Origin of the sequence: Leifsonia poae, assembly GCF_027921845.1 — a bacterium.
Taxonomy (GTDB): Bacteria; Actinomycetota; Actinomycetes; order Actinomycetales; family Microbacteriaceae; genus Leifsonia; species Leifsonia poae.
Map to the genome: position 1 here is coordinate 1 of NZ_BSEN01000003.1, position 56,355 is coordinate 56,355.

Here is a 56,355-nt window from a genome sequence, read left to right on the forward strand (position 1 = left end):
CGCGCGGCGCGGCGCGCGTCAGCGGCGGCGGATGTCGGCTCGGCGGCTGGCGAGGTAGACGAGCACGCCGGCGACGACGGCGCCGCCCATCGTGGTGAGCCAGTACGGCAGCGTGACCGCGGCGTGCCCGGTGGCGGCCTGCACGACGCCGGCGACGAAGCTCAGCACGGCGACGACGAGCAGCACGGCGGCGACACCGACCATCGCGCGGCCGGCGGTGTCGGTGTATTCGAGAAGCTGTCGCCACATGCTCCCATTGTCGCATCGCACGGCTGAGCATCCGGCCAGCGCGCACCCGGCCAGCGCGGACCCGGCCAGCAACACCCCGCCGCACAACGAGAACGGCCCCCGATGCCGAAGCACCGGGGGCCGTTCGTCGTACGAAAGCTACGAACGCTTAGTTGTAGGTTCCGGGGGTGTAGTCATCCGAGCTGAAGCTGTCGAAGTCGACGAAGCTCAGGTCGTTCTCGCTGAAGGCCGAGTCGTCGGCGAAGATGCGGTTCGGGTAACGCTCCGCCTTCGCCTCCTCGGTGGCCTCGACCGTGACGTTGCGGTAGCGAGCCAGACCGGTACCGGCCGGGATCAGCTTTCCGATGATCACGTTCTCCTTCAGACCGATCAGCGGGTCGGACTTGCCCTCCATGGCCGCCTGCGTCAGAACGCGGGTGGTCTCCTGGAAGGACGCGGCCGACAGCCACGACTCGGTTGCGAGCGACGCCTTGGTGATACCCATGACCTCCTGGCGAGCAGACGCAGTCTTCTTGCCGGCGGTCAGAGCAGCACGGTTGAGCTCGTTGTACTTCGACCGGTCGACCAGCTCACCGGGCAACAGGTCGGTGTCGCCGTGCTCGACGACGGTGACCTTGCGCAGCATCTGCCGCACGATGACCTCGATGTGCTTGTCGTGGATCGGAACACCCTGCGAGCGGTAGACGCCCTGCACACCACCGACGAGGTGCTTCTGCACCTCACGGACACCCTTGACACGAAGAACTTCCTTCGGGTCGACGGCGCCGACGATGATCTGCTGGCCGAGCTCGACGTGCTGACCGTCCTCGACGAGGAGGGTCGAGCGCTTGAGCACCGGGTAGGCGTGCGGCTCGTCGCCGCTGTCCGGGGTCAGGATGACCTTGCGGCTGCGCTCCGTGTCCTCGATGGTGATGCGTCCGGCAGCCTCGGCGATCGGGGACGCACCCTTGGGGGTACGGGCCTCGAACAGCTCCTGCACGCGGGGAAGACCCTGCGTGATGTCGTCTGCGGATGCGGAACCACCGGTGTGGAACGTACGCATGGTCAGCTGGGTTCCGGGCTCACCGATCGACTGGGCCGCGATGATGCCGACGGCCTCGCCGATGTCGACGAGCTTGCCGGTGGCGAGCGAGCGGCCGTAGCAGGCAGCACACACACCGACGGCCGACTCGCAGGTCAGCACCGAGCGCACCTTGATGTCGGTGACGCCGGCAGCGACCAGGCGGTCGATGAGCACGTCTCCGACGTCGTCTCCGGCCTTGGCCACGACGGTGCCCTCGGGGGACACGGCGTCGGCGGCCAGGGTACGGGCGAACACCGAGTTCTCGACGTTGGCGTCGCGCACGAGCACGCCGTCAGCACCGGGAGCGGCGATCGGGAGGTCGAGACCCTTCGTGGTGCCGCAGTCGTCCTCACGGATGATGACGTCCTGCGAGACATCCACCAGACGACGGGTCAGGTAACCCGAGTCGGCGGTACGGAGGGCCGTGTCGGCCAGACCCTTACGGGCACCGTGCGTCGCGATGAAGTACTCCGCCACCGACAGACCCTCGCGGTACGAGGAGATGATCGGGCGCGGGATGATCTCACCCTTCGGGTTGTTCACCAGACCACGCATACCGGCGATGTTGCGCACCTGCAGCCAGTTACCACGGGCGCCCGACGTGACCATGCGGTTGATGGTGTTGTCGGCCGGGAAGTTGGCACGCATGGCCTCGGCGACCTCGTTGGTCGCTTCGGTCCAGATCTTCACCAGTTCCTGACGACGCTCGAGGTCGGTCGTGAGACCCTTCTCGAACTCGGCGGTGACCTTGGCGGCCTTCTTCTCGTAGCCGGCCACGATCTGCGGCTTGTTCGGCGGGGTGAGGATGTCGCTCAGCGACACCGTCACACCGGAACGGGTGGCCCAGTAGAAACCGGCGTCCTTGATGCGGTCCAGCGCAGCCGCGACCTCGACCTTCGGGTAACGCTCGGCGAGAGCGTTCACGATGCCCGAGATCACGCCCTTGTCGGCGACCTCCTCGACGTACGGGTAGTCCGCCGGAAGCGTCTCGTTGAAGAGCGCGCGACCGAGGGTCGTCTCGACGATGGCGGTGATGCCTTCGACGCCGGTGTCAGCGGCGTCCGACGGAACGTAGTCGTTCAGACGGATCTTGACCTTGGCGTTGAGGTGCAGCGAACCCTGGTCCTTGGCGAGGATCGCCTCGGAGACCGACGAGAACGCACGTCCCTCGCCCTCGGCGCCTTCACGCACGGTGGTGAGGTGGTGCAGACCGATGATCATGTCCTGCGAGGGCAGGGTGACCGGACGGCCGTCCGACGGCTTCAGGATGTTGTTCGATGCGAGCATCAGGATGCGGGCCTCGGCCTGGGCCTCGACCGACAGCGGCAGGTGCACAGCCATCTGGTCACCGTCGAAGTCCGCGTTGAACGCGGCGCAGACGAGCGGGTGCAGCTGGATGGCCTTGCCCTCGACGAGCTGAGGCTCGAAGGCCTGGATGCCCAGGCGGTGCAGGGTCGGTGCGCGGTTCAGCAGAACGGGGCGCTCGCGGATGATCTCCTCGAGCACGTCCCAGACCTGCGGACGCGAACGCTCCACCATGCGCTTGGCGGCCTTGATGTTCTGCGCGTGGCTCAGGTCGATCAGGCGCTTGATCACGAACGGCTTGAACAGCTCCAGCGCCATCTGCTTGGGCAGACCGCACTGGTGCAGCTTCAGCTGCGGACCGACGATGATGACCGAACGGCCCGAGTAGTCCACGCGCTTTCCGAGCAGGTTCTGGCGGAAACGACCCTGCTTACCCTTCAGCATGTCGCTGAGGGACTTGAGGGCGCGGTTGCCGGTACCCGTCACGGGGCGTCCGCGGCGGCCGTTGTCGAACAGTGCGTCGACGGCCTCCTGCAGCATGCGCTTCTCGTTGTTCACGATGATCTCGGGAGCCCCGAGGTCGAGCAGGCGGCGCAGACGGTTGTTGCGGTTGATCACGCGGCGGTACAGGTCGTTCAGGTCGCTGGTCGCGAACCGGCCACCGTCGAGCTGCACCATCGGGCGAAGCTCCGGCGGGATGACCGGGACGACATCCAGCACCATTGCGGCCGGCGAGTTGCCGGTGGCGAGGAAGGAGGAGACCACGCGCAGACGCTTGATCGCGCGGATCTTCTTCTGACCCTTGCCGTTCGCGATCTGGTCGCGGAGCAGCTCGGCCTCGGCGGCCAGGTCGAACGAGAGCAGGCGACGCTTGATCGCCTCGGCGCCCATGTAGGCCTCGAAGTACAGGCCGAACCGGTCGACGAGCTCGTTGAAGTCCGCGTCCTCGGGCTTGAGGTCGCCGACCTTGAGGGTGCGGAACGACTCCCACACACGCTCGAGACGAGCGATGTCCTCGTCGTACGACTTGCGGATCTGGCCCATTTCCTTCTCGGCCGTGTCCTTGACGCGACGCTTCTGGTCGGCCTTGGCGCCTTCTTCCTCGAGCGCGGCGAGATCGGTCTCGAGACGCTGGAGGCGGTCGGCGATGCGGCTGTCGCGCTGGTCGGACAGGGTCTTGATCTCGAGGCGGAGCTCGTTCTCAAGTCCGGGCAGGTCGGCGTGACGGCCTTCCTCGTCGACCTCGATCACCATGTAGGCGGCGAAGTAGATGACCTTCTCGAGGTCCTTCGGCGCCATGTCGAGCAGGTAGCCGAGACGGCTGGGGACACCCTTGAAGTACCAGATGTGCGTCACCGGAGCGGCGAGCTCGATGTGGCCCATGCGCTCGCGGCGCACGGAGGACTTGGTGACCTCCACGCCACAGCGCTCACAGACGATGCCCTTGAAGCGGACACGCTTGTACTTGCCGCACGAGCACTCCCAGTCACGGCTCGGCCCGAAGATCTGCTCACCGAACAGACCATCCTTCTCGGGCTTCAGCGTGCGGTAGTTGATCGTCTCGGGCTTCTTGACCTCACCGTAGGACCAGCGACGGATGTCGTCAGCGGTGGCCAGGCCAATACGCAGCTCATCAAAAGTTGTTGCGTCGAGCAATTTTCCTTCTTTCCTGGAAAAAGTTTCGTCAGTAATGGTCTGGCTCAGATCTCGTCGATCGACGAGGACTCGAAGCGCGAGGAAATGTTGATGCCGAGCTCTTCGGCGGCACGGAACGCTTCATCGTCCGCGTCGCGCAGGCTGACCGCCTGGCCGTCGGCCGAGAGGACCTCGACGTTCAGGCAGAGCGACTGCATTTCCTTGATGAGCACCTTGAAGGACTCCGGGATGCCCGGCTCCTGGATGTTCTCACCCTTGACGATGGCCTCGTACACCTTGACGCGGCCGAGGATGTCATCCGACTTGATGGTCAGGAGCTCCTGCAGCGCGTACGCGGCACCGTAGGCCTCGAGGGCCCACACCTCCATCTCACCGAACCGCTGTCCACCGAACTGCGCCTTACCACCGAGCGGCTGCTGGGTGATCATCGAGTACGGACCGGTCGAACGGGCGTGGATCTTGTCGTCGACCAGGTGGTGCAGCTTCAGGATGTACATGTAACCGACCGATACGGGATCGGGGTACGGCTCACCGGAACGGCCGTCGAACAGCTGGGTCTTACCGGAGGATCCGATGAGACGGTCGCCGTCGCGCGTCACGTTCGTGGAGTCGAGCAGGCCCTCGATCTCGGCCTCGGCAGCACCGTCGAACACCGGGGTCGCAACCTTGGTGTTCGGGGCGGCGCTGTGCGCGGCCTCGGGAAGACGGGCGGCCCACTTGGGCTTGCCCTTGACCTCCCAGCCCTGCTTGGCGATCCATCCGAGGTGGATCTCGAGCACCTGGCCGAAGTTCATTCGTCCGGGGACACCCAGCGGGTTGAGGATGACGTCGACCGGCGTGCCGTCGGCGAGGAAGGGCATGTCTTCGACCGGGAGGATCTTGGAGATGACACCCTTGTTGCCGTGGCGGCCGGCGAGCTTGTCGCCCGCGGTGATCTTGCGCTTCTGGGCGATGTAGACCACGACGCGCTGGTTGACGCCCGAGCCGAGCTCGTCGTCGCCGTCCTGCGAGTCGAAGACCTTGACACCGATGATCGTGCCCTCTTCACCGTGAGGAACCTTGAGCGAGGTGTCGCGCACCTCACGGCTCTTCTCGTTGAAGATCGCGCGGAGCAGGCGCTCCTCGGCCGAGAGCTCGGTCTCGCCCTTCGGCGTGACCTTTCCGACCAGGATGTCGCCGGGACGGACCTCGGCACCGATCCGGATGATGCCGCGCTCGTCGAGGTCGGCCAGGAGGTCCGGGCTGACGTTCGGCAGATCGCGGGTGATCTCTTCCTTACCGAGCTTGGTGTCGCGGGCGTCGACCTCGTACTCCTCGATGTGGATCGAGGAGAGGGTGTCGTCCTTCACCAGGTTCTGGCTCAGGATGATCGCGTCCTCGTAGTTGTGACCCTCCCACGGCATGAATGCCACGAGCAGGTTCTTTCCGAGTGCGAGCTCGCCGTTCTCGGTCGCGGGGCCATCGGCGATGACCTCTCCGGTCTCGATCCGGTCACCCTCGCTGACGATCACGCGGTGGTTGTACGACGTGCCCTGGTTGGAGCGGTCGAACTTGCGCAGGTAGTAGGTCTTCGTGCCGCCCTCGTCGAGCTGGATGGTGACGGCGTCAGCCGACACCTCCGAGACCACACCGGCCTTGTCGTTGATGAGCACGTCGCCGGCGTCGATGGCTGCGTAGCCCTCCATACCGGTTCCGACCAGCGGGCTCTCGCTGCGGACGAGCGGCACCGCCTGGCGCTGCATGTTCGCACCCATGAGGGCGCGGTTCGCGTCGTCGTGCTCGAGGAACGGGATCAGCGACGTCGCGACCGACACCATCTGGCGCGGGGAGACATCCATGTAGCCGATCTCGTCGGCGGGGATCAGGTCGACCTCGCCACCCTTCTGACGAGCCAGGACGCGGTCTTCTGCGAAGTGGTTGTCAGCGGTCAGCGGAGCGTTGGCCTGGGCGACGATGAAGTCGTCCTCTTCGCTGGCGGTCAGGTAGTCGATCGTCTCAGTGACCTTGCCCTTGACGACACGACGGTACGGGGTCTCGATGAAACCGAACGAGTTGATCCGCGCGAACGATGCGAGCGAACCGATCAGGCCGATGTTCGGGCCTTCCGGGGTCTCGATCGGGCACATGCGGCCGTAGTGCGACGGGTGGACGTCACGGACCTCGACACCGGCGCGCTCACGGCTCAGACCACCGGGGCCGAGGGCCGAGAGGCGGCGCTTGTGGGTCAGACCCGCGAGCGGGTTGTTCTGGTCCATGAACTGCGAGAGCTGGCTCGTTCCGAAGAACTCCTTGATCGCGGCGACGACGGGGCGCACGTTGATCAGGGTCTGCGGCGTGATGGCCTCGATGTCCTGCGTGGTCATGCGCTCGCGGACGACGCGCTCCATGCGGGACAGACCGGTGCGGACCTGGTTCTGGATGAGCTCGCCGACCGCGCGGATGCGACGGTTGCCGAAGTGGTCGATGTCGTCGACGTCGAGACGGATCTCGACAGCCTTGCCATCGCGCACACCCGAGAAGGTGGTCTGGTTGTCGTGCAGCGAGACGAGGTACTTGATCGTGGCGATGATGTCGCTCACGGTCAGCACCGAGTCGCTCAGCGGAGCGTCGATCCCGAGCTTGCGGTTGATCTTGTAACGACCGACCTTCGCCAGGTCGTAGCGCTTCGGGTTGAAGTAGAAGTTGTCGAGGAGCGCACGCGCGGCCTCGGCAGCGACCTGCTCGCCCGGACGCAGCTTGCGGTAGATGTCCTTGAGCGCCTCTTCCTTCGTGAGGATGGCGTCCTTCTCGAGGGTGAGCTCGATCGACTGGAAGCCCTTGAACTCGGAGAGGATCTCCTCGCTCGTCAGACCGAGTGCCTTGAGGAACACGGTGACGGACTGCTTGCGCTTGCGGTCGATGCGAACGCCGACCTGGTCGCGCTTGTCGATCTCGAACTCGAGCCAGGCACCGCGGCTCGGGATGATGCGAGCCGAGTAGATGTCCTTGTCCGACGTCTTCTCGGGCGTGCGCTCGAAGTAGACGCCTGGGCTGCGGACGAGCTGCGACACCACGACACGCTCGGTGCCGTTGATGACGAAGGTGCCCTTCTCGGTCATGAGGGGGAAGTCGCCCATGAAGACGGTCTGCGTCTTGATCTCACCGGTGAGGTGATTCATGAACTCGGCCTCGACGTAGAGAGGAGCGGAGTAGGTCTTGCCCTTCTCCTTGCACTCGTCGATCGAGTACTTCTTCTCTTCGAGGAACGGGTTGGTGAACGAGAGCTGCATCGTCTCGCCGAGGTCTTCGATCGGGGAGATCTCTTCGAAGATCTCCTCGAGACCGGTGTTGCTGGGCAGATCCTGTCGGCCCTGCTCTTCGGCCTCGGCGACGCGAGCCTTCCACGCGTCGTTACCGACGAGCCAGTCGAAGCTCTCGGTCTGCAGTGCGAGCAGATCGGGAACGGTGAGGGTGTCTGTGATCTTTGCGAACGAGAGACGGGATGCGTTCCGTCCGTTCTTGGGTGTCTTGTCGTTATTGGTTGCGTTGCGCGCAGCAGCCAAGGAAATAACCTCCGTGGGCCCCGTCGGGCCTCAGTTACTGTCGGTCAGAGTGAGTAGTTTGTGAACGAGAACTCCCAGGGATGTCTTCGGCGCCTATCTGACTCCTTCTGGAGCCCAGGCGCGCACATCCGAATAGCAGAGCCGACCGCAATATGAAGGCAGATGTTCGTCAGGGAGCGCAAAGAACAACTATATGTCAAATAGACGCGCCGTGTCCAGTCTTTTCTTGACCATGCGCGCCGACTCCTGTATAACCCCACCCATTCCCCCGCTATTCCCAGCCTGCTGAGCCGGCTTCAGCGCCGCCGGGAAGGTGCGACTCCGCCCTCGAGACGCAGGCGCTGCAGGGAGTCGACGGTGGCGATGATGGCGTCCTCGCGCGTGCGCGGCGTCCAGCCGAGCATCCGGTGCGCCTTCTCTGCGCTCGCCCGGCGCACCGCGCCGATGTCGGGGAGCGCATCCCGCACCGAACGGCTGAACGGCGCGAGGGTCTTCAGCACCCAGTCGGGCATCTCCTTCGTCGTGATCCGCGCGCCCGCGGTGCCCAGATGACCCCGGATGAGCAGGGCGGCCTCCTGCGCACCGATCACGTCGCCCGCGATCGCCAGGAACCGTTCGCCCAACGCCTCGGGACGGATCATCGCCAGCAGGTGCAGGGCGGCGACGTCGCGCACGTCGACGACGCCGAAGCTGACCCTCGGGAGCCGCGGCAGACGCCCCTCCATGATCGCCTTGACGAGCTGCACCGAGGTCGAGTAGTCGCTGCCGAGCGCCGGGCCGAGGATGCCCACCGGGTTCACCGTCGCGAGTTCGAGGGCCGCGCCGTCCCGCACCCCGCCTTCGGCGGCGATGAAGTCCCACGCCGCGCGCTCAGCGATCGTCTTCGACTTCGGGTACGCACTGACGTGGACTCCGCTGTCGAGCTCGGTCCAGTCCTCCTCGGTGAACGGGCGGTCGGTCGGCTGGTGCCCGTAGCCGATCGCGGCGAACGACGACGTCTGCACGACGCGCTTCACCCCGGCATCCCTCGCCGCCCGGAGCACGCGCATCGCCCCGTCGCGAGCCGGGGCGATGAGGTCGTTCTCGTCCTTCGGCTGGGTGGCCGGGAACGGTGACGCCACGTGCAGCACGTACTCGCAGCCGTCGACGGCCGCCGCCCAGCCGTCGTCGGAGATCAGATCCGCCACGGCGAATGTGAGGGCGTCGCCCGCGTCGTCGATCCCGCCTCTGGCCAGCTGGGCGCGCACATCGGCGGCCCGGCCGGGGGTCCGGATGGTCGTGCGGACCTCGTATCCGGCGTTCAGCAGGGCGAGCACGCAGTGCGCACCCACGAAACCGGACCCGCCTGTCACCAGTACCTGTGCAGTCATGTCCTGATCCTCCCCCGGTGTCGCGGCATCCGGTACCTCTTCGGGCCTTTCGCGGGCAGCTCTCGGCGGTTGGACACGGGCGGTGCGGCGTCGCAATTCCGGAAGTCTCGGGCAACACGCCGGGGCGCGCTCAGGAGCGCACGAGGGCGATCGCCTGCGCGCGGTCGCGCACGGCCAGCTTGGCGAAGAGGGAGTTGATGTGCGTCTTGACCGTCGCGACGCTGACGAAGAGGGCCGCCGCGATCTCCCCGTTGCTCAGGCCGTCGGCGACCAGCGCGAGCACGTCCGCCTCGCGCCGGGTGAGCTGCGGGAAGCGTGCGACCAGCGCATCGGCCGGCGACGCGTCGCGGGCCGATGCGGAGCCGGCTGCAGCGGTGAGTGAGTTGACGAGCAGGGCGCCGACCTCCGGCGCGAAGGTCGACTGGCCGCGGGCGACCGCGCGCACGGCCGCTGCCAGCTCCGCGCGTCCGGCGTCTTTCGTGAGGTATCCCTTCGCGCCGGCGCGCAGCGCCCCCAGGATCGACTCGTCGTCGGCGAAGGTCGTGAGCACCAGGATGGCCGTGCCCGGCACCTCGCGCACGATGCGCTCCGTCGCGGCGACGCCGTCGAGCACGGGCATCCGGAGATCCATCAGCACGACATCCGGATGCTCGCGCACGGCGGCCGCCACCGCCTGCGCACCATCGGCCGCCTCGCCGACGACCTCCACATAGGGGAGCAGGGAGAGCACGGTCACGAGACCGTCGCGGATGATCGCCTGGTCGTCGGCGACCACGACCCGGATGGCGGGCTCGGCGTCCACGCCACCCGCGCCCGCTCCCGGCATGCTTCCGCCCGCGCTCATCGCAGCACCGCTTCGGCCGTGACGACGAATCGGTCGCCCTCGACCCCGGCAGCGGCGGAACCGCCGAGCGGAAGAGCGGCGAAGCGTTCGCGCATCCCGTCGATGCCGTGGTGGCCACCGGACGCGGCGAGCGCCGTGCGCCCGTGCTCGGTCAGCGGATTGGAGACGGTGAGACGCACGCGCCCATTCTGCCCGGCCGCCGGCCACTCGATCGAGATCCGCACCGGCTCGCCCGGGGCGTGCTTGCGCGCATTGCTCAGCGCCTCCTGTACTGCGCGCTGCAGCGCCGCCGCCTGGGCGGCCGTCAACCGCACCGGCTCCCCCGCCGTCGTCAGGTCCACCGAAACGCCCAGCGAACGATGCGCCGCGAGCAGGTCGGCCACCGAGGTCTGGAACGCGTCCGGCTCCACCGGGCCCTCCTCACCGGCCGGGTCCCGGAGCGCCGCGACCGCACGACGCGCCTCGCTCAGCCCGGTGGCCGCGAGCGCGCGCGCATCCGAGACCCGCGTCGTCGCCGCCTCCACATCGCGCGCCTCGAGCAGCGCCTCCACGGCATCCAGCTGGATCACCAGGCCGCCGAGACTGTGCGCGAGCACATCGTGCAGGTCGCGCGCGATGGCGATGCGCGATGCCTCCTCACGCATCGCGAGGTCACGCTCGCGCAGGAGTGCCATTTGCTGCTCGCTCTGCCGGAACTGCCGCCGGCTCAGGCCGGCGAAGGTGGCGAGCAGAACGCCGCCCATCATGGCGAGCACCGCGACGACCGGCGTGCCGAACGGGACGGCGCCGACGGCGATCAGCGCGATCGTCACCAGTGAGAGCCCGAACCCGATCGACGCCGGCACCGCGACCGTCGCCATCACCGCGAGCACGCCGACGGCTGCCGGCACCACCGCGACGCCGTTGGTGGGCGCGGAGACGAGCCCGCCCAGCACCGCGGAGAGGATGCTGAGGGCGACGCTGACCGTGCCGTAGCCGAACAGCACGGCGATGCCGCGCGCGATCCATGCACCGGTCGAGACGAGCGCGACCGCGAGCACCCAGGTCGGTCGGCCGGTCGTGTCGTTCACGATGAGCGACCAGCTGACGACGACGCCGCCGACCAGGTTCAGCGCGAAGGCCAACCAGCTCGGCGACGTCGAAGTGTTCACACGTCCATCATGCTGTGACAGCGGCGTGCCGATCGAGTCGTGCGGCGAAGACCACGGTGCGGGCGGCGCGGTTGGCGGCCAGCATCAGCAGGATGACGCCGGTCGAGGCGGCGAGGTGCGACCCGGCCATCCCGGCCAGCACGTCGATCCCGACACGCACCGCGACGACGACGATCCACAGCACGAGACCCCACGCGCCGGTGCGCGATTCGTACAGAGCGAGGTCGCGCCGGTCGCGTCCGTCGCGCCCGAGCTGCACGGGCTCCGGCAGCCGGCGGAAGTGCGCGATCGAGCCCATCCACGCGCCGATCCCCAGCGAGATGACCAGTTCGACCACCAGCACGCCCAGGTCGAGGGCGGTGAGCGCGGCCGGCTTGACCGTCTGCACGAGCATGACGACCCCGACCAGCCCCATGATGGCGGGCACCCGCCACATCCGGCTCACGGCCACCGGGCGCCAGGTCATCTGGCGGAAGCCGATCCAGCTGATCAGCACCAGGATCAGGAGCGCGTTGCCGATCGTCTGCAGTGTCATGGGAGTGAAGCCTTTCGAAGTCGAGTGCCGGATTCCCGGCCTCTTCGAGTCTCGCGACAGCGCGTCGGCGGCGGCACCACCCACGGGTGGAGCGGCGGGTGGAGACTAGGCTGACGTCGTGGCAGCAGAGAATCCGTCGGTCGTCCTGAAGGAGAGCGGATACCGCGCCGTGATCGAGCCGGATCGCTTCGTGCCCGGCTCCTTCCAGTTGGTGGTCGACGGCACCCCGCAGTCGCACGTGAATCTCGACGACCCGTCGCAGCTGTTCTTCGAGTACATCCAGCGCATGGGCAACGTGATCGACCTCATCGGGGAGCCCGGTCAGCCGATTACTGCCGTGCATCTCGGGGCCGGCGCACTCACCCTGCCGCGGTACATCGCGTACACCCGGCCCGGATCGCGCCAGCAGGTCGTCGAACTCGAGAGCAATCTCGTCGACCTCGTGCGCGAGCACCTCCCTCTTCCCCGCTACGCCCAGGTGCGCGTGCGGCACGGCGACGCCCGCGAGGTGGTCGGCAAACTGCCCGGCGGCTTGCGCGGCTCGGTCGACCTGCTGGTGATCGACATCTTCAGCGGAGCCCGCACCCCCGCGCACGTCACAAGCGTCGAGTTCTACCGCTCGGCGGTGTCGCTGCTGGCCCCCGACGGCATCGTGCTGGTCAACGTGGCCGACGGCCCTCCGTTGTCTTTCGCCCGGAGCCAGGTCGCCACGCTCGGCGCGGTCGTCGAGAACGTCGCCGCCCTCGCGGAGACCCAGGTGCTCAAGGGGCGTCGGTTCGGCAACGTGGTGCTGGTCGGCTCGAATGCGTCGTTGCCACTCGACTGGCTGCCGCGCCTGCTGGCGAGCGGTCCGCATCCGGCCAAGGCGGTCGCCGGCGCAGAGCTCACGGCGTTCGCGGCGGGTGCTCCGATCGTGACGGATGCGACGAGCGTGCCGTCTCCTCCGCCCGCGCGCAGCATCTTCCAGTCCGGAACACGCCGCGACTAGCCCGTCGCAATCGAGTCCGGGAGAAATCAGGTTCGGTTCGTGCCGGACGACGATTTCGCCCGGACTCGCGTTCAGGCGTGGCGGAACGCCAGGCGCTGACCCGGGCGGAGCTGGGCGAACGCGTCGAGTGAGGCGTCAGCCACGACGGCGATCACGGGATACCCGCCCGTCACCGGATGGTCGGCGAGCAGCACGGTCGGGCGCCCGTCGGGCGAGACCTGCACCGCGCCGGCGACCATCGGCTCGCTCGGCAGTTCGCTGAGCACCGCGCGCTCGAGCACCGGCGACGGATGCGGCTCCGATCCTGCACGGTGGGCGGCGGCCCGCACCGGATCGAGGCGCGCCCCGATCCGATTGCTCTCGGCGCTCACCTCCCACTCCCTGTCATAGAACGCGTCGATCGCCGATGGCAGGAACCAGTCGGCCCGCGGCCCGCGATGCGCGCGGACCTCCACGACCCCGTCGGCGGGGAGCGCCACCGGCACGAAGTCGAGCAGTGGCACCGCCTGCGCCGGATGCTCCCCCACCGCGAGCACGTCGCCGGCAGTCAGCGGGGCCGGCCCGAGAGCCGAGAGCACGTCGCGCGAGCGCGACCCGAGCACCGGATGCACGTCGACGCCGCCCCGCACGGTCAGGTAGCTGCGCACGCCGGCCGTCGGCCGCCCGATCCGCAGCGTCGCTCCGGCCTCCGCGTGCACCGCGTCGTGCGGATCGACCGGTCGCCCGTCCAGGTCGAGCGACACCACGGCACCCGTGACGGCGAACCACGCCGGCTCCTCGAAGCGCACGGTGGCGCCGCCCAGCAGGAACTCGATGCCCGCGCATCCCTCGTCGTTGCCGAGCAGGCGATTGCCGAGCCGCAGGGCGGCGCGATCGAGCGCTCCGGATGCGCTCACGCCGATGGCGGCGAGGCCGGGCCGCCCCAGATCCTCGATCAGGGCGAGCGGTCCCGGCTCCACGATGCGCAGGCTCACGACGACTCCCTGAAGCGCACGACCGTCCCGGGGTTGAGCAGGGCTGGACTCTGCGGCGGGCGCGCGTCCTCGTTCCACAGCACGGCGTCCGTCGTGCCGATCAGCTGCCAGCCGCCCGGACTCGATCGCGGGTAGACACCGCTGAACTCTCCGGCGAGCGCGACCGAACCCGCGGGAACGCTCGTGCGCGGTGTCGCCCGCCGAGGCACGACGAGTCCGCCGTGGTCGGCGCCGGCGCTCCCCTGGTCGACGACGAGATAGGCGAACCCCGGCGCGAACCCGCAGAAGGCGACCCGCCAGAGCGTGCGGGTGTGGCGGGCGACGACCTCGGCGACGGAGACGCCCAGGAGCTCGGCCACCGCGGGGAGATCGTCGCCGTCGTACCGCACCGGGAGCTCGACGGTCTCCACGGAATCACCGTGCGACGCCTCCCCCTGTTCCGCCGCCGAGAGCCAGCCGTGCGCGACGCTCACGGGGAGCACGGCCGGATCGACGCTGACGCCGATGGTGCGCGCGGCAGGAACCAGGTCGACCACGCCTGGCGGGCGCGTCCGCTCCAGCTCGCTGTAGAGGTCGAGCACGGCAGTCAGGCTGTCCAGTTCGACGAGCAGCGTGTGGTCCCCGTTCGGCAGGATGCGCCTCGCCGGCGCCATCAGAACGCCTCCACCCGCACGCCCGCCGTCTCGAGCGCGGCACGGACCGCGGCAGCCATCGCCACGGCGCCCGGGGTGTCCCCGTGGACGCAGAGCGAGTCCACCTCGACCGCGATCTCGGTACCGTCGGCTGCGGTCACACGGCCCTCCGTCGCCAGCCGCACGGCGCGTTGTGCGATGGCGTCGTCGCCGCTCAGCACCGCCCCGGGCGTGCCGCGCTGAACGAGCGTGCCGTCGGCGAGATACCCGCGGTCGACGAACGCTTCGCGCACGAATCGGATGCCCGCACTCGTGGCAGCGTCGTCGACGGCCGACCCCGCGAGCCCCAGCAGGGCGAGGCCCCCGTCGAACGCGGCGACCGCCCGCACGACCGCTTCGGCCTGCGCAGGATCGGTGACGATCCGGTTGTAGAGCGCGCCATGCGGTTTGACGTACGTGACGGGCGCACCGGCGACGCGGGCGACGCCGGCGAGCGCGGCCAGCTGATAGAGCACGTCGCCGTACAGCTCTTCCGCCGGCACGTCCATGGCGCGGCGGCCGAACCCGGCGAGATCCCGGTACGAGACGTGGGCGCCGACCGCCACCCCGTTCTCGGCGGCGATCCGGCAGGTGCCGAGCATCGTCACCGGGTCGCCGGCGTGGAATCCGCAGGCGACGTTGGCGCTGGTGACGAGACGGAGCATCGCCGCGTCGTCGCCCATCGTCCAGGCGCCGAACGACTCCCCGAGGTCGCTGTTGAGGTCGATGGTGCGGTCCACCCCTCCATTGTGCCGAAGTTGTACTGATCGAAGTTGCGCGGAACGGTTTGCGCGATCAGCCCTCGGAAATGTCGTTGTACCGCTGGAGCATCCGGGCGAACGCCTCGATCTCGTCGGCCGACCAGCCGGCGAACCGCTCGGTGAGAGCGGTCAGCAGGGTCTCCGACGAGGTGCGGATGGACGCCTCTCCCGCCGGTGTGAGCCGCAGCGCCTGCCCCCGTGCTCGGCCCGACTCCGCGTCCGCCGACGTGATGAGGCCGAATTCGGCGAGCGCTCCGAGCTGACGGGAGACGGTCGAACGATTGTGCTGGAAGTGCGACGCGATGTCGATGGCGCGGCATCCGGGGTTGGCGGCGATGTACGACAGCAGGGACTGGTCGACGAACGACAGCGCCTCGTTCTCACGGCGGACGCGCGCGGTGCCCCGCCGGGCGATCGTGGTGAGTTCCTCCTGCACCGTGGCGATCGAGGAGGCGCGGTCGTGGCCGGTCATGAGCACAGCCTATCGACCGACTGGTTGCATTGTGCAACAATGTATGTTGCATTGCGCAACTCGCGCGCCTTCCCCCACTCGCTCTCAGATAGGACCCGCATGTCCGCACATCGCGTCGCCCCCCTGCTCCCACCGGTGCAGCGTCCTCGATTCTGGCCGCCCGCGACCCTGTGGAAGCATCTCGGCTCCCACCTGCTGATCCCGCTCATCCTCGGAGCCGGGATGGCGCTCGCCTACCTCGGGGCGTTCCACCAGCCGGCGCCGCACGACCTCCCGGTCGCGATCGTGGGCGAGGGGCCGGCCGCGCAGGTGTTTGCGCAGACCATGAACGACAAGGCGTCGACCGAGCTCGACGTCACCACGGTCAGCACGGCCGCGAAGGCGCGCGACCTCGTTGAGCACCAGAAGCTCGCGGCGGCCTATGAGGTGGACGGCGGACACGCGACGATCATCGTGTCGACGGCCTCGTCGGAGACCGTCGCGTCCGCTGCCCAGAAGATCTTCCTTCCCATCGCCTACGAGCAGAAGCTGCCCGTGACGGTCGATGACGTGCGGCCGACCGGCGTGCACGACAGCACCGGTCAGGGACTGTTCTTCCTGATGGTGGCCCTCACGGTCGGCTCCTACGCCGCCGCGATCGCCATCGCCGCGGTCGCGGGCAAGCTCGGGATCGGCTGGCGCGTCGCGATCTCCGCAGCCACCGGACTCGTCATCGCAGGCATCGGCGCCGTCGTCGCGGGCCCCATCTTCCAGGTGCTGAACGGCAACGAGTGGAGCATCTGGCTGCTCGCCTCGCTCTACTCGTTCGGCATCATCACGATCGGCGTCGGGCTGCATCCGGTTCTCGGGCGGTGGACGACGCCGACGCTGACGATCCTCTTCGTCATGCTGAACATCACCAGCTGCGGCGGCATCTTCCCGCAGACCATGCAGCCGGCGTTCTTCGCCGGGCTCAACACGTTCTGGAACGGCGCGGCCTGGCTGGATGCAGCCCGTTCGCTCACGTACTTCCCGGGCCAGGTCTTCGGATTCGACGGGCTGCGCCTCGCGCTCTGGGCGACGGCGGGCGTCGGGCTCATCGCGGTCACGCACCTGCTCAGCGTCCGTCGGCGCCGAATCGCCGACGAGAGCATTGCGGTCACGCGCGAAGAAGAGGAGTCGGTGGTCGCTGCGTAGCCGAATGCAGGCGGCCGGTCGGACGGCGTGCGGGCCGGCCGCTTCTCAGTCAGCTGCAGTTCTAGTCGGCCGCCGCCCGGGCGCGGTGCGCCCGCACCTTGGCCCGATTGCCGCAGCGCTGCATCGAGCACCAGCGTCGGTTGCCGCTGCGAGAGGTGTCGAGGTATACCAGGCGGCAGTCGTCCGCCGAGCACTCCCGGATACGGCCGCCCGCCTCGGCCCCGAAGAGCCGCACGGCGTCGCGGGCGACGGTTCCGAGCGCCTGATGCGGCCGCGCGTTGCTGCGCCCGGCCTGACGCCCGCCCCCGGCGAGCACCGGCGGGATGTCGGGCATCGCAGCGAAGAGGTTGACGATGTCGATGTCGTCGGGTGCGAGACCGTCGCCGTCGCTCGCCTGGCGGGCCAGCCGCCCGATGGAGGAGCGCAGCGTGCCGGCATCCGTGAACTCGCGCTCGCCGGCGGTCGGAGCCACCTCGGGGAATCGATCGGTCAGCCAGTCGTTCAAACCGGCGGCGTCGCGTACGGTCTCCCGCTGCTCCCCTGGATGGTCGGGGCCGCCGGTGTACGCGAAGTCGAGGGCCAGCGATCCCGAGTCGAACCACCAACGCTGGCCGTCGCTCGAATCCATCCATTGACCGGTACCGCGGGGCAGGATCGATTCTGTAGCCATCTAACCAACATATTCGGTTACGCGATCGCGGCAGTAATCGGCCGGCCAGGCGTCGGACCAGGCGTCAGGCGGTGGCGTCAGGCGGTGGCGTACTCCAGGTGCACGACGCCGTTCTCGTAGACGTCGGACGCCGCGAGCGCGAGCTTCGTCGTCACTCCGTCCGTTCCCAGCAGCCGTTCCCCCGTGCCGCGCACGACCGGATACACGAACAGGTGCAGCGCATCGACGAGCCCGTCGGCGAGGAGCGCCCGCACGAGCGATCCGCTGCCGCTGATGTAGACGGCACCCTCGACGCTGTCCTTCAGGGCGCGGATGGCCCCGGGATCGTATGCGCCGAGCGAGCGGGAGTTGCGCCAGACGGTCGCGCAGTCCCCATCGCTCAGTGACGAGCTCACGACCCACTTCTCGGTGTCGTTGAAGAACGGCGCGCCCGGGTCTTCGTCGGCCGTGCGGCCCGACCATGCCGGCGCGAACATCTCGAACGTGCGCCGGCCGAGCAGGATGGCGTCCGCCCCACCCGTGATCGCCGCGAGCGCCTCGCCCATCCTCGGGTCGAACCCGAACTCGAACGTCCAGCTCGGGTCTTCGTACACGCCGTCGAGCGCGACGAACTCGTGCACTGCGATCGTCCCCATCACCGGCTCCTCTCCTGTTGTCGGTGTCATCGAAAGGCGTCCCATCATCGTGGTCGAACTCTGCGTGGTCGTCAATCGACCAGCGGCCCGCCGCCCCATTGCCACGGTCCAGCCTTCGTGCGAACATGAGCGATACTCACACCCGGCGACCTCCCCCACTTCGAATATCGAAAGGATCACTCATGACCGATGCATCCGCCTCGTCACCGACCGTTGTGCTCGTCCACGGAGCATTCGCCGACGCGGGAAGTTGGGCCGCCCTCAGCGAACTGCTCCTCGCGGCCGGTGTGCGCGTCCTCGCTCCCGCCAACCCGCTGCGTGGAATCGCCAGCGACGCGGCGTACACCGCCAGTGTGTTCGCACAGATCGACGGGCCCGTCCTCGCCGTCGGACACTCGTACGGGGGCGCGGTGATCTCGAATGCTGCAACGCATGCCAGCAACGTGGTCGGCCTGGTCTTCGTCGCCGCCTTCGCCCCGGACGAGAACGAGGTTCTCGGCGAGGTCGAAGGGACCTCTCGCGACAGCGTGCTGGGGCCGGCACTGCTTCAGCGCACGTTCCCCACCGGCTCGGGCGCCGAGACCGCCGTCGAGCTCTACGTGAATCCCGAGTCGTTCCATCAGGTGTTCGCGGGCGACCTGCCCGAGGCGCAATCCGCCGTGCTCGCGGCATCCCAGCGGCCGGTGGCTGCGTCGGCTTTCGACGAGAAGTCCGGTACCCCCGCGTGGAAGACGTTGCCGTCGTGGGCCGTGGTCGCCACCGGCGACACAGCGGCAGGCGCCGACGTGATCCTGTCCATGGCAAAGCGGGCCAACGCGACAATCACCGAGCTGGAGGGGTCGCACGTCATCATGATCTCGCAGCCGCGAGCCGTCGCCGACGTCATCCTCACGGCGCTCAAGGCGGTCTCGCAGTGACGCAGCAACCGCCCGGATCCGAGACGCCGGACGACGCCCTCGCCAGCAAGCTCAAACGGACAGAACTGCAGCGCCAGGAGTCCTCGGTTCCGGGGCGGGAGATCGTCCAAGTGCTCACCGAGATCCCCGCGGGCGTGGAATCCGGGTGGCACACACACCCCGGCGAGGAGGTCGGCTACATCCTCGAAGGAACCGTCGAGATGAAGATCGCCGGGCGCGCATCGTTGACGTTGCACGCCGGCGACCCGTTCCTCATGCCCCCGGGCACGCCGCACAACGCACTCGACCTGGGACCCGGAACCGGCCGGATGCTCTCGACCTACTTCGTCGAGACCGGACGGCCGCTGGCCTCGTTCGTGGACATCACGTAGGACGACGGCCACGATGGCGTCGCGAGCCTGTCGCGCGACCATCTGGGCATAATAGGCGGATGACCGCTACGCGCCCCGACCCTGCGCTCCCCCTCGACGGCGCCACCGTGCGCCTGCGGGCCCTCACCTTCGCGGATCTCCCGGATCTCTTCGACGCGATCGGGCATCCGGAGGTCTTCGCCGGAGGCTGGGGTGGCGGGCCTGCAGCCTACCGCGACACCTACGAGGAGTGGCGCTCGTTCATCGTGGACTATCTGCAGTGGGATGCGGGCAACGTCTACGTGATCTGCCTGCGCGACCAGGGGGACAGGATCGTCGGTACCTCGACGCTCGGAGACTTCGACCTCGCGAACGAGTCGGCGCACATCGGCTGGACCGCCTACGCGCCCGAGGTCTGGGGCACGCGCGTCAACGCCGAGACCAAGCTCCTGATGCTCGGGGCCGCGTTCGACAACGGCTTCGAGCGGGTCAAGCTCCAGGCCGACGTGCTGAACGCCCGCTCCCGCGCCGCGATCGAACGGCTGGGCGCGAAGCCGGAGGGAGTGCTCCGGCACACCCAGCGCCGAGCCGACGGCACGTGGCGCGACACGGCGGTGTTCTCTGTGCTGCGCGAGGAGTGGCCGGAAGTTCGCGCCGGGCTCGAGTCACGACTGGCGAAGCCGCCGGTCGACGCCTAAGCGGGCCCTAGACGCGGCGGGCCGTCGAGCTCGCTGGCGGCGGAGGCGGCCATGCGCCGCTGCGCCGGCGAGACCTCGCGGTGCTGCCAGGAGATGAGGTTCGCCGCGTCGAACCGGCGTGAGCACGCACCGCAGGCGAGCGCGCGCGCCGGCTTGCGGTAGCGGTAGTGCGTGTGGCCGCTGGGGCAGGTGCCGACCCAGGGCGCCAGGTCGTCCGCGATCGCGCCGCCGTGCAGGCGCTTGCCCTCGTAACCGAGATCCAGCGCGATGGTCCGCCAGCGGGGACCGTGACCGGCGCGGGATCCGGCGAGCGCATGCGCAACCTCGTGCAGCAGGATCTGATGGATCTCGTCGTCGTCGTAACGCGAGGCGAGGTACCGGGAGACCGTGATGCGCTTCGCGGTGTAGTTGCAGAGTCCGGCGCGGGTCTTGGCGTTGTCGAAGTCGAACGACCACACCTGCGTGTCCAGATGCAGCGCGATCAGGGCGTTCGCCCAGCGCCGCACCCGATCGAGTTCGGCCATCAGCGCTCTCCCCGTGTGCGGGGCATCGTCGCGGCCGGTTCCATCATGTCCCGCATCCTACGCGGTGACACCGACCCCGTTCCAGGGCCGAGCCGCCGTGATCCGCCCGGATCAGCGGGCATCGTCCCCGGCATCCGGCTTCTTCGCCGCCGAGTTCTCGTCGACGAACGACTGCACGACGGCGACGGCGATGAGGGAGCTCTCGATCTCGGTGGGCGATGCACCCAGCTTCTCGCGCAGGAAGACGGCGGCGGTGACGTCGGCGAGCGCGTTCTCGTAGTCTTTCGCGTCGAAGTAGGCCTTGCCGCGGTTCTGCGCCGCAAAGGCCTCGAGAGCGGTCCACTCGTGCGCGCGGGACTCGTCGACGCATCCGGTGAGCTCGGTGATCGCCTCATCGAGCTTGCCCTGGAACTGCAGCACCTGCGCCCGGCGCACCCGAGCGCCGAGAAGCTGCTCGCGATCGCCCGTGAAGCGCGCCTGTCGCACCGCCTCGTTCGCCACATCCATCGCCTCGTCGAGGCGGTTCAGCAACCGGAGCAGCACCGCCTTCTCATTGAGCGCGCTGAGGCTCCGCAGGCTTCCGAGTTCGTCGAGACGGAGACCGGCGGCGCGGAGGTCGACGCGTTCGCGAAGAGTGGACGGATCGTAGCCGAGAATGATGCTCAGGGTTCTGCTCCAGGTCGGTGGTACCCCACCAGACTAGCCCGGCTGGCTGAGCGACTGCGCCGGTACCAGGGGAATCTTGAGGAGCTTGTCATCGCCGTCGCGCGGGCTTCCGCGGCCATCCGTGTTGTTCGTGAGCATCCACAGGTCGTTGCCGTGCACCACGACGTCGCGCAGCCGCCCGAAGTCGCCGTCGAAGAACGCCTTGACGGTCACCGGAGCGTGTCCTGCCGTCGGCCAGATCGTCCAGAGCCGCTCGCCGCCGAGCCCGGCCATGAAGATGGTGTCCCCCGCGATGGCCAGACCGCTCGGGCTCGCCTCGTCGGTCGGCCACTGGTAGACGGGATCCTTGTACTTGGGATCCTTGCCGATGCCCTCGACGTTCGGCCAGCCGTAGTTGGAACCGGCCGTGATGATGTTGAGCTCGTCCCAGGTGTTCTGCCCGAACTCGCTCGCCCACATGGTGCCGTACGCGTCCCAGCCGATCCCCTGCGGGTTGCGATGCCCGTACGACCACACGGGCGAGCCGGGGAAGGGGTTGTCGGCGGGCACGCCGCCATCCGGGGTCAGGCGCAGGATCTTGCCGCCGAGCGACGTGAGGTCTTGGGCGTTCGAACCGTTGGAGGCGTCGCCCGCGGTGACGTAGAGCATCCCGTCGGGCCCGAAGGCGATCCGGCCGCCGTCGTGATTCGACGCCTTCGGGATGCCCGTGATCACGTTGACCGGCGCGCCGATCGCATAGCTGCCCGGAACGCCGGTGAGGGGCAGCTTCACGACGCGGTTGTCGTCGTCGGTGGTCTCGTAGGCGTACAGGAAGGGCGGCGCGGAGACCTTCTGGACGGCGAGGCCCAGCAGGCCGCCCTCGCCGTCGTGCTCGACGCCCGGCACGGTGCCGGCCGTGCGCAGTTCGCCCTGCGGCATCCGTTCGATGATGGTGCCGTCGTCCCGCTGACTGATCAGGGTGGAGCCGCTCGCGAGCGGCACGATCGACCAGGGTGCATCCAGGCCGCTGGCGAGTGTCGTCGTGTGGCCGCTCGGCTGCCACGGGATGGCGGGGACCGCGGTCGATGTGCTCGACGGGGTCGGGCGCGGGGTGGGGGTGACGGTGCGCGTCGCGGTGGGCTTCGGCGATGGCTGCGTGCATCCCGTCAGCGTGATCGCAGCGGCGAGCACACCCACCAGAATCACCGCAGCCGTCCTGACCCCTCGATGCCCTCGGCTCATGGCGCCGCCTCCCTCTCCGACTGCGCTTCGTGCTGGTCATCGTAATGCTGCGCGGTGCGAAGACGTACAGGTCGGGATGCCCGAACGCGCGAGCGCCCCTCCGGATCATCCGGGAGGGGCGCTTGCGCAAAGAGCCTCCGACCCGTCTATGGACGGATCGGAGGCCGGGTCGATGACCCTCTACTCGACGACCTGCACGTCCTTCCAGAACGCGACGTAGTTGCTGTAGTCCTTGCCGACCCGCTCGAACGAGCTGGGGTACGGCGTGGGATAGCTCCACGCGCGGTCCTGCAGCAGGGCGCCGCCGTCTTTCACGGAGAAGTACTGGCACTCGCCCTTCCACGGACACGTGTACGGGGTGTCGCTCTTCTCGAGCAGGTCGGCGTTGACGCTGGCCGGCGGAAAGTACCAGTTGCCTTCGATGCGGATGAGCTCCGACTCCGGGGCTTCGGCGATGACGGTGTCGTTCAGAACAGCTTTCATGGGTGAACCTCCTGCATTCGGCAACACGGGAGGTGCACCGATCATTCCAGTGCTGAGGGCGCTCGCAGAATCGTCACAGACGACTCGGTGTCGAGGCGACCGAGCGCGGCGAGCTCCGGGGTGGTCCGCCCGGCGGCGATGTGCTCCTGCCCCGATACGGACGCCGTGAGCAGGTGCGCGACGGCGCCCCGCAGGCCCGTGAACGACGCGCACGCTGCCGCCGCCTCCGGAGACGCGTAGTCGATGCCGGCAGCGGCGAGGGCGTCGATGATCGCGCCGGCGGCGAGCTGGTCTTCGACGGCGAAGCGCGGGGAATCGGATGCGCTGGTCGCGCCGGATGCGCCGGATGCGCTGGTCGCGCCGGATGCGCTGGTCGCGCCCGCTGCGACGATCGAGATGAAGGCGCGACGGCCGAGCCGCACCTGCTCGTCGAGGATCCACTGCGCGACGGCGGTCGCGGTGGTGAAGCCGCCTGCGACGACGGCGGCCGATGAACTGATGCCCCGCGTCGCGCGCGGATCGATCCCGGTCTCGGCGCCGGTGCCGGTGCCGGTGACGGTGACGGTGACGGGAGGGAGCACATCCACCCAGACGACGACGTCGGCATCGGCTGCGGTCGCGACCGCGCCATCCGTACCCCAGTCGAAGCGCACCTGGTACTTCGCCTGCGTGTGCGCGGCGGGCACGGACAGCGCTGCGGCGTTCGGATTCGGGGTCGGTTGCAGCGTCGGTTCTGGGCTGGGCTCTGCGGCGTGTCTAGGGGTGGCTGGCTGGGTCACCGGGCCATCGTAGCCCGAGCGGAGCGGCCGCCGCGGTGCGTTTCGTCGGGTGACGGACGACGCATCTGGCGGCGGATCAGCTCGAAATCGTGGCGCGAGATCTCGATCACGCCACGGCGCAGCTGGTAGCCCCAGTTCGGATTGTCCCTCGTGAAATCGAGCACAGGGAGCAGCGGACGGATCGGCGCCGAGACGGCCTCGTGCTCCCACTCGACCCGGCGACGCCAGGGTCGGAAGTCCCCGGCGGGACCGCGCATCGTCGGACCCTGCGTGAGCTGGTACACGTCATCATCCGCGATGCGGCCGATGGCGGTGAACTCCTTGAGCGGATCGCCATCGGGATACGCGGTCTTCGGCGAGTAGTACACGAAGCCGTCGGCCGGCCGCATCTGCTCCAGTGGTGCCTTGGCGCCGTGGTTCACCTGAGCGATGCCCGCGGCGACACCGCGCAGCACGTGATCCTGCTGCACCACTCCCAGCCAGTACCGGATCGCCATGCTCCAGTTGTAGCGCATGCCTCCGTCACAGCCGCCTCCACAGCGTCGTGCCGCGGCGATCCGTCCACAATCCGTCCGGCGACCTCGACGGTCACGGCCGCCGCGGCCAGACTGGTCACTGACGAACGGAGCCGCCGGATCGACGCCGATCGGCCGCCCGTGTCGAAAACGGCGATTCCCGTTCGACGTGTAGGCAGAGGGCGGTTCGGTCCTCGCCACCACAAGGAGACGATCACGATGAAGTACATGCTCATTCTCAACGCTGACGAGCAGACCGAGAACGCACCAGGAGCTCCCTCCGATGATGAACTCGCGCGGATGGGTGCGTACAACGACGAGCTCATCAAAGCCGGCGTCCTGCTCGCCGGCGAGGGACTGCACCCGAGCTCCGAGGGAGCGCGGATCTCCTACGAGGGAGACGAGCGCGCCGTCACCGACGGCCCGTTCGCCGAGACCAAAGAACTGATCGCCGGCTTCTGGATCATCCAGGCGGCGACGAAGGAGGAGGCCCTCGAGTGGGCTCGCCGCATCCCGCTGACGAGCGGTCGCGTGGAGGTGCGGCGGGTGTTCGATGTCTCGGAGTTCGATCAGGAGAACGAATACATCAAGAAGGAAGTGGCGTGGCGCGAGCAGCACGGCGAAGCACGCACGGCCTGAATGAGCAGCGGCGGAGAGGCTGACGGCGCTGCCGGCGGCGCGGGAGACGGGGCGAGCGGCGGCGCGGGAGACGGGGCGGCCGGCGGCGGCACGGACAGTGCCGGCACGGTATCCAGTGCGAGGCTCGAGGAGACACGGCGCACGGTCGACGCCGTGTGGCGCATCGAGTCGGGCAAGCTGATCGCCGTGCTGGCCCGCCTGGTCGGCGACGTCGGCGTGGCCGAAGAGCTTGCGCAGGATTCGCTGGTCGCGGCGCTCGAGCAATGGCCGCGCACCGGGGTCCCCCGCAACGCCGGCGCGTGGCTGACGGCGGTGGCGAAACGGCGCGCGATCGACGGCTGGCGACGACAGGAGCGGCTCGGCGATCGGTACGCCCAGCTCGCGCACGACCTCGAAACAGAGCTCGGCGCCGACGACCCGGCCCGGGCCGTCGAGGAGACGATCGACGACGACCTGCTCCGCCTCGTCTTCATCTCGTGCCACCCCGTGCTCACGAAGCCCTCGCGGGTGGCCCTCACGCTCAAACTGCTCGGCGGGCTCACCACCGAGGAGATCGCCAGGGCGTTCCTCGCCCCGGTCTCCGCCATCGCCCAGCGCATCGTGCGAGCGAAGCGCACCCTCACAGCCGCCCGGGTTCCCTTCGAGGTCCCCGACCGCTCCGAGTTCCCCGCTCGGCTGAGCTCGGTTCTCGAAGTCGTCTACCTCATCTTCAACGAGGGCTACTCCGCCACGGCCGGCGACGACTGGATGCGACCCGCGCTCTGCTGGGAGGCGCTCCGCCTCGGCCGTGTGCTCGCCGAGCTCACGCCGCGCGAGCCGGAGGTGCACGGGCTCGTCGCTCTGATGGAGTTCCAGGCCTCGCGACTGGGCGCCCGCACGACGGCGAGCGGCGAACCGGTCCTCCTGCAAGACCAAGACCGATCGCGCTGGGACCGCATCCTCATCCAGCGCGGCGTCGCCGCGCTGGCGCGGTCCGAGAAGCTCGCGCGCGGCCGCGGACCATACGCGCTGCAGGCGGCCATCGCGGCCTGCCATGCCACAGCGCCGACGGCCGACGCGACCGACTGGGAAGAGATCGTCGCCCTCTACAGCGCCCTGGCCGAACTGAATCCGTCCGCCGTCATCGAGCTCAATCGCGCCGTCGCGCTCTCGATGGCATACGGCCCGCAGGCGGCACTCGACGTCGTCGACCGGCTCGTCATCGACGGCGCCCTGGCGGAGTACCACCTGCTGCCGAGCGTGCGCGCCGATCTGCTGCTGCGGCTGGGGCGCAACACCGAAGCGCGTCACGAGTTCGAGCAGGCCGCAGCGCTCACCTCCAACCAGCGCGAGCGCACGCTCCTGCTCGAGCGCGCTGCCGCCTGCTGACGCGCTACCGCCGACGCCGCGCTGCGAATCGTCGCCGGATCCGCGCCGTCGTAGCCGGAATGCGGGAGACTGAGGCCATGCGCGTGCTGCTCAAGTTCGTTCTGGATTGCGATCCCGACGCAGCGTGGCGTGCGCTCCAGAGCCCGACCGCATTCCGCGAGGTCGCGCTCCCCTGGCTCGACTTCCGCTCCACGGAGACCGAAGGGTTCCCCACGGTCTGGAACGACGACGACCACTCGGTGCGGCTGCGCGCCTTCGGCGCTGTCACCGTCGGAACCCAGGCGATCCGGCTCAGTCGAATGAGCGCGCGAGATCCCGAGGTGCGCATCCTGCGCGACAGCGGCGGTGGAACCGGCGGACTGCTCGCCGCCATCCCGCACCTCGACCACCGGATGGCCATCGCACCCGATCCCGCCGGTCCTGATTCGGAGGGGCGCGTCCGCACGCTGTACCGCGACCAGCTGATCGTGCGTGCGGGCGCACTCACCCCGGTCGCCTGGTACACCCTCTGGGCGTTCTGGCAGTGGCGCGGCCTGCGCCTGCGCCAGCTCGCGCCGACCTGGGCCTACGACCCACCACCAGCAGACACCGACGATGACGACGGTGCCGACGAACGCGGAGCCGCGCAGCCGGGCACCGCACCTGAGGAGGACCGATGACCACCGACGCAGAGATCGGCGCCCCGGCGATGGCCGCCCGCGGCATCACCGCGCTGCACACCGCCGACTGGCGGCGACGGGTGTTCGGCCTGTACGCGTCGGTGCGCAGGCTGGCCGCGACGGACCCCGCCGCCGCCCACACGCACTGGATCTCGTGCCGCAACGACCTGTTCGCCGCGCATCCGGCCACGCCGCTGCTGCCCGAGGATCGGGACGACTTCACCGGCCTCCCGGTCGTCCCGTACGACCCCGACTGGCGCTTCGAGGTGCCGATCGTGCCCGCGGCAGAGCCTCGGCGGATGGACGTGGAGACGGGGACCGACGGCGTCGTTCCGTTCGAACTGCTCGGCACGGTGCGGATCCCCCTCACCGGAACCCTGGACGTCTGGCGTCTCACGTCGTACGGCGGCGGCATCTTCGTTCCCGTGAAGGATGCGCTGGCCGGCAGACCGGGCGGAACCTACGGTGGCGGTCGCTACCTGATCGACACCGTCAAGGGCGCGGACCTGGGGCTGGACACCTCGGACGACGAGGCAACGCTGGTGCTCGACTTCAACTTCGCCTACAACCCGAGTTGCGCGTACGACCCCGCGTGGGCGTGCCCGCTCGCGCAGGCGGGAAACACATTGCCGGTCGAGGTGCCGGTCGGCGAGCGCTATGCGTCGGAGCGCTGAGGCCGGCCGACCCGCTAGTCGCGCACCCGCCGCGCCGCCCGCACCCGCCCGCCCGCCCGCGCCGGCCGCCGCCGCGCACAACTCCGGAACTTCGGTGCGACACACCGACCCCACCGGCACAACTCCGGAACTTCCCGCCCCAACCGGGTCGACCATCCGGAGTTACAACCGCCGCGGGGCAGCCTCGCGAACCGGACGTGCAGAGTCCGCCGCGCAATTCCGGAACTTCCGTGTGACACGCCGCCCGCACCCGCACAACTCCGGAACACCCGGGCTGATCCGGGCCGACCTTCCGGAGTTACGAGACCGACCGCGGCAGACCCGGGGCCGGCCGCAGCAGACCCGGGGCGGCCGCGCGCGTCAGCGCGACACGAGCGTGAGGCGCTGCGTCGGCCGCGTCATGGCGACGTACAGCGAGGCCGCGCCCCGCGGCGACTCCGCGACCAGCGCATCCGGATCGGCGAGCACGACCGCGTCGAACTCGAGACCCTTCGCCTCGTAGCCGGTGAGCACCGCGATCGGCCGCGTGAGGCCGGCCGCACCGCGCGCGGCCTGGCCGCCGAACCGCCGCTCGACGGCAGCGCCCACCGCTGCAACGGATGCCGTCGGCACGATCACCGCGACCGTTCCCGTGGCGTCGATCTCGCGGTCAACGGCGATCGCCTCCGCCACCGCCTCGCCGAGCCCCGAGCCGTTGGCCGCCACCCGCCGGATGGGCCAGTCGCCCTCGCGCACCGCGCGCGTCGGCGTGATCGGAAGGCCGGCCTCCTCGGCCAGCCGCTCCGCCTCGCGCGTGATCTGCGCCGGCGTGCGGTAGTTGACCGTGAGCTCCTCGAGACGCCAGGCGTCCTTGAACGAGGGGGTGAGCGCGCTCTGCCAGCTCGTCGCGCCGGATGCCGAGGCGACCTGGGCGATGTCGCCCACGATGGTGAACGATTTCATCGGGCAGCGCCGCACCAGCAGTCGCCACTGCATCGCGGAGAGCTCCTGCGCCTCGTCGACGACCACGTGACCGTACGTCCAGGTGCGGTCGGCCGCCGCGCGTTCGGCCGTCGTCCCGTGGTCGACGCGCTCGGCGAAGCCGTTCGCGAGCTGTTCGGCGCTCACCAGCCCCTCGACGCCCATGTTCCGGATGGCCGCCTTGGCATTCTCGAGGTCGCGCTTGCGCTGGCGGTCCCGCTCGCGTGCTCCCGCATCCGGTTTGCCGGGGAAGGCGCCGAGCAGCTCGGCGGCCTCGTCGAGGAGCGGCACATCGCTCACCGTGAACGGCGCCGAACGCTCGCGGGCGAGGGCCGCGCGCTGGGCGGCGGTCCAGCGCGGTGTCAGCTCTGCGAGCCAGGACGGCCGTGCGTACAGGTCCTGGATGAACTTCTCGGGGGTGAGCGGCAGCCACGCCGTGTTGAGGAGCACCCGCACGTCGTACGAGGTGCGCAGATCCTCGCGGAGCACTTTTAGGTCGGCCTCGTCGACGGTCGAGCCGCTCGCGCGCAGCTGCGCGGCCAGCTTGTCGGTGAGCTCGCCCAGCGCCTGCTTGACGAACGAGACCCTGGCGAGGTTGTGCGGCTTGCCGCTGCGCTGCGCTCGGGCGATCGCGCGGCCGATGAGCTCGGGCTCGACGACGAGGTGTTCCCCGTTGATCTCGACGGTCTGCGCCTCGGTCGGCACCTTCTGCCGGGAGCGGACCGCGCGCGAAAGCAGCCGGACCATCTGGGCCGATCCCTTGAGTCGCGCCGCCTCGGGCTCGTCGTCGCCGACGGCCTCGACACCGGGGTACAGCTCGCCCAGCGTCGACATCACGACGCCGGTCTCGCCGAGCGACGGCAGAACGGCCTCGATGTACCGCAGGAAGGCCGTCGACGGACCGACCACGAGCACGCCCGAGCTGCTCAGCCGCTGCCGGTTCGCGTACAAGAGGTACGCCGCGCGGTGGAGTGCGACCGCTGTCTTGCCGGTGCCGGGGCCGCCCTGCACGACGAGTGCGCCGCGCAGATCGGAGCGGATGATGCGGTCCTGTTCCGCCTGGATGGTGGCGACGATGTCGTGCATCCGGCCCGTGCGCTGCGCGGTGAGCGCCGCGAGCAGGGCGCCCTCGCCCTGCACGACCTCGCCGCCCGTCGCGGTGCCGTCGAGCAGTGCCTCGTCGAAGACTTCGTCGTCGATACGGCTGACCTCGCGGCCCGTCATCGTCAGGTGACGGCGTGCGCGCACGCCCATCCGTTCGTTCGCGGTCGCCTGGTAGAAGGCGCTGGCCTGCTGGGCGCGCCAGTCCACCAGCAGGGACCGCTGGTCGTCGTCGCGCAGCCCGACACGGCCGATGTACCGGTGCGCGGTGCCGTCTTCCGTCGGCTTCTCGAGGAGGAGACGACCGAAGACGAGCCGCGAGTCCACGTCACGGAGCTGCACCAGCTGGTCCTCGTACAGGCGCGCGAACGCGTCGCGCTCACTGCGCGCCTGATGGTTGCTTCCCACGCTCTCCCGCCGCACGCGATCGAGCCGGTCCTCGGTCTGGGAGCGCAATTCGTCGAGGCGTTCGTAGAGGGCGGCGACGACGGCGCGCTCGCGTTCGAGTTCCGATTCCTGCACGCAAACCACCCTCTCGATATCGGGCCGACAGTCTACTTCCTCCAGCCTGAAAGAGGCTTGGAGCCCGATCCTGTAGAGTGGTATCACTTGCGAGTCCCCGATGGACTCCCTGCGTCGCAGAACGCACCACGCGCCGCGCCGGGCAACCGCCCCGCGAGCGTCAACTCTTTCTACGGCGAACGATCGTGCCGCACGGCACCTTCGCCATTCATCTCCACGACCGCAGCGCCCGAACGAGGGCGACGGATGCGTGGGATCCTGATGCCGGAAAGGCACCACCTTTGTCTGAACCCACTTTCTCCTCCCTCGGCGTGCCCGCGCCGCTCGTCGCCGTGCTCACGGCCGACGGCAAGACCGAGCCGTTCCCGATCCAGGCCGACACCCTGCCCGACACACTCGCCGGGCGCGACGTGCTCGGCCGCGGCAAGACCGGATCCGGTAAGACGATCGCCTTCGCACTGCCGATGGTCGCGCGTCTCGGCGGCAAGCTCGCCGGCGGACGTCGCCGGGCCGGCCGCCCGCTCGGCCTGGTGCTCGCTCCGACCCGCGAGCTCGCCACCCAGATCTCGGCCGTGCTCCAGCCGCTCGCCGACGCGTACGGACTGAAGTCGACCACCATCTTCGGCGGCGTCTCGCAGCAGCGTCAGGTCGCCGCGCTCAGGGACGGCGTCGACATCGTCGTCGCTTGCCCCGGCCGCCTCGAAGACCTGATGAAGCAGGGCTTCGTCACCCTCGACGCTGTCGAGATCACCGTGCTCGACGAGGCGGACCACATGGCCGACCTGGGGTTCCTGCCCGTCGTCACGCGCATCCTCGACAAGACGCCGAACAGCGGCCAGCGCCTCCTGTTCTCCGCGACGCTGGACAACGGTGTCGACAAGATCGTCAAGCGCTTCCTCCACAACGAGGTGCTGCACTCCGTCGACGAGGCGACGAGCCACGTCGACGCGATGACGCACCACGTCTTCGAGGTCGGCACCGCCGAGGCCAAGAAGGATCTCGTCGAGAAGCTCGCGTCCGGCCTCGGCCGCCGCATCCTGTTCACCCGCACCAAGCACCACGCCAAGAAGCTCGCGAAGCAGCTGACGGCGTCGGGCATCCCGTCCGTCGACCTGCACGGCAACCTCTCGCAGGTGGCGCGTGACCGCAACCTCGCGGCCTTCGGCGCCGGCGATGTGCGCGTCCTGGTGGCGACGGATGTCGCGGCCCGCGGTGTGCACGTCGACAACGTGGAGCTCGTCGTGCACGTCGACCCGCCCATGGAGCACAAGGCGTACCTGCACCGTTCCGGTCGCACGGCCCGCGCCGGCAGCTCGGGCGATGTGGTGACGGTCATGATGACGTCCCAGAAGTCCGACGTGAAGACGCTGCTGCGCAAGGCCGCGATCGACGCTCAGCCGCAGGTTGTCGACGCCTCGTCGGCTGCCGTGGTGAAGCTGGTCGGCGAGGTCGCCGCGTACGTGAAGCCGGTCGCCCGCGAGGCGGTCCAGCAGAGCGGTGGCGGACAGTCGCAGGGCGCCAACGCGCGCCGCAAGCGCGCCGGCCGCGTCGACGGTGCGAGCGCCGGCGGCGGTCGCGGAGGCCGCGGTGCCGGCAACGGCGGTGGTCGCGATGGCGGCGCAGCCCGTGACGGCGCTCGCGCCGACTCGGCTGCCGGTCGTCCGCGTCGCGACCGTTCCGGTCGTCCGGCGACGGGTCGTGGCGGCGCTGCTGGCGGTGGCGCTGCTCACGGCAACGGAACCGGCTCGCAGGGCCACGGTGCCCCCGCGCAGAGCGGTTCGGGCGCGCAGCGCTCGGGCGGTCAGCGCTCGGGCGGCGCCGGCAACGGCGGCAACGGCGGCGGGATGCGCGTCGGCAGCCTGGTCGGCGGCAGCACCAAGCGCGGCAACGGCTCGCGCCGCGCCCGCGGCTAGTCGGTCGCAACGATTTACGTGAAAAGTGCGGTTCAGCTCAGCTGAACCGCACTTTTCGCATGAGTGGGCGACGGCATGTGCGGCGGGCGCCTCAGAAGCCGAGCAGTCGTAGCGAGATCGAAAGGGTGTCTGCCGAGGCCTGGAGCAGCCGCCGCTCGTTCGTCGAATAGGGCACGCCGGCCAGCGGGAACGCGCCGGCCGCGCTGACGATGCTCGGCACCGAGATGGCCACGTCGCTGATCCCGTGGTACTCGTCGAGCACGGTGCTCACCGGCATGATCGCGTGCTCGTCGTTCAGCACGGCCTCGACAAGACGCGCGCCGGTGAGGCCGATCGCGTAGTTCGTCGCGCCCTTACCCTCGATCACCGTGTAGGCGGCGTCGCGCACATCGTCGGCGATCCAGTCCAGCTCGCGCTCGGTGAGCGGTGAGTCGCCCCGCCAGTTCAGGAGAGGAACGGAACCGACCGTCGCGGACGACCACAGCGGGAACTCGGTGTCGCCGTGCTCGCCGACGATGGACGCGTGCACGCTCGAGGTCGACACCCCGAGCCGCCGCCCGAGCTCCCAGCGCAGCCGCGAGGTGTCCAGCGCGGTGCCGGAGGCGAACACGCGGTTGACCGGGAGGCCGGTGATGCGCTGCGCGACGACAGTGAGCACGTCGCAGGGGTTCGTGACGAGGATGTACGTGGCATCCGGTGCCTGCTCGAGCAGCTGCGGAAGCAGCGTCCTGAGGATCTCGACGTTGGTTGCGGCGAGGTCGAGGCGCGTCTGTCCCGGCTCCTGCTTCGCGCCGGCCGTGATCACGACGACGTCGGAGCCGGCCGCGACCGCCACGTCGTCGCCGCCGATGATCTCGCTGGAGCCGGTGAACTGCGTGCCGTGCGCGAGGTCGAGGACCTCGGCGTTGACCTTTCTTGTCTGGATGTCGTACAACGCGATCGTGCGAGCGGACTGCCGGATCAGGGCGGCGTAGGCCGTACTGGAACCGACGCTGCCGGCGCCGACCACCGTGAGCTTCGAGTGGGCGTTCTCGGTCATGATCAACCTCTCATCGGAATGGACGACGTCTGCGCGACATCCGGAGAGAGGGGATCGGGCGCGGCCGCTTCGCCGATTCCGGGTGAGCAGCGTCGCGGTCGGCACGATCGCGGCCGCCCCGCCGAGTGAGTCGCCACGCCGGGGCCGCACGCGATCGGCCGTCTCCACCATCCCGCGCGACGGATGGTCGAGCATCCGATACCGCGGGAATCAGGGGGCAGCGCACCGCGGACCCGAGGTCAACCGGGCTGTCTACGCGCGCCGGGCGTGCGACTCAGAGGCGCACGACTACCAGATCGTTCGGCTCAACCGCGCCCGACCGTGCTCTCGCGCACGACAAGCGCCGGCTCCAGGGTCACCGTCTGGTGCAGATGGACCTCGGCGGGTTCGCTGATCTCCCGTTTGAGGAGCTCGACGCCGATCGTTCCCATCTCGCGTCCGCGCATCGTGACCGAGGTGAGCGGCACGGCGCCGCCCCAGGCGGCCGAGTTGTGGTCGCATCCCATGACGGCGACGTCTTCTGGTACCCGGAGGCGCGCCGCGGTGAATTCGCTGATGATCGCCATGGCGAGCAGATCCGTGACGGCGAGGATGGCGTCCGGACGCTCGGACTCGGGCTGCTCGACGAGCCTTTTGCCGACGATCGCGCCGCTGGGAGGATTGAGGTCGACCGTGTCGATCTCGATCAGCTCGACGGCGCCGTCGGCCTCTGCGACGGCACGGCGAGCACCCGCGCGGCGCAGGGCCACCGGCTGCAGGTGGTGCAGACCACCCACGAAGGCGATGCGTTTGCGCCCGAGACCGATCAGATGGCGGGCGGCGATGTAGCCGGCACGTTCGTTGTCGATGAGCACAGTGCAGAACTGATCGGTGTCCGACTCGTAATTGAGCATGACGATCGAACTGCCGCGTTGCCTCAACTTGACGATGCTCTCATGCGGCGTGTGCATCGGTGCGAGCAAGACGCCGGCGACGCGCGCGGCCGACAGGAAGTCCAGGTGCGACGCCTCGAGCTCGAGGTCGTTGTCACTGTCCGCGAGCTGCAGGTCGTATCCCAGACCCCGCGCGGCACGCTGGGCGCCGCGGGCCAGGTCGACGAACAGCGAGTTCATCAGGTCGACGACGACGAGCCCGACCGTCTTGGTGGAGCCCGAGGCCAGCGCGCTCGCCGCCCCGTTCGGGGTGAAGCCCAACTCCGCGATCGCACGCACGACGCGCTCCCTGGTAGCCGGGGCGACCTTGTCGGGGTGGTTCAGTGCGTTCGAAACGGTTCCGGCCGACACACCGGCCCTGGCGGCCACATCCTCCAACTTGACGCGCGCCTGCCGTGCGTCGGTGGAGCGATCGAGTGCCATGGATGGAACTCTACTTCCTACGACGTCACAGATCCTCGGGCGCCACAGCGCGCGCGTCCGGCGATGGGACGTGTGTTGAAGCGCTTTAGCCAACCGACCCAAGATAGCGCCCCAAGCCCAGGGATTCAATCCTTGTTTTACCCGCGGATGGGGGTCTAGCCTCGGCAACGCCACGATTAAAGCGTTTCAACTGATGACGCCCGTGGCGCACGCCCGTCGTCGGGTCGGGCGAACTCAATGGAGAGGTAGTCAAGATGATCGCGAACCAACATCGGCGTCGAGTGCTCCGGCTGGTCGCACCAGCCGCTGCGCTCGGAGCCCTGGTGGCGGGCCTGCTCGTCACGCCCGCCATCGCAACGCCGTCGGCCACCAGTGCTCGGGTGCCCGCCGGTTGCCCCTGGATGGACACCCACGAATCGTCCACGAAGCGCGCGAACCAGCTTCTCGCCGCGAGCACCCTCGGTCAGAAGCTGCGCTGGCTCGACGAGCAGGCCGCCAACACCCCTGCGCAAACCACCTTCGGCAGCGTCACGTATCCCGCCCAGGTGCCGTGCACGCCGACCGTCGTCTACGCGGACGGTCCCGATCTGGTTCGCGGGCCAGCGGGAGTGACCGTGTTCCCCGCGCAGCTCTCGCTCGCCTCGTCGTTCAACACCGACCTGGCCTACACCAAGGGCAAGACACAGGCGGACGAGGCCTTCCGCTCGGGAAAGAACGGACTGCTCGCACCGGGGCTCGCCAGCGGCCGCGTTCCGCTCGCCGGCCGCACGACCGACTATCTCGGTGAGGACTCGCTGCTGACCGGCACGCTGGCCGGGGCGCTGACCAACGGCATCCAGAAGGGCAATCCCAGCGAGCCGGTGATGGCCGTGCTGAAGCACTACGTGGCCAACGAGCAGGAGCTGGATCGCCAGACGAGTTCGTCGAACATCGACGGTCGCACGCTGCGCGAGGTCTACAACCTGCCGTTCCAGATCGCGGTCGCGGAAGGCTCGCCGAGCGGGGTGATGTGCTCGTACAACCAGGTCAACGGCGTGTACGCGTGCGAGAACCCCATCCTCAACAACCTCCTGAAGTCGGCCGCCGGTTTCGACGGCTATGTGGTCTCCGACTTCGGTGCCGTGCACTCGACCGCGCCCTCGCTCAACGCGGGGCTGGACCAGGAGCTCAACGCTCCGAAGTTCTACAACCCGACCAACATCGGCGCCGCGATCGACAGCGGAGCCGTGACCGTGGCCCAGATCGACAAGGCCGCGTTCCGGGTGGTGCACGCGTACATCGAGGCGGGGCTCTTCGACCACCCGCTCCCCTCCACGCCGTCCACGTCGTCGTCGACGGATGCCCACAAGGCGGTCGCGCGGCAGGTGGCGGAACAGGGATCGGTGCTGCTGCAGAACACTGACAGCATCCTGCCGCTGAAGAAGTCGGTGAAGACGATCGCGATCATCGGCCCGACCGCCTCGGCGACACCGACGAACGGAGTGAGCGCGGCGACGGTGTGCGCCATGCACAACTTCGGACCGGCCGTGGCCTGCCCGAACGTGGTGGCGCCGCTCGACGCGATCACAGCACGCGCTGCCAGCGTGGGAGCCACGGTGACGTTCAACAACGGCGCCGACCCGGCTGCCGCTGCGGCGGCCGCGAAAGCCGCCGACGTGGCGATCGTGTTCGGCTACACCACGCAAGGCGAAGGCGCCGACCGCGCCGACCTGTCTCTGGACGGGAACGGTGACGCCCTGATCTCGGCCGTCGCCGCAGCGAACGCGAACACGGTGGCGGTGCTCGAGACGGGTACGGCGACGGCGATGCCGTGGCTCGGCCAGGTCAAGGGCGTCGTCGAGGCCTGGTACCCGGGCGAACAGCAGGGCAACGCTCTCGCGCGGCTCCTCTACGGCGACGTGAACTTCTCGGGTCACCTCCCGATGACGTTCCCGAAGTCGCTCGCGGACACCCCGACCAGCACGCCTGCGCAGTATCCGGGGCTCGTCAACGGTTCGCCGACACGGCCTGCCACCGACAGAACGACGATCCGCCAGGTCGCCTACAGCGAAGGGCTGGCCGTCGGCTACAAGTGGTATCAGAGCAAGAACATCGAACCGCTGTTCCCGTTCGGATTCGGCCTCTCGTACACGGGCTTCAGCTTCAGCAAGCTGCAGATCACACCCGCTGTTCAGAACAACCCGGATCGTAAGATCACGGTGAGCTTCACGGTGAAGAACACCGGCACGAAGGCCGGCTCGACCCCGGCGCAGGTGTACCTGACTCTGCCGAGCAGCACGGGCGAGCCGGGACAGCGACTGGTCGGATTCGACTCGGTGACCCTGTCACCGGGGGCGTCCAAGAAGGTGAGCGTCGTGATCGATCCGTCGGCGGCGAACGAGCCGCTCTCGTACTGGAACACAACCAGTCACGCGTGGGAGACGGCACCGGGAACCTACGGCGTGCACGTGGGCGATTCGTCGACAGCCTCCCTGTCGGCGAGCTTCACGGTGGCCGGCTAGCAGCATCATCCCTGCGAACGAGGCGGATGCATCGCTCGCCCGATTCGCAGGGCGGACGGCTCGGAGAGGCTTGACGGGTACCCGAAAGGACCCGTCGTGCCCCTCCGAGCCTTTTCCGCTGCCCGCACCGCAGCAGCCCTCCTTCTCGTCCTCACCGCAGCAGCCCTCACCGGATGCTCGGCTTCCGCGGCCGGACAGACCGCAGCACCACCCGTCGAGCACGTGTCGAGCGCCGACCAGCTCGGGCCCGACGATGGCTACATCCCCGACGGCGAGAGCGTGGCGCTCACCGACGACGTGCCGGCGGTGACCCGGCTCGTTCCCCGGCTGCGCTCCGCGCTCGATCGCGCCGCCGCATCCGCCGCCCACCGCGACGTGACGTTCACCATCGCCGACGGCTGGCGCAGTGAGCGCTACCAGCAATACCTCTTCGACCGCGCCGTCGTGAAGTACGGCAGCACGAGCGAGGCGGAACGCTGGGTGAAGCCCGGCGACCAGTCGAAGCACGTCCGCGGCGAAGCCGTCGACATCGCGACCGCTGACGCGATGGACTGGCTGAACCGCTTCGGCGCCGAGTACGGCCTCTGCCAGATCTACGCCAACGAGGCCTGGCACTTCGAGCTCGCCGCCGACGCCGACGGAAACTGCCCGGCACAGCTCACCGACGGCAGCGCCGGCTGACGCACGGCGCGCGTCAGGAACGTGCGAACAACCCGGCCAGCTCCGCTTCGGTCGCCTGCGCCGCCGTGCCGCCGCCACCGCGCACCGACAGCGATCCCGCCGCCGCGGCCCAGCGCAGCCGCTCGTCCTCGGTCGCCACCTCGCGCACCAGCGCCGCCAGGTATCCGGCGTCGAAGCTGTCGCCGGCGCCGGTCGTGTCGACGACGTCCACCACCAGACCGGATGCCCGCCCGACGGCCTCACCGCGCTCGAAGGCGATCCCGCCCTCTGCGCCGGCCTTCACGACGACCCGGCAGCCGAGCGCGGAGAGCCGGGCTCCCGCGTCCTCGAAGGACCCAGTGCCGACCTGGCCCGCGACCGCCCCGACCGCACCGACCGCTGCACCGACCGCCAGAGCCTCCTCGGCGTTGGGCAGGAAGACGCTCACCAGCGGCAGCACCTCGTCGAGCCCGGTCCACGCCTCGGCCGGGTCCCAGTTCGTGTCGAGGCTGATCGTCACCCCGCGGGCACGGAGCCAGCCGAAAAGCTCCGCCATCCGCGACGCAAGTGACGGCTGCAGGAAGTACGAGGCGACGTGCACGTGACGCGGAGCCAACCGCTCGACGGCGTCGCGCACGGCGTCGACGGTCAGGCTCGGGATCGTTCCCGGCAGGGTGAGGATCGCGCGGTCGTGCGGCTCGGAGAGGATCACCGACAGGCCGGTCGGCATGCCGTCCGAGACGGTGACCGCTGATGTGTCCACTCCCCGCTCATCGAGGCGGTCGAGCACGAAGCGGCCGAACTGGTCGGCGCCCACGACCGCGGCGAGCGCCGTGCGCACTCCGAGCCGGGCGAGCCCACACGCCACGATCGCCGCGCTGCCACCGAGCAGCAGGTCCGCCCCGTCGAGCAGCTGCTCCACCTGGCCGAACCGGGGAACGGTGTCGCCGGTCAGCAGCAGGTCGGGGTTCGCGTCCCCGACCACCAGCACCTCGATCCCGCTCATCCCTTGAGGCCGGAGAAGGTCATGGTCGCGATGAACTGCCGCTGCGCGAAGAGGAAGAACAGGATGAGCGGCAGCGTCGCGATGACGTTGCCCGCCATAATCAGGCTCCAGTCCGTCTGGTGCGCACCCTGGAAGTTCGCGATGCCGAGCTGCAGCGTGAACGACTGCTGGTTGTTGATCGCGATGAGCGGCCAGACGAGGTCGTTCCAGGCGCCCAGCAGCGTGAAGATCGCGAGCGTCGCCAGGGCCGGCCGCGCCAGCGGCAGCACGATGCGGAAGAAGATCTGCCACCGGTTGCAGCCGTCGATCGCCCCGGCCTCTTCGAGCTCCGCCGGCAGCGACAGGAAGAACTGCCGCATCAGGAAGATCCCGAAGGCCGTCGCCAGCCACGGCACGATCGCCGCTCCGAGCCCGTTGAGCAGCCCGAGGGTCGCGAACAGGATGTAGGTGGGGATCATCAGCAGCTGGGTGGGGATCATGATGGTCGCCAGGATCATCAGGAACCCGAAGTTGCGGCCGGCGAACTTCAACCGGGCGAAGCCGTATCCGGCCAGCGAGCACAGCACCAGGTTCGAGATGATCGCGGTTCCGGAGACGAGCACAGTGTTGCCCAGCCAGAGCAGGATGTCGGTCGTGCCGAACAGCTTCACGTAGCCGTCGATCGTGAAGTGCGACGGGATGAACGGGGGCGGGAACGCGACCAGTTCCTTCGCCGGCGAGAACGACGCGAGCGCCATCTGCACGAAGGGCACGAGGAACAGGATCGCGATCGGGAACAGCACGAAGTGCCAGCCGCTCAGCTTCCGCTTGCGGTGACCGGGCTCGGCGCCGACGCGGGCGGCCACCTCGAGGGACGACGACGAGACCTCGTCGAATACCGTGGTCATCAGAACGCCTCCGAACCCTTACGCCGCGAGTAGAGCACGACGAAGATGGTGATGAGCAGGGTCGCGGCGAACAGCACATAGGCCGCCGCCGAGCCGTAGCCGAACTGCAGCGAGCGGAACGCCTTCTCGTACAGGAAGTACACGATCGTCTTGGTCGCATCCAGCGGGCCGCCGCGGGTCGTCGTGTAGACGAGGTCGAAGAGCTGGATCGCCTGGATGGTCTGCCAGATCGTCACGAACACGGTCACGGGCGCGAGCTGCGGCCAGACGATGCGCCAGAACGTCTGCCACGGGTTCGCGCCGTCGATCCTGGCGGCCTCGATCAGGTCGGACGGCACATCCTGAAGGGCGGCCAGATAGATCACGGTCGTGAAGGCCGCCGATCCCCACAGCGACATGATCGCGATCACCAGCATCGCCTGATGCGGGTCGTCGAGCCAGCCCTGCTGCGGCAGGTGCAGCACGCGCAGCACGTTGTTCACGAGCCCGAACTGCGGGCTGAACAGGTAGGTCGAGAGGATGCCCGTCGACGCCGCCGACGCGACGAACGGCACGAAGATCGCGGTGCGGTAGAACCCCATCCACCGGATGCGCCGGTTCAGCGCCACCGCGAGGAAGAGCCCGAGCAGCACGGAGGCCGGCACGAACAGCACGGTGTAGCCGAGTGTGTTCCGCACCGCGTTCCAGAAGTCGGCGTCGGTCACCAGCGCCGCGTAGTTGGCGCCTCCGACGAACGTGGGCTGGCTGAAGCCGTCCCAGGTCTGCAACGACAGGATGAACGCCCACACCGCCGGGAAGATCGACAGACCCAGGATGATGACGGTCGCCGGAGCGACGAACCCCCATCCGGTCAGTGCCGACTTCAGCCCCTGCCGGCGCCGGACGCGACGCGCGCGCGTCGCATCCGGTGCCGTGTCGTGCCCGACCGTGGGGGCGGCGGTGTCTGCCATCAGGATGTTCCCGCCCACGCCTACTTGCTCATCTGGGAGTCGGCGGCCGACGCGGCCTTGTCGAGGGCGGCCTGGGGCTCGCCCTGGCCCTGGAGCACCGACGAGATGGCCTTGCCGATCTCGACGGAGAGCGCTGCGTAGCCCTTCGTGGTCGGTCGCGTCTCCTTGACGTTCTGCGAGTTGGCGACGAAGACGTCGTAGCCGGGGTAGGCGGCGGATTCCTTCTTGACCGCGTCGGAGGTCGCCTCCGACGAACGCAGCGGGAGGTTGCCGACGGCGACGTTGAAGCGCTCGTCCTGCTCCGCCGAGGTCAGCCACTGGGCGAACTGGGTGGTCCAGTATGCACGGTTGGCGTCCTTGTGGTCGAACAGCGCCCAGATGTCGGGCCCGGAGACCGTCTGGTGGTCGCCGTCCGTGCCGGGGAGCTGGACGACGCCGTACTTGGTGCCGCCGATCTTCAGGTCGGAGAGCTGCCACGGGCCGGAGGTGATCATGCCGATGCGGTTGCTGACGAACAGCTGGCCGAACTTCGTGTCCGTCTGGTCGAGGTAGACGCTCTTGTCGTCGACGGCCATGGACCGGAGGAAGCTCAGGGCGTCATCGCCGGCCGGGGAGGCGAACTCCGCCTTGGTGCCGTCGCTCGACAGGATCTTGCCGCCGTTCTGCCACAGGTGCGGCCAGAACTGCCAGGTCGTCTCCTCGCTGCCGGAGACCGAGTAGCCGTAGCCGTAGATGTGGTTGGCCGAATCGGTGAGCTTCTTGGCCGCAGCGCGGAAGTCGTCCCAGGTCCAGTCCTTGGTCGGATACGCGAGGCCCGCCTTGTCGAACAGGGTCTTGTTGTAGAGGAGGCCGATGTTGTCGACGACCGCCGGGAACCCGATGACCTTCTTGCCCGTCGGCTGCGCCGTTCCGCGCGCCGCCGCGGTGAACTCATCCCACTTCACAGCGGGCTTCTTCACGTCGCTCGAGATATCGAGCGTGCGGCCGGATGCTTCGAGCTGGCCCGCCCAGGAACCGAACGCGTACGACATGTCCGGGTACTGGTTGCCCGCGAAGCCGGCAGAGAGCTTCTGCAGCAGCTGATCGGTCGACGAGGCGCCGGGCGACAGGTCGACGGTGACGTTGGGATGCGCCTTCTCGAACTCCTTCGCGAGGCCCTCGATCGCGGTCTGAGCGGCGTCGACCTGGCCCGACCACACCTCGATCTTGACCTTGGCTTTGGTGTCGAGGGTCGTCGAGCCCTGCGAGCCGCTGCAGCCTGCGAGGGCGACAGCGACGCTGGCGACGGCGATCAGGCCGGTGAGGCGGATAGCTCGCCTGGCCTTCGTGCTGGTGCGGAGCGGGAATGACATCTTCGGTTCCTCTCTCGGTGCTGTGAAGGCTCGGGGTCAGCTGAGGACGATCGAGCGGGTGAGGTTGCGCGGGGAGTCGGGATCGAGTCCGCGCAGTTCTGCGATGGCGACGGCCAGACGCTGCGCATCCGCCAGCTCGACGAGGGGGTCGCCGACGCCCGAGACGACCGTCGCCCCTGTCGACTCGATGTCGGCGACGAGGCTGCGCTCGACGCGCCCGATGATCCAGACGAGCGAACGGCTGTCGGCGACGGCGAGCGGGCCGTGGCGGTAGTCGAGCAGCGGGTACGACTCGGCCCAGGCCTGAGCGGCCTCGCGGATCTTCAGTGCCGCCTCCTGTGCGAGACCGTAGGTCCAGCCGCTTCCGAGGTAGACGAAGTGCGAGAACGCGGCGACGTCGATGTCGAGCGGGCGACCGAGCGCCTTCTCCGCCTCGTCGGGGAGCGCGCTGACGTCTTCTCCGAAGGCGGCACGCGCCAGCAGGAGGAACGTGGTGGGGAAGCGCGTCTGCACGACCGATTCCTCGTCGGCGAAGTCGAGCAGGAGCACGTCGTCGGCACGGTCGGCCAGCGGCGAATCGGCGACACCCGTCACCACGATCGTGCGCACGCCCGCCGGAACGCGGTCGAGCGCGTCGATCGCCTCGGTCGTCGTGCCGGAACGGCTGAGGACGATCACAGCGTCGTAGTTGCGCCAGGGCCAGGGCTCGGAGGCGTAGGCGGCATCGGTCTCACCGAAACCGGCGGACTCCCGCAGGGCGGCGAACGACTCGGCGACGAAGGCCGAGGTGCCGCAGCCGAGCACGAGGATCCGGGAGCCCGGCAGGGTGAGCAGCGCGGTGGCACGCTCAGAGTGGCCGGCGAGGGCCTCCCGCCAGATCGCAGGCTGACTGGTGATTTCGCGGGAGGTCAATGTCACGAGTGGGTACTCCTGTGGGTCGGTCCATGAGGCGCGCTGCTCTGCGCATTGGACTTATCATTGGCGCACAATGAGCGTTTGACAACGAAAATGTCCAGATCGCTCACTCTAGGTGATCGTTTGTTACAGAGAGGTTTCGGATGCCCCACCCCGACTGGTCCCGACTCGCGGAACTCCGCCTGGCCGATTGGGCGCCGCGCAGTCAGCTGCGCGCCGCGCAGAGCGCCGTCGACCGACCCGCTTCGCCCGTCGTCGACGTGCACAATCATCTCGGCCGCTGGCTCAACGACGGCGAATGGCTGATCGACGACGTGCCGGCCCTGGTGGCGATGATGGACGACTGCGGTGTCGAGACCATCGTGAACCTCGACGGCCTGTGGGACGACGAGGTCACGGCCAACGTCGAACGCTACGACCGCGCGCATCCCGGCCGGTTCGTCACGTTCTGCCAGCTCGACTGGGCGCGGCTCGCCGAGCCGGATGGCGTCGGCGCCCTCCGCGCATCGCTCGACGACAGCGTCGCCAGGGGCGCACGCGGTGTCAAGGTGTGGAAGAGCCTCGGGCTCATGGTGCGCGACGCCGACGGAGCCCTGATCTCCCCCGACGACGACCGCGTCATCGAGGTGCTGCGTCACGCCGGGGAGCTCGGGTTGCCGGTGCTGATCCACACCGCCGACCCGATCGCTTTCTTCGAGCCCGCCGACCGCCACAACGAGCGCCTCGACGAGCTCGCCGAGGTGCCGGACTGGTGGTTCGGCGACCGGGAACGCCATCCGTCGTTCGACGCCCTGCTCGACGCCCATGCGGCGCTGGTGCTCGCCTGCCCGGGAACGACCTTCATCGGCGCGCACGCCGGATGCGCCGCCGAAGACCTCGACCGGGTCGCGAAGCTGCTCGACGTGGCCCCGAACTACACGATCGACACGGCCGGCCGCATGGCCGAGCTCGGACGCCAGCCGCGCCGCTTCGCCCGGCTGGTGGCCGAGCATCCGGAGCAGGTGCTGTTCGGCACGGACATCTACCCGGCGAGCGCCGAGCAGTACCGGCTGCACTACCGGTTCTTCGAGACGGCCGACGAGGGCTTCTCGTACGACACGGAGAGCGAGATCCCCGGACAGGGACGGTGGGCGGTGTCGGCGCTCGCGCTCGATCCCGCGCTGCTCACGGGGGTGTACGCCGCGAACGCCCGCCGCGTGCTCGGGCTCTAGGCCGGGGCACACGGCGGGCGTCAGACGTCGGTGCCGGGCACCGGTCGTCAGCGGACGGCGTTCTCCAGCGTGCCGCCGAGAGCGACAGGGAGCAGCGCTGCGTGAGCGGCGGTGAGCTCGTCGCAGAGGTCCCAGATCTGCTGCGGCGTCAGCGTCGAGCTCGCGTTCGGGTCGGTCAGCACGGCCTGCCGCACGCGGGCGGGGTCGCCCGTCCTGGCCGCCTCGACGGCGAGCTCGGCGACCGACAGGTACGTGCGGTTGAGCGCGGCGCCCTGGCTCGGGATCGCCCCGAAGACCTCGGGATGCACACCCGACGCATCCACCGTCGCGGGGACCTCGACGACCGCGCCCTCCGGCAGGTTCGAGATCAGGCCGTGATTGACGACGTTCGCGTGGATGGTGCGCGGCGTGCCGGTGAGGATCGAGTGGATGACCTGGGGTGCGTACTCCGCCGCTCCCTCCTCGAGCTCCAGCGCCTCGCCTGCCGCGAGGGCGACCTTGGCGTGCTCGAACTCGGCTACGTTCTCCTCCGAGATGCCGATGTACTCCAGCGGACGCAGCCGGTACTTCTCGATCTGCTCGTCGGAGCGCAGGAACCACGAGAGGTACTCGGCGGAGTGCTCGCTGGTCTCGGTCGGGTAGAAGCCGATGCGGGAGAAGATCTCGACGCGAACGCGTCGCTGCAGCTCCGGGTCGTTGCGGATCGCCTCGCGTAGTCGCGGATACAGGTCCTCTCCGTCGCGGGACCACTCGACGAGCCACGACTGGTGGTTCACGCCGGCCGCTCGGTAGTGCGTTCCTTCGACCGGAACGCCGATCAGCGCGCACAGGTCGTGCACGGTCCAGTAGACGCTGTGGCACAGGCCGACGGTCTTGATCTGCGGCGCCACCTGCGACATCCACCACACGTTCATCGCCATCGGGTTGGTGTAGTTGAGGAACCACGCGTCGGGGCAGAGCTCGAGCATGTCGGCCGCGATGCCGGAGAGCACGGGGAAGGTGCGCAGCGCGCGGAACACGCCGCCGACGCCCGTGGTGTCGCCGATCGTCTGGCGGAGCCCTGCTGCGGCAGGGACCTCGAGGTCGACCCTGGTCGCGTCGATGCCGCCGACCTGGATCATGTTGATCACGAAGTCGGCGCCGGCCAGCGCGTCGCGCCGGTCGAGTGCGGTCACGATCTCAGCGGTGCGGCCGAAGCGCGCCGCCACCTGCTCGGCCGTGCCGCGGGCGACCTCGAGTCGCTCGGCGTTGATGTCGTGCAGGACGATGCGCAGCGGGGGCAGGTCGTCGAAGCGGAAGAGGTCGGCGAGCAGCTGGCGGGTGAACACGACGCTTCCCGCGCCGACGAAAACAATCTGAGGCATGGAGCGATCATGCGATAGTGTGTCGATTCCGCGCAACAGAATGAGCGAATCGCAGATAAAGTGATCATATCGACTGATCGATTTGCGGTTACTGGGGATGAAAGGACGTCGCATGGTCGCCACGGCCACCGAAACGCTGATCGCTCGTGTCACCTCCGGCCGTCGCGCCCAGCGCATGGTCGAGATCCTCGATCTCATCTCGGAGCACGGCTCGATCAGCCTCGCCGACCTCTCGGCACGACTCGGGATCTCGGCGGCCACCGCACGGCGCGACCTCTCCGACCTCGCCGACCAGAACCTGATCCTGCGCACGCACGGCGGGGCATCCGCTGTCGACCGAGGCCGTGAGATCCCGGTCGCCCTGCGGGACACCCGCTTCCAGGACGCCAAGCGCGCCATCGCCCGCGCGATGGTCGAACGCCTGCCCGCCGAGCGCTACGTCGTCGCGCTGAGCGGCGGCACCACCACGGCCAGCGTCGCCCGCGAGCTCGCTCACCACCACGACATCGCCGTCGTCACCAACTCGCTGTCGATCGCCGGCCTGCTCTCCGGTTACGCCGGAGTGCGCGTCGTGATGACCGGCGGATTCCTGCGCCCGCAGTCCCTCGAACTCGTCGGCGCCCTGGCCGAGAGCACCTTCAACGCCGTCAACGTCGGCACGGCCATCCTGGGCGCTGACGGCATCAGCGCCGCGGCCGGCGTCACCACGCACGACGAGACCGAGGCGCGCACGAACCATGCGATGGTCGCGAAGGCGCAGCGCACGGTCGTCGTGGCCGACGGCTCCAAGGTCGGACGCGTCGCCCTGGCCCAGAACGCGGGGATCGACCAGGTGGCGATGCTCATCACCGACAGCTCGGCCGACCCGGACGAGCTCGACCGCCTGCGCGCGGTCGGCGTCGAGGTCGTCGTGGCCGACGCGCCGGCGTCCGCCTGACGGCCGGACGGCGTGACGGCCTGACCGCCTGCCGGCCTGAACACGGAGNGGCGCACCGGTCGGTGCGCCGCCTCCTTTGTTCGTGCGCCGGGGTCAGCGGAGAGCGGGCTCCAGCGCGCGGTCGCGCGTGGGCTCCTCGGCGCGCGTGGGCTCGAGCTCGAGCGCGACCTCGCTCTCGGCGAAGGGCGACTCGGGCGTGGTGACGATCTCCTCGGCGGCCGACGTGCGGCGCGGACGCGCGATCAGCATCGCCACTCCGGTGACGATCACGGCCCCGAACGCCAGCAGACCCGCAGTGAGGAAGCCCTCGGTGTAGCCGGACTCCGCCGGGAGCCCGCTGGGCTCGGTCGCGCCGGTGACCATGGCGGTCATCAGGGCCGCCCCGATGGCGGAACCGATCGTGCGGAGGTTGGCGTTCATCCCGGTCGCGATGCCCGTCTGGGTGGGCGGAACGCTCTGGACGACGACGCTCGTGATCGCGGCATAGACGAGGCCGAGGCCGATCCCGAACACGCCGGCGGCGACGGTCACCTGCACCAGGGTCGCGTGGAACAGCGCCATCGAGATGCTCGAGAGCCCCATCACCGCGGCCGCGTAGACGATCTGACTGCGGAACCCGAGCCAGCGCGACAACGGCCCACTGGCGAATCCGGTCACCGCCATCGTCACGAGCATCGGCAGCAGCAGCAGACCCGACTCGGAGACGGAGGCCCCCAGACCGTATCCACTCGCCGTGGGCGTCTGAACGAACCGCGGGAAGAACGCGAACACCGCGAACATCGCGGCGCCGACGAACACAGCCGCGGCGTTCATCGACCACACGGCGGGCAGACGCATCATGCGCATGTCGACGAGAGGACTGTGCGAGCGGAGCTCCACGATCACCCACGCGGCGAGCAGCAGCACGGCCAGGACGAACAGCCCGATCACGCCCGGCGATCCCCATCCCCACTGGTTGCCGGTGCTCAGCGGGAGCAGCAGGGCGACGAGCCAGCTGGAGAGCAGCACGGCCGACCACGGGTTGATGCCGCCGGGAGCGCGGGTGCGCGACTCGGGGATGAAGATGCGGGCCAGGATGGCGCCGGTGACGGTGAAGACGACAGGCACGAGGAACAGCCCTCGCCAGCCGAGCACGTCGGCGAGCGGTCCCGCGAGTACGGTGCCGATGCCGCTGCCGATCGCGATGATGGATGCGAGCGCGCCGATGGCGGAGGCGAGGCGGTTCGACGGGAGCTCGTCGCGAGCGATCCCGAACGCGAGCGGGAACATCGCCCCGCCCAGGCCCTGGATGATGCGGGCGCCGATCAGGCTGCCGATCGTGGGCGAGAAGGCGGCGATGACGCTGCCGATGGCGACGGCGGCGAGCGCGAGGATCAGGATGCGGCGCTTGCCGACCATGTCACCGACCCGGCCGAGCAGCGGGGTGGCGACGGCGGCCGAGATCAGCCAGGCGGTCATGGTCCAGGTGGCGCCGGCGGTGGTGGTGCCGAGGTCGGACTGGATCACCGGGAGCACCGGGACGACGAGAGATTGCAGAGTGGCGAAGGAGCCGACACTCAACGCCAGGATGGCGAAGGTGAGGCCGGGACGGGATCGAGACATGTGAGGTATCCGTTCCTCGAAAAAAGGGTGTTCACCGACGGAATGTCGGCTAGAATGGAGGGAGGCTCCGATCGGAGGTTGCCTCCGCTTACTAGATCAGCGTAGCGGAGGGTGCCTCCGGTAATCAAGTTTTTCGTGGAGGTTTTTTTGGGCACCGCCGAACAGACGAGCGCCGGCACCGAGACCGGTACCGTCGCCGGTACCGTCGCCACTGCAACGGTCACGCGTCCGCAGCGGGCGGATGCGCGTCGCAACTTCGACGCGCTCCTCGCCGCCGCGCGCGACGGGTTCGCCGCGAACGGCACCAGCGCCTCCCTGGAGGAGATCGCCCGCCAGGCGGGGGTCGGCATCGGCACGCTCTACCGCAACTTCCCTACGCGCGACGCCCTCGTCGAGGCGGTCTACGTCGACGAAGTCGAATCGGTAGTGCGCGCGGCATCCGAGGCGGCATCCCTGGAGCCGTGGGACGCGTTCGACACCTGGCTGCACCGCTTCATCACCTACGTCGGCACCAAGAAGGCGCTCGTCGACGGCCTCAACAAGGACTCACCCGTTCTGCTCACCTGCCGCACGTCGCTGTACTCGGCCGGGGAACCGCTGCTCAAGCGCGCGCAGGCCGCCGGGGTCGTGCGCGAGGACACGGAGATCGGCGACGTGGTGCGGATGATCTCGGGCATCGCGAGCGTCGCATTCGACGACGACGCACAGCGCGACCGCGTGATCGACCTGGCGGTCGACGGCCTGCGCCCGGTGCGGCGCTAGGCGCTGCGCGCCGCCGCCCGCTGCGCTCTGCGCTCTGCGCACAACTCCGGAACTCCATCCCGACACGCCGCCGACTCCCGCATAACTCCGGAACTCACGGGCGGATAGGCCTCAACCTTCCGGAGTTGTCATCCCGCCCGACGACCATCCCCGCTCCGCGACCCCGGGAGCCGCAGTCGGCCCGACGGCCATCCCCGCTCCGCGACCCCGGAGCCGCAGTCGGCCCGACGGCCATCCCCGCTCCGCGACCCCGGGAGCCGCAGTCGACCTGACGGCCATCCCCGTTCCACAATTCCGGAACTCCGTCCCGACACGCCGCCTTCGCCTGCATAGCTCCGGAACTCCGGCGCGGACAGACCTCAACACTCCGGAGTTGTGATTCCGCCCGACGGCCATGCCCGTTCCGTAATTCCGGAACCCTTGTCCGACACGCCACGCGCCCCCGCATAACTCCGGAACCCCGGCGCGGACAGGCTCCAACCTTCCGGAGTTGCGGTTCGGGCTGACGACCATCCCCGCTCCGTTGTAGCCGTCAAGCCGGAGTTCTGATCCGCCCGACGACCATCCCGCCCCGTAACTCCGGAACTCCGTCCCGACACACCGCGCGCTCCCGCATAACTCCGGAACTCCAGCGCGGATGGGCCTCCGACGTCCGGAGTTATGCGAGCCGGGCGGCAGACGCGCAGCCGGGCGCGGCAGACGCGCGCGGACGCGCGGACGCGAGCGCGCGCAGACGCGAGCGCGCTCAGACGATGCGGCCGACCGAAGCGAGCGCCGACTTGAGCAGCACGCCGCGTCCGCCCTCCATCTCTTCGGAGATGCTGGGTGACACGGCCTCTTCCGGCAGCATCCAGGTGAGTTCGAGTGCGTCCTGTCGGGGCTCGCAGGTGCCGGTGACCGGCACGACGTAAGCGAGTGAGACAGCATGCTGCCGATCGTCCGTGAACGGGGTGACGCCCGGCATGGGGAAGTACTCGGCGACCGAGAAGGGCACCGGGCTGGCGGGCAGCTGCGGGAACGCCATCGGCCCGAGGTCCTTCTCGAGGTGCCGGAAAAGCGCCTCGCGCAGCGTCTCGCCGTACATCACGCGGCCGGAGACGAGCGTTCGCGTCATCTCGCCGACGGCGTTGGCGCGCAGCAGCACTCCGACCTCGGTGACCTGGCCGAGCCCGTCGACCCGCACCGGCACGGCCTCCACGTACAGCAGAGGCAGCCGGCGGCGTACCTCTTCGAGCTCGATGTCGCTCAGCCAGGCGGGCCCCGGCTGCGGGCCGTCGGGCAGCGGGTCGGGAGTGGGGTCCGGGGTGCGCACGCTCATGCACTGATCCTACGGAACGTCCGGCGCCAGGGGTGCGTGCATCCGGAACTGTGGAAAACCTGGTGAAGAGACTGAATGTGAGGGACGGCGGACGACGAGGCGAGAGAATGGAGCCTTCGCTCGCCGTCAGCCAGGAGTCCGCGTGTCCCTCCCCTCGCCCGACCTCACCATCGACCGCGACGCCGTGCTCTGGTCCGCCTCGGAACGCGACCGCGCCGGCCGGCCACTGCTGGTGCTGATGCACGGGTACGCCTCCGACGAGGCCGACCTCTTCGGGATCTCCGCATACCTGCCGCTCGAGCCGGTCATCGCATCCGTTCGGGCGCCGATCCCCGAGGGGCCGGGCTTCGCCTGGTTCTCGCGGTTCACGAATGTGCCCGGCGATCCGATGGCCTCCAACGCCGACGCTGCCGCCCGCGCGGTGCTCGACTGGCTCGACGAGCAGCCGCCCACGCCGACGGGCCTTCTCGGATTCTCACAGGGCGGCGCGATGGCGCTGCAACTGCTGCGGCTCGCACCGGAACGCTTCGACTACGCGGTGCAGCTGTCGGGATTCGCCGTGCAGGGAGAGCAGCCGGGGGATGCGGCACTCGCCGAGCGACGCACTCCGGTGTTCTGGGGGCGCGGAACGCTGGACGAGGTGATCGGCGCGGCGGCGGTGGCGCGCACGGCCGAGTGGCTCCCGGACCACGCCGCACTGGATGCCCGCATCTACGAGGGCATGGGGCATGCGATATCGTCCCGCGAGCTGGCCGACATCTCGGCCTTCATCCGCGCTCAGCTCCCCCGCTGACCGGATGCCCGACCTTTCGCCGCGCACCCGCAGCCGCCCTCGCGAGTGTCGGTGGTCGGGGGGAGGATAGAAGGATGAGCGACGTGCTCGACCGGTTCTCCCCTGCGACCCGTGAGTGGTTCAGCGGGGCCTTCGCCGCGCCGACGCCCGCTCAGGTCGGGGCCTGGGACGCCATCTCCCGCGGCCGCCACGCGCTGGTCATCGCGCCGACCGGCTCCGGCAAGACTCTCGCGTCGTTCCTGTGGGCGATCGATCGTCTCGCGGCCCGCGTCAAGCAGCCGGATGAGGCGCCGGGGACGCGCGTGCTCTACATCTCGCCGCTGAAGGCGCTCGGCGTCGACGTCGAACGCAACCTGCGCGCCCCGCTCGTCGGTGTGACCCAGACCGCGAAGCGCCTCGGCGCCGAGCCGCCCCACGTCACGGTCGGCGTGCGCTCCGGCGACACCCCGTCCGCCGACCGCCGCGCCCTGGTGAAGACTCCGCCCGACATCCTGATCACGACGCCGGAGTCGCTGTTCCTGATGCTGACGTCGGCCGCGCGCGAGACCCTGGCGACCGTCGAGACCGTGATCGTCGACGAGGTGCACGCCGTCGCCGCCACCAAGCGGGGCGCCCACCTCGCCCTCTCGCTCGAGCGGCTGGATGCGATGCTCCCGCAGCCCGCGCAGCGCATCGGACTCTCCGCCACCGTGCGGCCCCCGGAGGAGGTGGCGCGCTTCCTCGGCGGGCGGTCGCCCGTCGAGGTCGTCTCGCCGCCGTCCGGCAAGCGGTTCGACCTGCGGGTCGTGGTGCCCGTGGAAGACATGAGCGAGCTCGGCACCTCGACCTTCGCGAGCGGCAACGACGACGGGTCGCCGCCTCAGGCGGGATCGATCTGGCCGCACGTCGAGGAGGCGATCGTCGATCGCGTGCTCGAGCACCGGTCGTCCATCGTGTTCGCGAACTCGCGCCGCCTGGCCGAACGCCTCACCGCGCGCTTCAACGAGATCTACGAGGAGCGCATCCTCGGCGGCGACTCGTTCGTCCCCCGCGACGACGACGGCAGCCCCTTCGAGCACGACACGACGGACGGTCCCGCCGGCGCGCAAGGAACGCCGGCAGCGCACGGAGCACAAGCAGCAACGCGGCCCGCCCAGAAGCGCGCCCCCGCCGAGATGCTCGGCGCCTCCGGCCAGACCCGCGGCTCCCGCGAGGCGATCACGGACGACCCGGATTCTCTCGTGCTGGCCAGGGCCCACCACGGCTCGGTGAGCAAGGAGCAGCGGGCGCTCATCGAAGACGACCTCAAGTCGGGCCGGCTGCGCTGCGTCGTCGCCACGTCGAGCCTCGAACTCGGCATCGACATGGGCGCGGTCGACCTGGTCGTTCAGGTCGAGGCACCACCGTCGGTCGCGAGCGGGCTGCAGCGCGTCGGTCGCGCCGGCCATCAGGTGGGCGAGGTCTCCCGCGGCATCGTGTTCCCCAAGCACCGGGCGGACCTCATCCACTCGGCGGTCGCGAGCGAGCGGATGACCTCCGGCATGATCGAGACGCTGCGCGTGCCGACGAATCCGCTCGACATCCTGGCCCAGCAGACGGTCGCCGCCACCGCGCTCGAGCCGATCGACGCCGACGACTGGTTCGACACGGTGCGCCGGAGCGCGCCGTTCGCCACCCTCCCGCGCAGCGCCTACGACGCCACCCTCGACCTGCTCGCCGGCCGCTACCCCTCCGACGAGTTCGCCGAGCTGCGTCCGCGCGTCGTGTGGGATCGCGACACGGGCACCATCACCGGACGCCCGGGGGCGCAACGCCTGGCGGTCACGAGTGGCGGCACGATTCCCGACCGCGGGATGTTCGGCGTCTACATGGTCGGCGAGAAGGCGAGCAGGGTCGGCGAGCTCGACGAGGAGATGGTGTACGAGTCGCGGGTCGGCGATGTCTTCGCCCTCGGCTCGACCAGCTGGCGCATCCAGGAGATCACCCACGACCGCGTGCTCGTGACGCCCGCGTTCGGCGAGCCGGGACGCCTGCCGTTCTGGAAGGGCGATGGGCTGGGCCGCCCCGCCGAACTCGGCCGTGCGGTCGGCGCGTTCATCCGCGAGGTGAGCTCCGCCTCCGAGACGGATGCCGAACTGCGCTGCGTCGAGGCCGGCCTCGACCAGTGGGCGACCGGCAACCTCCTGGCCTTCCTTGCCGAGCAGCGCACGGCGACGGGGCATGTCCCGACCGACCGCACGCTCGTCGTCGAACGGTTCCGCGACGAGCTCGGCGACTGGCGCGTGGTGTTGCATTCCCCGTTCGGCATGCAGGTGCATTCGCCGTGGGCGCTGGCGGTTCAGGCGCGCGTGCGCGAGAAGTACGGCATCGACGGCGGAGCGATGGCGGCCGACGACGGCATCATCGTGCGCATCCCCGACACGGAGTCGCAGCCGCCGGGAGCCGAGCTGTTCGTGTTCGACCCGAACGAACTCGACGCTCTCGTCACCGACGAGGTCGGCGGGTCGGCGCTCTTCGCCGCGCGATTCCGCGAGTGCGCCGCCCGCGCCCTGCTGCTGCCCAAGTACAACCCGGGCAAGCGCTCGCCCCTCTGGCAGCAGCGCCAGAAGGCCTCGCAACTGCTGGATGTCGCGCGCAAGTATCCGAGCTTCCCGATCATCCTCGAGACGGTGCGCGAGTGCCTGCAAGACGTGTACGACCTGCCCGCGCTCGACGAGGTGACCCAGCAGATCGCACAGCGGCGCATCCGGCTCGTCGAGGCGAGCACCGAGATGGCGTCACCGTTCGCGCGGTCGCTGCTGTTCGGATATGTCGCTGCGTTCATGTACGAGGGCGACAGTCCTCTCGCCGAACGACGCGCGGCCGCACTCTCGCTCGACGCGGGACTGCTGGCCGAGCTGCTCGGACGCGCCGAGCTGCGCGAGCTGCTCGACCCGGTCGTCATCGAGCGCGTCGAGCTCGAACTCCAGCGCCTGGCGCCCGAGCGCCGGGTGCGGGGCATCGAGGGCGCCGCCGATCTGCTCCGGATGCTCGGGCCGCTGAGCGTCGACGAGGTCGCCGAGCGCCTGCAGGGAGCCACGGAGGACGAGCACGCCACCGCAGCCACAGCCGCGGTCCACCTCAGCGAACTGGTCGACACCAAGCGCGCCCTGCTCGTCACGATCGCGGGCCACGAACGCTATGCCGCCATCGAAGACGCCGCACGACTCCGCGACGCTCTCGGCGTCCCCCTCCCGATCGGTGTGCCGGTGGCCTTCATCGAGCCGGTGGACGACCCGCTCGGCGACCTGGTCAGCCGGTACGCGCGCACCCACGGCCCCTTCGTCACGGCCGACGTCGCCGAGCGGTTCGGGCTCGGCGCCGCGGTCGCCAACGATGCTCTCCGCCGCCTCTCGCACGATCGCCGCGTGGTCGAGGGCGAGTTCCGCCCGCACGCCCACGGCTCCGAATGGTGCGACGCCGAGGTGCTGCGGCGCCTGCGCCGCATGTCGCTCGCCGCCCTCCGCCACGAGGTCGAGCCCGTCGACACCGTCACCTTCGGGCGCTTCCTCCCCGACTGGCAGCACATCGGCGGCACGCTGCGCGGGGTGGATGCGGTCGCCTCGGTCATCGAGCAGCTCTCCGGCACGCGCATCCCCGCCTCCGCATGGGAGTCGCTGGTGCTCCCGAGCCGCGTGAACGATTACAGCCCGGCCATGCTCGACGAGCTGACCGCCACCGGCGAGGTCATCTGGGCGGGCGACGGATCGTTGCCCGGCAACGACGGCTGGGTCAGTCTGCATCTGGCCGAGTCCGCTCCGCTGACTCTCGCGCCGCCGCTCGACGTCGAGACCGACGACCTTCAGCTGCAGGTGCTCGCCGCGCTCAGCCGCGGTGGCGGCTACTTCTTCCGCCAGCTCTCCGACACGCTCGGAGCCGACGCCGGCTCGCCGGTCGACGACACCGCCCTCGTGACGGCGCTCTGGGATCTGGTCTGGGCCGGGCTCATCACGAACGACACCCTGGCCCCGCTCCGCACGCTCACCGGGTCGTCCGCCGCCCACAAGCGGCCCAAGCAGCCGACGCGCGCCCGGATGTACCGTGGCCGCGCCGCCGCCCGCTCGGCGATGGTGACACGGATGGGGCCGCCGACGGTGGCCGGGCGCTGGTCGCTTCTGCCGACCCGTGACCTCGACTCCACGGTGCGGGCGCACGCCACCGCCGAGACCCTGCTCGACCGCTACGGCGTCGTGACCCGCGGGTCGGTGATGAACGAGGGAGTTCCCGGCGGATTCGCCCTCGCGTACAAGGTGCTCAGCGGGTTCGAGGAGACCGGACGCGCCCGACGGGGGTACTTCATCGAGACGCTCGGTGCCGCGCAGTTCGCCACCGGCCCGACCGTCGACCGCCTGCGGTCGTTCGTCGCCGACCACACGCAGGAACCGGATCACGCGGCGATCGCGCTGGCGGCGACCGATCCGGCGAATCCGTACGGAGCCGCCCTGCCGTGGCCCGCTGTCCCCGGCGAGACGGGCACCGGGCACCGACCGGGCCGGAAGGCAGGGGCACTGGTCGTGCTGGTCGACGGCGCGCTCGCGCTCTACGTGGAGCGCGGGGGCAAGAGCATGCTCTGCTTCGTCGACCAGTCCGAGGCATCCGGGACCTCGGGAAACGCCGGGTCGGCCGGGTCCACCGGATCTCCGACCACCCTCGACCTGGAGGCGGCCGCCCGTGCGCTTGCGCGGCTGATCACCGACGGACGCGTCGACAAGCTCGCGGTCGAGACGGTCAACGGTGAGTTCGTGCTCGGCTCGCCGCTCGGCGACGCCCTCGCGCAGGCCGGCTTCCTCGCGACGCCCCGCGGGCTGAGGCTGCGCTGATGCCGGAGGGCGACACCGTCTACCAGTCCGCGCGCCGTCTCGACACGGCGCTGGCCGGCAAGGTGCTCACCGAGACGGACTTCCGCGTGCCCGCGTTCGCCACCGTCGACCTGGCCGGACGCACGGTCGACGAGGTGGTCAGCCGGGGCAAGCACCTGCTCGCGCGGGTCGGCGACATGACGATCCACAGCCATCTCAAGATGGAGGGCTCGTGGGAGCTCTACCGCCCCGGGGCGCACTGGCGGCATCCGGCGCATCAGGCTCGCGTGATCCTGCGCACCGAGGACACGACGGCGGTCGGCTTCCAGCTGGGGCTGCTCGAGGTGATCTCGCGCGACCGCGAGGAGGAGGCGGTCGGCTACCTCGGGCCGGACCTGCTCGGGGCCGACTGGGACGCCGGCGAGGCCGTACGGCGGCTCGCCGAGCATCCGGATGCGCCGATCGCGGTCGCCCTGCTCGACCAGCGCAACCTCGCGGGGCTGGGGAACGAGTACGTCAACGAGCTGTGCTTCCTGCGCGGGATGCTGCCGACCCGGCCCGTGCGCGACGCGGACCTCGCCGCGGCGGTGCGACTCGGGCACCGGATGATCGTGGCCAATCGCGACCGCACGGTGCGCGTGACCACCGGGGACACCCGGCGCGGTCGCACCAGCTGGGTCTACGGGCGCGAGGGCGAGCTGTGCCTGCGCTGCGGCACGCGCATCCAGCGGTCGGAGCTGGGGCGCAACGAACTCGAACTGCGCGTCAGCTACTACTGCCCGCACTGCCAGACGTAGGCGCACCGGCGGAGACGACGATGGCCGCCCCGGAACGG

The 56,355-nt window shown here is 69.5% G+C and carries 48 protein-coding genes; 18 read left to right on the plus strand and 30 right to left on the minus strand.

Annotated elements, in window-relative coordinates; genetic code table 11:
- Positions 1-18 precede the first annotated feature (18 nt).
- The 7 genes from PKE84_RS03705 to PKE84_RS03735 form a co-directional block, all read right to left on the minus strand.
- Positions 19-249 (minus strand): hypothetical protein, encoded by a 231-nt coding sequence (locus PKE84_RS03705; RefSeq protein WP_271175866.1) that lies wholly within the window; start codon positions 247-249, stop codon positions 19-21.
- Positions 250-397: 148 nt separating this feature from the next.
- The gene (locus PKE84_RS03710; protein ID WP_271175867.1) at positions 398-4,273 is read right to left on the minus strand and encodes a DNA-directed RNA polymerase subunit beta'; all 3,876 of its coding nucleotides are present in this window, start codon (positions 4,271-4,273) and stop codon (positions 398-400) included.
- 44 nt (positions 4,274-4,317) lie between these two features.
- Complete coding sequence (gene rpoB, locus PKE84_RS03715; RefSeq protein WP_271175868.1) at positions 4,318-7,815, minus strand: DNA-directed RNA polymerase subunit beta; 3,498 nt, start codon at positions 7,813-7,815, stop codon at positions 4,318-4,320.
- 296 nt (positions 7,816-8,111) lie between these two features.
- Positions 8,112-9,185, minus strand: a complete 1,074-nt coding sequence (locus tag PKE84_RS03720; RefSeq protein ID WP_271175869.1) for an SDR family oxidoreductase — start codon at positions 9,183-9,185, stop codon at positions 8,112-8,114.
- 130 nt (positions 9,186-9,315) lie between these two features.
- Positions 9,316-10,029, minus strand: coding sequence for a response regulator transcription factor (locus tag PKE84_RS03725; RefSeq protein ID WP_271175870.1), 714 nt, complete (start codon positions 10,027-10,029; stop codon positions 9,316-9,318).
- Positions 10,026-11,180 (minus strand): sensor histidine kinase, encoded by a 1,155-nt coding sequence (locus PKE84_RS03730; RefSeq protein ID WP_271175871.1) that lies wholly within the window; start codon positions 11,178-11,180, stop codon positions 10,026-10,028. Before PKE84_RS03730 ends, PKE84_RS03725 begins: the two co-directional genes overlap by 4 nt.
- Before the next feature lie 7 nt (positions 11,181-11,187).
- On the minus strand, positions 11,188-11,715 hold the full coding sequence (locus PKE84_RS03735; protein WP_271175872.1) for a hypothetical protein: 528 nt from the start codon (positions 11,713-11,715) through the stop codon (positions 11,188-11,190).
- Between the two features lie 118 nt (positions 11,716-11,833).
- Here PKE84_RS03735 and PKE84_RS03740 point away from each other — a divergent pair, with 118 nt between their 5' ends.
- Positions 11,834-12,703 (plus strand): spermidine synthase, encoded by an 870-nt coding sequence (locus PKE84_RS03740; protein ID WP_271175873.1) that lies wholly within the window; start codon positions 11,834-11,836, stop codon positions 12,701-12,703.
- Positions 12,704-12,774: 71 nt separating this feature from the next.
- On the opposite strand, the gene PKE84_RS03745 is transcribed toward PKE84_RS03740, so the two are convergent.
- The 4 genes from PKE84_RS03745 to PKE84_RS03760 all read right to left on the minus strand — a co-directional run bounded on the left by PKE84_RS03745 (position 12,775) and on the right by PKE84_RS03760 (position 15,581).
- On the minus strand, positions 12,775-13,677 hold the full coding sequence (locus PKE84_RS03745) for a 5-oxoprolinase subunit C family protein (RefSeq protein WP_271175874.1): 903 nt from the start codon (positions 13,675-13,677) through the stop codon (positions 12,775-12,777).
- Positions 13,674-14,330: a 5-oxoprolinase subunit B family protein gene (locus tag PKE84_RS03750; RefSeq protein WP_271175875.1), complete on the minus strand. Its 657-nt coding sequence runs from the start codon at positions 14,328-14,330 to the stop codon at positions 13,674-13,676. The genes PKE84_RS03745 and PKE84_RS03750 overlap by 4 nt, the downstream gene beginning before the upstream one ends.
- Positions 14,330-15,076, minus strand: a complete 747-nt coding sequence (locus PKE84_RS03755; RefSeq protein WP_271176178.1) for a LamB/YcsF family protein — start codon at positions 15,074-15,076, stop codon at positions 14,330-14,332. Before PKE84_RS03755 ends, PKE84_RS03750 begins: the two co-directional genes overlap by 1 nt.
- A 67-nt stretch (positions 15,077-15,143) precedes the next feature.
- Positions 15,144-15,581 (minus strand): MarR family winged helix-turn-helix transcriptional regulator, encoded by a 438-nt coding sequence (locus tag PKE84_RS03760; protein ID WP_271175876.1) that lies wholly within the window; start codon positions 15,579-15,581, stop codon positions 15,144-15,146.
- A gap of 99 nt (positions 15,582-15,680) precedes the next feature.
- On the opposite strand from PKE84_RS03760, the gene PKE84_RS03765 reads away from it, so the two are divergent.
- Positions 15,681-16,757, plus strand: coding sequence for a hypothetical protein (locus tag PKE84_RS03765; protein ID WP_271175877.1), 1,077 nt, complete (start codon positions 15,681-15,683; stop codon positions 16,755-16,757).
- Positions 16,758-16,818: 61 nt separating this feature from the next.
- Here the strand turns inward: PKE84_RS03765 and PKE84_RS03770 are convergent, their stop codons facing one another.
- Together PKE84_RS03770 and PKE84_RS03775 are read right to left on the minus strand one after the other, a co-directional pair.
- The gene (locus PKE84_RS03770) at positions 16,819-17,427 is read right to left on the minus strand and encodes a CGNR zinc finger domain-containing protein (RefSeq protein ID WP_271175878.1); all 609 of its coding nucleotides are present in this window, start codon (positions 17,425-17,427) and stop codon (positions 16,819-16,821) included.
- 77 nt (positions 17,428-17,504) lie between these two features.
- Positions 17,505-18,062 (minus strand): dihydrofolate reductase family protein, encoded by a 558-nt coding sequence (locus tag PKE84_RS03775; RefSeq protein ID WP_271175879.1) that lies wholly within the window; start codon positions 18,060-18,062, stop codon positions 17,505-17,507.
- A gap of 182 nt (positions 18,063-18,244) precedes the next feature.
- On the opposite strand from PKE84_RS03775, the gene PKE84_RS03780 reads away from it, so the two are divergent.
- From PKE84_RS03780 to PKE84_RS03790, 3 genes are read left to right on the plus strand one after another with little or no spacing between them, the layout of a single operon-like run.
- Complete coding sequence (locus PKE84_RS03780) at positions 18,245-18,979, plus strand: alpha/beta fold hydrolase (RefSeq protein WP_271175880.1); 735 nt, start codon at positions 18,245-18,247, stop codon at positions 18,977-18,979.
- The gene (locus PKE84_RS03785; RefSeq protein ID WP_271175881.1) at positions 18,976-19,350 is read left to right on the plus strand and encodes a cupin domain-containing protein; all 375 of its coding nucleotides are present in this window, start codon (positions 18,976-18,978) and stop codon (positions 19,348-19,350) included. The genes PKE84_RS03780 and PKE84_RS03785 overlap by 4 nt, the downstream gene beginning before the upstream one ends.
- 59 nt (positions 19,351-19,409) lie before the next feature.
- A complete protein-coding gene (locus tag PKE84_RS03790) occupies positions 19,410-20,027 on the plus strand; it encodes a GNAT family N-acetyltransferase (RefSeq protein ID WP_271175882.1) in 618 nt (205 codons plus the stop codon).
- Here PKE84_RS03790 and PKE84_RS03795 read toward each other — a convergent pair.
- From PKE84_RS03795 to PKE84_RS03820, 6 genes are all read right to left on the minus strand, one after another.
- The gene (locus PKE84_RS03795; protein WP_271175883.1) at positions 20,024-20,551 is read right to left on the minus strand and encodes a SprT-like domain-containing protein; all 528 of its coding nucleotides are present in this window, start codon (positions 20,549-20,551) and stop codon (positions 20,024-20,026) included. The two genes, PKE84_RS03790 and PKE84_RS03795, sit on opposite strands and share 4 nt — an antisense overlap.
- A gap of 111 nt (positions 20,552-20,662) precedes the next feature.
- Complete coding sequence (locus tag PKE84_RS03800; RefSeq protein WP_271175884.1) at positions 20,663-21,094, minus strand: hypothetical protein; 432 nt, start codon at positions 21,092-21,094, stop codon at positions 20,663-20,665.
- 156 nt (positions 21,095-21,250) lie between these two features.
- Complete coding sequence (locus PKE84_RS03805; protein WP_271175885.1) at positions 21,251-22,438, minus strand: PQQ-dependent sugar dehydrogenase; 1,188 nt, start codon at positions 22,436-22,438, stop codon at positions 21,251-21,253.
- Positions 22,439-22,618: 180 nt separating this feature from the next.
- Positions 22,619-22,921: a DUF427 domain-containing protein gene (locus tag PKE84_RS03810; RefSeq protein ID WP_271175886.1), complete on the minus strand. Its 303-nt coding sequence runs from the start codon at positions 22,919-22,921 to the stop codon at positions 22,619-22,621.
- A 41-nt stretch (positions 22,922-22,962) separates the two neighbouring features.
- Positions 22,963-23,700, minus strand: a complete 738-nt coding sequence (locus tag PKE84_RS03815; protein WP_271175887.1) for a hypothetical protein — start codon at positions 23,698-23,700, stop codon at positions 22,963-22,965.
- Positions 23,697-24,215 (minus strand): EVE domain-containing protein, encoded by a 519-nt coding sequence (locus PKE84_RS03820; RefSeq protein WP_271175888.1) that lies wholly within the window; start codon positions 24,213-24,215, stop codon positions 23,697-23,699. The genes PKE84_RS03815 and PKE84_RS03820 overlap by 4 nt, the downstream gene beginning before the upstream one ends.
- 219 nt (positions 24,216-24,434) lie before the next feature.
- Between PKE84_RS03820 and PKE84_RS03825 the strand changes: the two genes are divergently transcribed.
- The 4 genes from PKE84_RS03825 to PKE84_RS03840 all read left to right on the plus strand — a co-directional run bounded on the left by PKE84_RS03825 (position 24,435) and on the right by PKE84_RS03840 (position 27,555).
- Positions 24,435-24,854: a YciI family protein gene (locus PKE84_RS03825; RefSeq protein WP_271175889.1), complete on the plus strand. Its 420-nt coding sequence runs from the start codon at positions 24,435-24,437 to the stop codon at positions 24,852-24,854.
- Positions 24,855-26,222, plus strand: a complete 1,368-nt coding sequence (locus PKE84_RS03830) for an RNA polymerase sigma factor (protein WP_271175890.1) — start codon at positions 24,855-24,857, stop codon at positions 26,220-26,222.
- 77 nt (positions 26,223-26,299) lie between these two features.
- On the plus strand, positions 26,300-26,881 hold the full coding sequence (locus PKE84_RS03835) for a hypothetical protein (protein WP_271175891.1): 582 nt from the start codon (positions 26,300-26,302) through the stop codon (positions 26,879-26,881).
- Positions 26,878-27,555 (plus strand): DUF1684 domain-containing protein, encoded by a 678-nt coding sequence (locus PKE84_RS03840; RefSeq protein ID WP_271175892.1) that lies wholly within the window; start codon positions 26,878-26,880, stop codon positions 27,553-27,555. The genes PKE84_RS03835 and PKE84_RS03840 overlap by 4 nt, the downstream gene beginning before the upstream one ends.
- Before the next feature lie 360 nt (positions 27,556-27,915).
- Here PKE84_RS03840 and PKE84_RS03845 read toward each other — a convergent pair whose 3' ends face one another.
- Positions 27,916-30,138 (minus strand): HelD family protein, encoded by a 2,223-nt coding sequence (locus PKE84_RS03845; protein WP_271175893.1) that lies wholly within the window; start codon positions 30,136-30,138, stop codon positions 27,916-27,918.
- 281 nt (positions 30,139-30,419) lie between these two features.
- Between PKE84_RS03845 and PKE84_RS03850 the strand changes: the two genes are divergently transcribed.
- A complete protein-coding gene (locus PKE84_RS03850) occupies positions 30,420-32,051 on the plus strand; it encodes a DEAD/DEAH box helicase (RefSeq protein WP_271175894.1) in 1,632 nt (543 codons plus the stop codon).
- Positions 32,052-32,142: 91 nt separating this feature from the next.
- On the opposite strand, the gene PKE84_RS03855 is transcribed toward PKE84_RS03850, so the two are convergent.
- Entirely contained in the window at positions 32,143-33,090 is a 948-nt protein-coding gene (locus tag PKE84_RS03855; protein WP_271175895.1) for an L-lactate dehydrogenase, read from the minus strand.
- A 305-nt stretch (positions 33,091-33,395) separates the two neighbouring features.
- The gene (locus PKE84_RS03860) at positions 33,396-34,445 is read right to left on the minus strand and encodes a LacI family DNA-binding transcriptional regulator (RefSeq protein ID WP_271175896.1); all 1,050 of its coding nucleotides are present in this window, start codon (positions 34,443-34,445) and stop codon (positions 33,396-33,398) included.
- Between the two features lie 254 nt (positions 34,446-34,699).
- On the opposite strand from PKE84_RS03860, the gene PKE84_RS03865 reads away from it, so the two are divergent.
- Complete coding sequence (locus PKE84_RS03865) at positions 34,700-36,946, plus strand: beta-glucosidase family protein (protein WP_271175897.1); 2,247 nt, start codon at positions 34,700-34,702, stop codon at positions 36,944-36,946.
- A 96-nt stretch (positions 36,947-37,042) separates the two neighbouring features.
- Positions 37,043-37,627 carry a M15 family metallopeptidase gene (locus tag PKE84_RS03870; RefSeq protein WP_271175898.1) on the plus strand — a complete coding sequence of 195 codons (585 nt, stop codon included), beginning with the start codon at positions 37,043-37,045 and terminating at the stop codon, positions 37,625-37,627.
- A 13-nt stretch (positions 37,628-37,640) separates the two neighbouring features.
- Here the strand turns inward: PKE84_RS03870 and PKE84_RS03875 are convergent, their stop codons facing one another.
- The 5 genes from PKE84_RS03875 to PKE84_RS03895 are packed head-to-tail and all read right to left on the minus strand — an operon-like array spanning position 37,641 to position 42,719.
- Positions 37,641-38,612 (minus strand): carbohydrate kinase family protein, encoded by a 972-nt coding sequence (locus PKE84_RS03875; RefSeq protein WP_271175899.1) that lies wholly within the window; start codon positions 38,610-38,612, stop codon positions 37,641-37,643.
- A complete protein-coding gene (locus tag PKE84_RS03880; protein WP_271175900.1) occupies positions 38,609-39,499 on the minus strand; it encodes a carbohydrate ABC transporter permease in 891 nt (296 codons plus the stop codon). Before PKE84_RS03880 ends, PKE84_RS03875 begins: the two co-directional genes overlap by 4 nt.
- Positions 39,499-40,449 (minus strand): carbohydrate ABC transporter permease, encoded by a 951-nt coding sequence (locus PKE84_RS03885; protein WP_271175901.1) that lies wholly within the window; start codon positions 40,447-40,449, stop codon positions 39,499-39,501. Before PKE84_RS03885 ends, PKE84_RS03880 begins: the two co-directional genes overlap by 1 nt.
- Positions 40,450-40,469: 20 nt before the next feature.
- Positions 40,470-41,801, minus strand: coding sequence for an ABC transporter substrate-binding protein (locus PKE84_RS03890; RefSeq protein ID WP_271175902.1), 1,332 nt, complete (start codon positions 41,799-41,801; stop codon positions 40,470-40,472).
- Positions 41,802-41,837: 36 nt separating this feature from the next.
- Positions 41,838-42,719 carry an SIS domain-containing protein gene (locus PKE84_RS03895; protein WP_271175903.1) on the minus strand — a complete coding sequence of 294 codons (882 nt, stop codon included), beginning with the start codon at positions 42,717-42,719 and terminating at the stop codon, positions 41,838-41,840.
- 140 nt (positions 42,720-42,859) lie between these two features.
- On the opposite strand from PKE84_RS03895, the gene PKE84_RS03900 reads away from it, so the two are divergent.
- A complete protein-coding gene (locus PKE84_RS03900) occupies positions 42,860-43,927 on the plus strand; it encodes an amidohydrolase family protein (RefSeq protein ID WP_271175904.1) in 1,068 nt (355 codons plus the stop codon).
- Positions 43,928-43,974: 47 nt separating this feature from the next.
- Here PKE84_RS03900 and melA read toward each other — a convergent pair whose 3' ends face one another.
- A complete protein-coding gene (gene melA / locus PKE84_RS03905) occupies positions 43,975-45,291 on the minus strand; it encodes an alpha-galactosidase (RefSeq protein ID WP_271175905.1) in 1,317 nt (438 codons plus the stop codon).
- A gap of 112 nt (positions 45,292-45,403) precedes the next feature.
- Between melA and PKE84_RS03910 the strand changes: the two genes are divergently transcribed.
- Positions 45,404-46,228, plus strand: coding sequence for a DeoR/GlpR family DNA-binding transcription regulator (locus PKE84_RS03910; RefSeq protein WP_271175906.1), 825 nt, complete (start codon positions 45,404-45,406; stop codon positions 46,226-46,228).
- Positions 46,229-46,321: 93 nt separating this feature from the next.
- Here PKE84_RS03910 and PKE84_RS03915 read toward each other — a convergent pair whose 3' ends face one another.
- Positions 46,322-47,830, minus strand: a complete 1,509-nt coding sequence (locus tag PKE84_RS03915; protein ID WP_271175907.1) for an MFS transporter — start codon at positions 47,828-47,830, stop codon at positions 46,322-46,324.
- A 147-nt stretch (positions 47,831-47,977) separates the two neighbouring features.
- Here PKE84_RS03915 and PKE84_RS03920 point away from each other — a divergent pair, with 147 nt between their 5' ends.
- Positions 47,978-48,592: a TetR/AcrR family transcriptional regulator gene (locus PKE84_RS03920; RefSeq protein WP_271175908.1), complete on the plus strand. Its 615-nt coding sequence runs from the start codon at positions 47,978-47,980 to the stop codon at positions 48,590-48,592.
- Positions 48,593-49,337: 745 nt separating this feature from the next.
- Here PKE84_RS03920 and PKE84_RS03925 read toward each other — a convergent pair.
- Complete coding sequence (locus tag PKE84_RS03925) at positions 49,338-49,910, minus strand: NUDIX hydrolase family protein (RefSeq protein ID WP_271175909.1); 573 nt, start codon at positions 49,908-49,910, stop codon at positions 49,338-49,340.
- Positions 49,911-50,052: 142 nt separating this feature from the next.
- On the opposite strand from PKE84_RS03925, the gene PKE84_RS03930 reads away from it, so the two are divergent.
- The 3 genes from PKE84_RS03930 to PKE84_RS03940 all read left to right on the plus strand — a co-directional run bounded on the left by PKE84_RS03930 (position 50,053) and on the right by PKE84_RS03940 (position 56,317).
- Complete coding sequence (locus PKE84_RS03930) at positions 50,053-50,703, plus strand: alpha/beta hydrolase (protein ID WP_271175910.1); 651 nt, start codon at positions 50,053-50,055, stop codon at positions 50,701-50,703.
- A gap of 74 nt (positions 50,704-50,777) precedes the next feature.
- The gene (locus PKE84_RS03935) at positions 50,778-55,541 is read left to right on the plus strand and encodes an ATP-dependent helicase (RefSeq protein ID WP_271175911.1); all 4,764 of its coding nucleotides are present in this window, start codon (positions 50,778-50,780) and stop codon (positions 55,539-55,541) included.
- Positions 55,541-56,317, plus strand: a complete 777-nt coding sequence (locus PKE84_RS03940) for a DNA-formamidopyrimidine glycosylase family protein (protein WP_271175912.1) — start codon at positions 55,541-55,543, stop codon at positions 56,315-56,317. Before PKE84_RS03935 ends, PKE84_RS03940 begins: the two co-directional genes overlap by 1 nt.
- Positions 56,318-56,355 lie beyond the last annotated feature (38 nt).

Excerpts from the sequence above, each read along its gene's own strand:
- PKE84_RS03760 (WP_271175876.1), bottom strand. The coding sequence starts at position 15,581 with ATGACCGGCCACGACCGCGCCTCCTCGATCGCCACGGTGCAGGAGGAA.
- PKE84_RS03725 (WP_271175870.1), bottom strand. The coding sequence starts at position 10,029 with ATGAGCGCGGGCGGAAGCATGCCGGGAGCGGGCGCGGGTGGCGTGGAC.
- PKE84_RS03780 (WP_271175880.1), top strand. The coding sequence starts at position 18,245 with ATGACCGATGCATCCGCCTCGTCACCGACCGTTGTGCTCGTCCACGGA.
- PKE84_RS03810 (WP_271175886.1), bottom strand. The coding sequence starts at position 22,921 with ATGAAAGCTGTTCTGAACGACACCGTCATCGCCGAAGCCCCGGAGTCG.
- PKE84_RS03775 (WP_271175879.1), bottom strand. The coding sequence starts at position 18,062 with ATGGGGACGATCGCAGTGCACGAGTTCGTCGCGCTCGACGGCGTGTAC.
- PKE84_RS03720 (WP_271175869.1), bottom strand. The coding sequence starts at position 9,185 with ATGACTGCACAGGTACTGGTGACAGGCGGGTCCGGTTTCGTGGGTGCG.
- PKE84_RS03940 (WP_271175912.1), top strand. The coding sequence starts at position 55,541 with ATGCCGGAGGGCGACACCGTCTACCAGTCCGCGCGCCGTCTCGACACG.
- PKE84_RS03835 (WP_271175891.1), top strand. The coding sequence starts at position 26,300 with ATGCGCGTGCTGCTCAAGTTCGTTCTGGATTGCGATCCCGACGCAGCG.
- melA (WP_271175905.1), bottom strand. The coding sequence starts at position 45,291 with ATGCCTCAGATTGTTTTCGTCGGCGCGGGAAGCGTCGTGTTCACCCGC.
- PKE84_RS03890 (WP_271175902.1), bottom strand. The coding sequence starts at position 41,801 with ATGTCATTCCCGCTCCGCACCAGCACGAAGGCCAGGCGAGCTATCCGC.
- PKE84_RS03855 (WP_271175895.1), bottom strand. The coding sequence starts at position 33,090 with ATGACCGAGAACGCCCACTCGAAGCTCACGGTGGTCGGCGCCGGCAGC.
- PKE84_RS03770 (WP_271175878.1), bottom strand. The coding sequence starts at position 17,427 with ATGGCTACAGAATCGATCCTGCCCCGCGGTACCGGTCAATGGATGGAT.
- PKE84_RS03765 (WP_271175877.1), top strand. The coding sequence starts at position 15,681 with ATGTCCGCACATCGCGTCGCCCCCCTGCTCCCACCGGTGCAGCGTCCT.
- PKE84_RS03900 (WP_271175904.1), top strand. The coding sequence starts at position 42,860 with ATGCCCCACCCCGACTGGTCCCGACTCGCGGAACTCCGCCTGGCCGAT.
- PKE84_RS03825 (WP_271175889.1), top strand. The coding sequence starts at position 24,435 with ATGAAGTACATGCTCATTCTCAACGCTGACGAGCAGACCGAGAACGCA.
- PKE84_RS03935 (WP_271175911.1), top strand. The coding sequence starts at position 50,778 with ATGAGCGACGTGCTCGACCGGTTCTCCCCTGCGACCCGTGAGTGGTTC.
- PKE84_RS03875 (WP_271175899.1), bottom strand. The coding sequence starts at position 38,612 with ATGAGCGGGATCGAGGTGCTGGTGGTCGGGGACGCGAACCCCGACCTG.
- PKE84_RS03820 (WP_271175888.1), bottom strand. The coding sequence starts at position 24,215 with ATGCGCTACAACTGGAGCATGGCGATCCGGTACTGGCTGGGAGTGGTG.
- PKE84_RS03865 (WP_271175897.1), top strand. The coding sequence starts at position 34,700 with ATGATCGCGAACCAACATCGGCGTCGAGTGCTCCGGCTGGTCGCACCA.
- PKE84_RS03795 (WP_271175883.1), bottom strand. The coding sequence starts at position 20,551 with ATGGCCGAACTCGATCGGGTGCGGCGCTGGGCGAACGCCCTGATCGCG.
- PKE84_RS03915 (WP_271175907.1), bottom strand. The coding sequence starts at position 47,830 with ATGTCTCGATCCCGTCCCGGCCTCACCTTCGCCATCCTGGCGTTGAGT.
- PKE84_RS03840 (WP_271175892.1), top strand. The coding sequence starts at position 26,878 with ATGACCACCGACGCAGAGATCGGCGCCCCGGCGATGGCCGCCCGCGGC.
- PKE84_RS03805 (WP_271175885.1), bottom strand. The coding sequence starts at position 22,438 with ATGAGCCGAGGGCATCGAGGGGTCAGGACGGCTGCGGTGATTCTGGTG.
- PKE84_RS03925 (WP_271175909.1), bottom strand. The coding sequence starts at position 49,910 with ATGAGCGTGCGCACCCCGGACCCCACTCCCGACCCGCTGCCCGACGGC.
- PKE84_RS03705 (WP_271175866.1), bottom strand. The coding sequence starts at position 249 with ATGTGGCGACAGCTTCTCGAATACACCGACACCGCCGGCCGCGCGATG.
- PKE84_RS03830 (WP_271175890.1), top strand. The coding sequence starts at position 24,855 with ATGAGCAGCGGCGGAGAGGCTGACGGCGCTGCCGGCGGCGCGGGAGAC.
- PKE84_RS03860 (WP_271175896.1), bottom strand. The coding sequence starts at position 34,445 with ATGGCACTCGATCGCTCCACCGACGCACGGCAGGCGCGCGTCAAGTTG.
- PKE84_RS03885 (WP_271175901.1), bottom strand. The coding sequence starts at position 40,449 with ATGGCAGACACCGCCGCCCCCACGGTCGGGCACGACACGGCACCGGAT.
- PKE84_RS03750 (WP_271175875.1), bottom strand. The coding sequence starts at position 14,330 with ATGGCGCCGGCGAGGCGCATCCTGCCGAACGGGGACCACACGCTGCTC.
- PKE84_RS03910 (WP_271175906.1), top strand. The coding sequence starts at position 45,404 with ATGGTCGCCACGGCCACCGAAACGCTGATCGCTCGTGTCACCTCCGGC.
- PKE84_RS03735 (WP_271175872.1), bottom strand. The coding sequence starts at position 11,715 with ATGACACTGCAGACGATCGGCAACGCGCTCCTGATCCTGGTGCTGATC.
- PKE84_RS03790 (WP_271175882.1), top strand. The coding sequence starts at position 19,410 with ATGACCGCTACGCGCCCCGACCCTGCGCTCCCCCTCGACGGCGCCACC.
- PKE84_RS03880 (WP_271175900.1), bottom strand. The coding sequence starts at position 39,499 with ATGACCACGGTATTCGACGAGGTCTCGTCGTCGTCCCTCGAGGTGGCC.